Origin of the sequence: Pseudoalteromonas thalassia (genome assembly GCF_049257215.1) — a bacterium.
GTDB classification, from domain to species: domain Bacteria; phylum Pseudomonadota; class Gammaproteobacteria; order Enterobacterales; family Alteromonadaceae; genus Pseudoalteromonas; species Pseudoalteromonas lipolytica_C.
The window spans coordinates 1-57671 of sequence record NZ_JBMMUE010000001.1 but is presented as its reverse complement, the minus strand read 5'-3'; the positions used below and the strand labels follow the sequence as shown (position 1 = coordinate 57671).

General features: G+C 40.4%; 54 protein-coding genes, 2 rRNA genes and 1 riboswitch (1 of these 57 running past the window's edge). Of the genes, 19 read left to right on the top strand and 37 right to left on the bottom strand.

Translation table 11 applies throughout. From position 1 onward, the window contains the following. Together cyoA and AAEU31_RS00275 are read right to left on the bottom strand one after the other, a co-directional pair. A protein-coding gene (gene cyoA, locus AAEU31_RS00280; RefSeq protein ID WP_421966114.1) for a ubiquinol oxidase subunit II crosses the window boundary here: on the bottom strand, positions 1-717 show its 5' portion. Its footprint begins 198 nt before the window's first position; the window shows 717 of its 915 coding nt (coding positions 1-717); the start codon lies at positions 715-717; its stop codon lies beyond the left edge, outside the window. A 236-nt stretch (positions 718-953) separates the two neighbouring features. After that, positions 954-1373 (bottom strand): hypothetical protein, encoded by a 420-nt coding sequence (locus AAEU31_RS00275; RefSeq protein WP_135923745.1) that lies wholly within the window; start codon positions 1371-1373, stop codon positions 954-956. 415 nt (positions 1374-1788) lie between these two features. On the opposite strand from AAEU31_RS00275, the gene AAEU31_RS00270 reads away from it, so the two are divergent. After that, positions 1789-3144 carry a M14 family zinc carboxypeptidase gene (locus tag AAEU31_RS00270; protein ID WP_421966113.1) on the top strand — a complete coding sequence of 452 codons (1356 nt, stop codon included), beginning with the start codon at positions 1789-1791 and terminating at the stop codon, positions 3142-3144. 214 nt (positions 3145-3358) lie between these two features. On the opposite strand, the gene AAEU31_RS00265 is transcribed toward AAEU31_RS00270, so the two are convergent. Next, positions 3359-4336 (bottom strand): transposase, encoded by a 978-nt coding sequence (locus AAEU31_RS00265; RefSeq protein WP_421966112.1) that lies wholly within the window; start codon positions 4334-4336, stop codon positions 3359-3361. 245 nt (positions 4337-4581) lie between these two features. On the opposite strand from AAEU31_RS00265, the gene AAEU31_RS00260 reads away from it, so the two are divergent. Continuing rightward, positions 4582-5925 carry an alpha-L-fucosidase gene (locus AAEU31_RS00260; RefSeq protein ID WP_421966111.1) on the top strand — a complete coding sequence of 448 codons (1344 nt, stop codon included), beginning with the start codon at positions 4582-4584 and terminating at the stop codon, positions 5923-5925. Between the two features lie 117 nt (positions 5926-6042). On the opposite strand, the gene nqrM is transcribed toward AAEU31_RS00260, so the two are convergent. The 11 genes from nqrM to AAEU31_RS00205 form a co-directional block, all read right to left on the bottom strand. Beyond that, entirely contained in the window at positions 6043-6255 is a 213-nt protein-coding gene (gene nqrM / locus AAEU31_RS00255) for a (Na+)-NQR maturation NqrM (RefSeq protein WP_036966498.1), read from the bottom strand. 78 nt (positions 6256-6333) lie between these two features. After that, positions 6334-7365 carry an FAD:protein FMN transferase gene (locus tag AAEU31_RS00250; protein ID WP_421966110.1) on the bottom strand — a complete coding sequence of 344 codons (1032 nt, stop codon included), beginning with the start codon at positions 7363-7365 and terminating at the stop codon, positions 6334-6336. Between the two features lie 113 nt (positions 7366-7478). Beyond that, positions 7479-8705, bottom strand: a complete 1227-nt coding sequence (gene nqrF / locus AAEU31_RS00245; RefSeq protein ID WP_135923740.1) for an NADH:ubiquinone reductase (Na(+)-transporting) subunit F — start codon at positions 8703-8705, stop codon at positions 7479-7481. A 19-nt stretch (positions 8706-8724) separates the two neighbouring features. After that, positions 8725-9333 (bottom strand): NADH:ubiquinone reductase (Na(+)-transporting) subunit E, encoded by a 609-nt coding sequence (gene nqrE / locus AAEU31_RS00240; RefSeq protein ID WP_016708692.1) that lies wholly within the window; start codon positions 9331-9333, stop codon positions 8725-8727. A 10-nt stretch (positions 9334-9343) separates the two neighbouring features. After that, positions 9344-9976: an NADH:ubiquinone reductase (Na(+)-transporting) subunit D gene (locus tag AAEU31_RS00235; RefSeq protein ID WP_054554281.1), complete on the bottom strand. Its 633-nt coding sequence runs from the start codon at positions 9974-9976 to the stop codon at positions 9344-9346. Beyond that, positions 9976-10728: a Na(+)-translocating NADH-quinone reductase subunit C gene (locus tag AAEU31_RS00230; RefSeq protein ID WP_138557283.1), complete on the bottom strand. Its 753-nt coding sequence runs from the start codon at positions 10726-10728 to the stop codon at positions 9976-9978. Before AAEU31_RS00230 ends, AAEU31_RS00235 begins: the two co-directional genes overlap by 1 nt. Continuing rightward, entirely contained in the window at positions 10721-11923 is a 1203-nt protein-coding gene (locus AAEU31_RS00225) for an NADH:ubiquinone reductase (Na(+)-transporting) subunit B (protein ID WP_135923738.1), read from the bottom strand. The genes AAEU31_RS00230 and AAEU31_RS00225 overlap by 8 nt, the downstream gene beginning before the upstream one ends. A gap of 4 nt (positions 11924-11927) precedes the next feature. After that, positions 11928-13271, bottom strand: a complete 1344-nt coding sequence (locus AAEU31_RS00220; RefSeq protein WP_135923737.1) for a Na(+)-translocating NADH-quinone reductase subunit A — start codon at positions 13269-13271, stop codon at positions 11928-11930. Between the two features lie 349 nt (positions 13272-13620). Further along, positions 13621-14814 (bottom strand): enoyl-ACP reductase FabV, encoded by a 1194-nt coding sequence (gene fabV, locus AAEU31_RS00215; RefSeq protein WP_421966109.1) that lies wholly within the window; start codon positions 14812-14814, stop codon positions 13621-13623. 167 nt (positions 14815-14981) lie between these two features. Then, positions 14982-15293, bottom strand: a complete 312-nt coding sequence (locus tag AAEU31_RS00210; protein ID WP_421966108.1) for a BolA family protein — start codon at positions 15291-15293, stop codon at positions 14982-14984. Positions 15294-15366: 73 nt separating this feature from the next. Next, positions 15367-15954 carry an alpha-ketoglutarate-dependent dioxygenase AlkB family protein gene (locus AAEU31_RS00205; protein WP_421966107.1) on the bottom strand — a complete coding sequence of 196 codons (588 nt, stop codon included), beginning with the start codon at positions 15952-15954 and terminating at the stop codon, positions 15367-15369. Between the two features lie 42 nt (positions 15955-15996). Between AAEU31_RS00205 and AAEU31_RS00200 the strand changes: the two genes are divergently transcribed. Genes AAEU31_RS00200 through AAEU31_RS00185 form a run of 4 tightly spaced genes read left to right on the top strand, consistent with a single transcriptional unit; the run spans position 15997 to position 19733 of the window. Further along, positions 15997-17130, top strand: a complete 1134-nt coding sequence (locus AAEU31_RS00200; RefSeq protein ID WP_138557321.1) for a methyltransferase — start codon at positions 15997-15999, stop codon at positions 17128-17130. Between the two features lie 13 nt (positions 17131-17143). Continuing rightward, positions 17144-17695, top strand: a complete 552-nt coding sequence (locus tag AAEU31_RS00195; protein WP_421966106.1) for a YajG family lipoprotein — start codon at positions 17144-17146, stop codon at positions 17693-17695. A gap of 2 nt (positions 17696-17697) precedes the next feature. After that, complete coding sequence (locus AAEU31_RS00190) at positions 17698-18315, top strand: peptidylprolyl isomerase (protein ID WP_135923732.1); 618 nt, start codon at positions 17698-17700, stop codon at positions 18313-18315. Between the two features lie 38 nt (positions 18316-18353). Continuing rightward, on the top strand, positions 18354-19733 hold the full coding sequence (locus tag AAEU31_RS00185) for an AmpG family muropeptide MFS transporter (protein WP_421966105.1): 1380 nt from the start codon (positions 18354-18356) through the stop codon (positions 19731-19733). 117 nt (positions 19734-19850) lie between these two features. Here the strand turns inward: AAEU31_RS00185 and AAEU31_RS00180 are convergent, their stop codons facing one another. Both AAEU31_RS00180 and erpA read right to left on the bottom strand, forming a co-directional pair. Next, the gene (locus AAEU31_RS00180) at positions 19851-20090 is read right to left on the bottom strand and encodes a helix-turn-helix domain-containing protein (protein WP_054562310.1); all 240 of its coding nucleotides are present in this window, start codon (positions 20088-20090) and stop codon (positions 19851-19853) included. Positions 20091-21092: 1002 nt separating this feature from the next. Further along, complete coding sequence (gene erpA, locus AAEU31_RS00175; RefSeq protein ID WP_135923730.1) at positions 21093-21431, bottom strand: iron-sulfur cluster insertion protein ErpA; 339 nt, start codon at positions 21429-21431, stop codon at positions 21093-21095. Positions 21432-21665: 234 nt separating this feature from the next. Between erpA and AAEU31_RS00170 the strand changes: the two genes are divergently transcribed. The 6 genes from AAEU31_RS00170 (at position 21666) to AAEU31_RS00145 (ending at position 31134) form a co-directional block, all read left to right on the top strand. Further along, positions 21666-23006 carry a transporter substrate-binding domain-containing protein gene (locus tag AAEU31_RS00170; protein ID WP_421966104.1) on the top strand — a complete coding sequence of 447 codons (1341 nt, stop codon included), beginning with the start codon at positions 21666-21668 and terminating at the stop codon, positions 23004-23006. An 88-nt stretch (positions 23007-23094) separates the two neighbouring features. Then, entirely contained in the window at positions 23095-24777 is a 1683-nt protein-coding gene (locus AAEU31_RS00165; protein ID WP_235383911.1) for a chloride channel protein, read from the top strand. A gap of 20 nt (positions 24778-24797) precedes the next feature. Further along, positions 24798-25232, top strand: a complete 435-nt coding sequence (locus AAEU31_RS00160) for a CopD family protein (RefSeq protein WP_135923727.1) — start codon at positions 24798-24800, stop codon at positions 25230-25232. Between the two features lie 104 nt (positions 25233-25336). Continuing rightward, entirely contained in the window at positions 25337-26353 is a 1017-nt protein-coding gene (locus tag AAEU31_RS00155) for an aspartate carbamoyltransferase (protein WP_138557276.1), read from the top strand. 72 nt (positions 26354-26425) lie between these two features. Further along, the gene (hemL, locus tag AAEU31_RS00150; RefSeq protein WP_421966103.1) at positions 26426-27706 is read left to right on the top strand and encodes a glutamate-1-semialdehyde 2,1-aminomutase; all 1281 of its coding nucleotides are present in this window, start codon (positions 26426-26428) and stop codon (positions 27704-27706) included. Between the two features lie 500 nt (positions 27707-28206). Continuing rightward, positions 28207-31134 carry a TonB-dependent receptor gene (locus AAEU31_RS00145; protein WP_421966102.1) on the top strand — a complete coding sequence of 976 codons (2928 nt, stop codon included), beginning with the start codon at positions 28207-28209 and terminating at the stop codon, positions 31132-31134. A gap of 402 nt (positions 31135-31536) precedes the next feature. Here the strand turns inward: AAEU31_RS00145 and mrcB are convergent, their stop codons facing one another. The 5 genes from mrcB to AAEU31_RS00120 all read right to left on the bottom strand — a co-directional run bounded on the left by mrcB (position 31537) and on the right by AAEU31_RS00120 (position 37255). Beyond that, the gene (mrcB, locus tag AAEU31_RS00140; protein ID WP_421966101.1) at positions 31537-33861 is read right to left on the bottom strand and encodes a penicillin-binding protein 1B; all 2325 of its coding nucleotides are present in this window, start codon (positions 33859-33861) and stop codon (positions 31537-31539) included. Positions 33862-33944: 83 nt separating this feature from the next. Next, positions 33945-34106, bottom strand: a complete 162-nt coding sequence (locus tag AAEU31_RS00135; RefSeq protein ID WP_135923723.1) for a YqaE/Pmp3 family membrane protein — start codon at positions 34104-34106, stop codon at positions 33945-33947. A gap of 160 nt (positions 34107-34266) precedes the next feature. Continuing rightward, positions 34267-35496: an ammonium transporter gene (locus AAEU31_RS00130; protein ID WP_135923722.1), complete on the bottom strand. Its 1230-nt coding sequence runs from the start codon at positions 35494-35496 to the stop codon at positions 34267-34269. A gap of 9 nt (positions 35497-35505) precedes the next feature. Further along, positions 35506-35844 carry a P-II family nitrogen regulator gene (locus AAEU31_RS00125; RefSeq protein WP_054554260.1) on the bottom strand — a complete coding sequence of 113 codons (339 nt, stop codon included), beginning with the start codon at positions 35842-35844 and terminating at the stop codon, positions 35506-35508. 181 nt (positions 35845-36025) lie between these two features. Beyond that, positions 36026-37255 (bottom strand): diguanylate cyclase domain-containing protein, encoded by a 1230-nt coding sequence (locus AAEU31_RS00120; RefSeq protein ID WP_421966100.1) that lies wholly within the window; start codon positions 37253-37255, stop codon positions 36026-36028. Between the two features lie 244 nt (positions 37256-37499). On the opposite strand from AAEU31_RS00120, the gene AAEU31_RS00115 reads away from it, so the two are divergent. The 5 genes from AAEU31_RS00115 (at position 37500) to serA (ending at position 42248) form a co-directional block, all read left to right on the top strand. Next, on the top strand, positions 37500-39017 hold the full coding sequence (locus tag AAEU31_RS00115; protein ID WP_135923720.1) for a S10 family peptidase: 1518 nt from the start codon (positions 37500-37502) through the stop codon (positions 39015-39017). A 118-nt stretch (positions 39018-39135) separates the two neighbouring features. Then, positions 39136-39687, top strand: a complete 552-nt coding sequence (locus AAEU31_RS00110; RefSeq protein WP_421966099.1) for a hypothetical protein — start codon at positions 39136-39138, stop codon at positions 39685-39687. A 13-nt stretch (positions 39688-39700) separates the two neighbouring features. After that, complete coding sequence (locus tag AAEU31_RS00105; protein ID WP_421966098.1) at positions 39701-40297, top strand: 5-formyltetrahydrofolate cyclo-ligase; 597 nt, start codon at positions 39701-39703, stop codon at positions 40295-40297. Positions 40298-40350: 53 nt separating this feature from the next. Continuing rightward, positions 40351-41004 carry a ribose-5-phosphate isomerase RpiA gene (rpiA, locus tag AAEU31_RS00100; protein ID WP_135923717.1) on the top strand — a complete coding sequence of 218 codons (654 nt, stop codon included), beginning with the start codon at positions 40351-40353 and terminating at the stop codon, positions 41002-41004. A gap of 14 nt (positions 41005-41018) precedes the next feature. After that, positions 41019-42248 (top strand): phosphoglycerate dehydrogenase, encoded by a 1230-nt coding sequence (serA, locus tag AAEU31_RS00095; protein ID WP_135923716.1) that lies wholly within the window; start codon positions 41019-41021, stop codon positions 42246-42248. A gap of 326 nt (positions 42249-42574) precedes the next feature. Here the strand turns inward: serA and AAEU31_RS00090 are convergent, their stop codons facing one another. The 3 genes from AAEU31_RS00090 to yaaA all read right to left on the bottom strand — a co-directional run bounded on the left by AAEU31_RS00090 (position 42575) and on the right by yaaA (position 46186). Beyond that, complete coding sequence (locus AAEU31_RS00090; RefSeq protein WP_421966097.1) at positions 42575-43933, bottom strand: hypothetical protein; 1359 nt, start codon at positions 43931-43933, stop codon at positions 42575-42577. A 408-nt stretch (positions 43934-44341) separates the two neighbouring features. Then, a complete protein-coding gene (locus AAEU31_RS00085) occupies positions 44342-45277 on the bottom strand; it encodes a mechanosensitive ion channel family protein (protein ID WP_421966096.1) in 936 nt (311 codons plus the stop codon). 129 nt (positions 45278-45406) lie between these two features. Beyond that, complete coding sequence (yaaA, locus tag AAEU31_RS00080) at positions 45407-46186, bottom strand: peroxide stress protein YaaA (protein WP_421966095.1); 780 nt, start codon at positions 46184-46186, stop codon at positions 45407-45409. A gap of 221 nt (positions 46187-46407) precedes the next feature. Here yaaA and tal point away from each other — a divergent pair, with 221 nt between their 5' ends. Both tal and AAEU31_RS00070 read left to right on the top strand, forming a co-directional pair. Then, positions 46408-47358 (top strand): transaldolase, encoded by a 951-nt coding sequence (tal, locus tag AAEU31_RS00075; protein WP_138557268.1) that lies wholly within the window; start codon positions 46408-46410, stop codon positions 47356-47358. Between the two features lie 186 nt (positions 47359-47544). Next, on the top strand, positions 47545-47736 hold the full coding sequence (locus AAEU31_RS00070) for a DUF3545 family protein (RefSeq protein ID WP_135923711.1): 192 nt from the start codon (positions 47545-47547) through the stop codon (positions 47734-47736). 36 nt (positions 47737-47772) lie between these two features. Here the strand turns inward: AAEU31_RS00070 and ung are convergent, their stop codons facing one another. The 13 genes from ung to rrf (AAEU31_RS00005) all read right to left on the bottom strand — a co-directional run bounded on the left by ung (position 47773) and on the right by rrf (AAEU31_RS00005) (position 57483). Beyond that, positions 47773-48447 (bottom strand): uracil-DNA glycosylase, encoded by a 675-nt coding sequence (ung, locus tag AAEU31_RS00065; RefSeq protein ID WP_421966094.1) that lies wholly within the window; start codon positions 48445-48447, stop codon positions 47773-47775. Further along, positions 48444-49301: a cobalamin-binding protein gene (locus AAEU31_RS00060; protein WP_421966093.1), complete on the bottom strand. Its 858-nt coding sequence runs from the start codon at positions 49299-49301 to the stop codon at positions 48444-48446. Before AAEU31_RS00060 ends, ung begins: the two co-directional genes overlap by 4 nt. Position 49302: 1 nt before the next feature. Next, on the bottom strand, positions 49303-49902 hold the full coding sequence (cobO, locus tag AAEU31_RS00055; RefSeq protein ID WP_421966092.1) for a cob(I)yrinic acid a,c-diamide adenosyltransferase: 600 nt from the start codon (positions 49900-49902) through the stop codon (positions 49303-49305). 9 nt (positions 49903-49911) lie between these two features. Next, positions 49912-51396: a cobyric acid synthase gene (locus tag AAEU31_RS00050; protein WP_421966302.1), complete on the bottom strand. Its 1485-nt coding sequence runs from the start codon at positions 51394-51396 to the stop codon at positions 49912-49914. After that, positions 51396-51923 (bottom strand): bifunctional adenosylcobinamide kinase/adenosylcobinamide-phosphate guanylyltransferase, encoded by a 528-nt coding sequence (cobU, locus tag AAEU31_RS00045; RefSeq protein WP_421966091.1) that lies wholly within the window; start codon positions 51921-51923, stop codon positions 51396-51398. The genes AAEU31_RS00050 and cobU overlap by 1 nt, the downstream gene beginning before the upstream one ends. Beyond that, positions 51920-52726, bottom strand: a complete 807-nt coding sequence (locus tag AAEU31_RS00040) for an adenosylcobinamide-GDP ribazoletransferase (RefSeq protein WP_421966090.1) — start codon at positions 52724-52726, stop codon at positions 51920-51922. The genes cobU and AAEU31_RS00040 overlap by 4 nt, the downstream gene beginning before the upstream one ends. Before the next feature lies 1 nt (position 52727). After that, positions 52728-53789, bottom strand: coding sequence for a nicotinate-nucleotide--dimethylbenzimidazole phosphoribosyltransferase (gene cobT / locus AAEU31_RS00035; RefSeq protein ID WP_421966089.1), 1062 nt, complete (start codon positions 53787-53789; stop codon positions 52728-52730). Between the two features lie 3 nt (positions 53790-53792). Next, entirely contained in the window at positions 53793-54782 is a 990-nt protein-coding gene (locus AAEU31_RS00030) for a FecCD family ABC transporter permease (RefSeq protein ID WP_421966088.1), read from the bottom strand. Beyond that, entirely contained in the window at positions 54775-55605 is an 831-nt protein-coding gene (locus tag AAEU31_RS00025) for an ABC transporter ATP-binding protein (RefSeq protein WP_421966087.1), read from the bottom strand. The genes AAEU31_RS00030 and AAEU31_RS00025 overlap by 8 nt, the downstream gene beginning before the upstream one ends. 103 nt (positions 55606-55708) lie before the next feature. Then, positions 55709-55776: riboswitch (cobalamin riboswitch) on the bottom strand. 60 nt (positions 55777-55836) lie between these two features. Beyond that, positions 55837-56454 (bottom strand): histidine phosphatase family protein, encoded by a 618-nt coding sequence (locus tag AAEU31_RS00020; RefSeq protein ID WP_421966086.1) that lies wholly within the window; start codon positions 56452-56454, stop codon positions 55837-55839. Positions 56455-56537: 83 nt separating this feature from the next. Continuing rightward, positions 56538-56966, bottom strand: coding sequence for an FKBP-type peptidyl-prolyl cis-trans isomerase (locus AAEU31_RS00015; protein ID WP_421966085.1), 429 nt, complete (start codon positions 56964-56966; stop codon positions 56538-56540). Positions 56967-57195: 229 nt separating this feature from the next. Further along, a 5S ribosomal RNA gene (rrf, locus tag AAEU31_RS00010) occupies positions 57196-57310 on the bottom strand. A gap of 58 nt (positions 57311-57368) precedes the next feature. Then, positions 57369-57483, bottom strand: a 5S ribosomal RNA gene (gene rrf / locus AAEU31_RS00005). Positions 57484-57671 lie beyond the last annotated feature (188 nt).

Genomic DNA, 57671 nt, shown 5'->3' with positions numbered 1-57671 from the left:
AGAGCCGGTATTTTTTACTTTGTTTACCCAAGCATCGAAATCAGCTTCAGTTGCTGTTGCAATGGCATCGAACTTCATTCCTGTGAAACCTGCACCACTGTAGTTAGCAGAGAAACCTTTGAAGATACCTGGCTCATCAGCGATTAAGTGAAGCTTTGTTTCCATGCCTGCCATTGAATAAATTTGGCTACCAAGCTGTGGAATAAAAAACGAGTTCATGGTGCTTTCTGAGGTGATCTTGTACTGCACTGGCACATTGGCAGGAAAAACAAGCTCATTAACTGTGGCGATGCCTTGCTCTGGATAAATGAATAACCATTTCCAGTTCAAAGATACAACCTCAACAGTAAGGTGCTTACCTTTACCCTCAAGTGGTTTATATGGGTCAAGTTGTTGCGTTGACTGCCATGTGATCACACCTAAAATTGTAACGATAATGATAGGTATGGTCCAAACTACAGCTTCAATCTTATTAGAATGCGCCCACTTTGGAGCATAAATTTCTTGATCTCGTCCATCACGGTATTTCCATGCAAAATAAATTGTCATGGCAATAACTGGAATTACAACGATCAGCATTAACACCGTAGCTACGATAATTAAATACTTCTCGTCGACACCAATTTGACCTTTTGGATCGAGTACCCCGCCTTTACAGCCAGACAAGGCCAGCACTAAAGACGCTAGAGCAATATTACAAAGGTTTCGAATTGACAAAGGAATATCCTACAACCTAAAAGTTAACACTTGTCGAAATAAGAACACGACGCTTTTCTGCAACAGATGCTACAGATATCCCTCGGCTGACTAACGAGCACGACAAATCGGCACGCTAAAAAGTGAGGGAGTTTAGGTTGGCTGACTGAAATTTGGGCGTAAAAAACCCACTAGGTGCTTAGTAAAGACAACTTAGAAAACGACTAAAATGGCTGAACTTAAGCAACAAAGCTTATTTACAGACAACCACTTACACGAGGAGGAGCACGACAGCCATGAGCGCTGTGTACTACTAAAGACTTTATCGTTTCACGCGCAGCGAAGGCCGCTTTACGTAAAATGACACCTGCACGACGCGCAGGGAAGAAATGGAAGACCAACCAGCATAAACCAATAAGTAATTGGCAAGATACCACAGGGTAAGCTAAAAAACTCAACACATTAAGCAACGGTGTTTCGTATAAAGCACCTTCGCTTAATAAGCTTCTTAGCCCTTGAGCATCTTCTACTGTGCCGTTGATTAGCATGGCTGAATTAATCAGCAACAAGGCTAAAACTGACATTAGCTCTTTACCAGCAAAAAACGCACGCGCAGCCAATTGCAATCTAGCTAAGCTAGACTGTTTGACACCTTGTGACTGACTAATTGCTCGCAAAACTCACGCCTTTTTATCGCTTTTACTGCATTTTGGGTAAGCGGCTTACCCTATTTTTAAATGCGGTAACATGATCTTCATCAATAAAGTTTCAGTAATTACTGAAATTTCGATGTGGAGTATAACAAAGTCAACAGACGGTACAAGTAGAAATTAACAGCACAAGGTTAAGTGTTGTTTAGCTAATTGCTAATGAGCTGTAAAAAAAGCCATTTATCAAAGCTAAGTAGTTAAAATTAAAAGTGTATTTTATATAGCAAAAAGCAATGAATAAAAAGAAAATGACATATAAACAAGGATTAAACACACACTTACTCAGTAGCAATCAAAGCTTTAATACTGAACAAGGATTAGCCAAACCAGTTTAAATATAATATTCTACAAATCATCAAAACAAAGAATAAAAGAGATAATTATGCGTCAACATGCACTCGCCGCAGCCCTTTTAACATTAAGTACCAGTACACTCGCAAATACAATTGAAGACACCGTAGCGAGCGGCTTGAACAAACCTGCTATTTACTACGCCGATATAGAACCTTACTTAAAAAACGCAGCAAAGCACCCAAGCGTCACACTAAAACAAATCGGCACCTCATTCCAAGGACAGGCACTTAATTCTCTTAAAATCGGCAACGGCCCAATCAAAGTGATGATGTGGAGCCAAATGCACGGCGACGAAAACACAGCAACTGCCGCACTAATGGACTTTTTAAGCTTTATAACTGCCGATGAAAATGCAAAGTGGCTTACTAGCTGGCAGCAGAAAATAACCCTTCTCATCATTCCCATGGTTAATCCAGATGGCGCTGCAATGCAAACTCGTCATAATGCTCAAGGTATTGATTTAAATCGTGATGCTAAAGCTCTTCGCACAAAAGAGGGGCAAATACTCATGGCTGTTGCAAATGAATTTAAACCTGACTTTGGCTTTAATTTACATGATCAAAATGCATATTACGGTGCAGGTAAAATGGGTAAACAAGCCACTATTTCAGTGCTAGCACCCGCCTATAATGAAGCAAGAGAAGTAAATAAAAGTCGTGGAGAGGCTATGCTGTTTATTGCCCATTTAGCCAAATCGGTTGAAACAATGATCCCAGGGCACTTAGGAAAGTACAACGACAGTTACTCTTTCCGCAGTTTTGGCGATACCTTTTCAGAAAAAGGGATCCGAACTATATTAATTGAATCAGGCGCTTACCCAAACGATCCAAACCGACAAATAGCCCGCAAGGTTAACCGTGTTTTATATAAGAATGCAATCGATTCGTTAACTACGGGAGCATGGAAAAACGCGAAAATAGCCCAGTACCAGGCCATTCCATTTAACGCTAAAGACAATTGGGTCGACTTATTAATAGACGATGTAACAGTAAATAGTGAGCTAGGTGATTACCAGATAGATATTGCAGTCAATAACAAAGGACAGTCACCCATAATTAAAGAATTGGGTGATATAAGTAGTATCCGCCAAGGTTACACAAGTTTAGATGCAAGCAGCCTAAGCTTTAAAGCAGGAAAAGGCTTTGTCTTAAATAAATCGTTAACGCTTACAAAAAGTAATTACAAAGAGCTTTTAAAACAAGGCTATAGTTGTTTCTCTGGCGATATTGGTAAACTAGAAAACTCATCAAAATGGCCTGTTTATGCCTGCAAAAGTGTATTTACATCAATACCATCGCTCCATGCCCCTGCTGCTTTTTTGTTACAAGCTAACGGTATAAATAAGTACGCAGTTTTAGGCGCTGAATTAATTAATTTAGAATAAGCACACTTTAAAAAAGACAGGCACTCTTAAAGTGCCTGCTGAATCTTCAAATACTTTGGGCTTTTTAACCTAGAATACTTGCTTCTTAGCCAGCCCACCCTATTAACTTATTTAATTAATAAAAATCAGGATGAAAGACTTAGGTTTGTAAAAATGGAAAGCACAAGTTAGCTGCAAGAATTTGCAAAAAGTTACAAATGATTGAAATTAAAAATTAGCTAGCAAGTAATAGCTTACAATTTGCTAGGTTACTTCGTCGCTTACGAGCAGTTTTACTGCAATAATTTTCAATAGCAGCTACTCGACCTGCAGCTCCATGAAATAAGTTTTCAAACTGAGTTGTTAACGTTAACCAGTTTTTCGGTTCGAAATTCAGCCTTTTAAGGATAGAAGGTAAATGATGTTTTATATATCCGGGCTTATCCGTACCAATACAACGCCCAGTTTGCTCCACAAGCAACAGGTATGACTCTAACTCAAAAGGTATTCCCTTTGATTTATACTTGTTCATTCCACCAACAAAATGAGCAAGTAGCTTAGGCTGCTTTGATTCCTTCACGCTTTGGCATCGCTTTTTAAAACTAGTATAATCAGATTGCTCTGGGGTGCTCGCAGCTTTTGCGCGAACGGGGTTTAAATCAACATATGCCATGCACGCTAAAAGCGCTGATTCATCAAGTAATGCTTGGCTCTTAAAACGTCCTTCCCAAAAGTGCCCTGTACACTCATCTTCTTTATTTGCACGTCTGGCAATATACTCATTAAGCATTCGCATGAACCAACTAATGCTTGAAAGGCGGGCTCTGTATTCTGCAATCTCTCTATTTAAGAAGACTTGTTGCCCGTCACTTAACGGCTCACCATGAAGGAATTTTTGACCTAAAGGCGTCATTTTACTGAGCTTATACCAGCGTAAAAGAATAGCCTTATCAGATAACCTACTTGCTTTTTTATCATCAACATAAAGCACTACATGAGTATGATTACTCATAACGGCATAAGCACACACATCAATACAAAATACCTTTGCGAGAACAAGCAGGCGCTCTTCGACCCATCCTCGGCGGTGTTCATATGATTTACCTGTGAGTGCATCTTCTCCGCATAGAAAGGCGCGTCTAACACAACGGGATACACAGTGATAATACTTAGTATTCGACAAACAGATTTGCCGCTTCCTTGCTAAAGCCATCGTCCACTCCTTGAACTGATAATTTGAAATGCATTAGCTGTAACTAAAGTGTAGACAAAATCTTTTTTGCCGCAAGAATAAGTTAATAGATAAAAGTGACTGTCCGTGTAAATGAGTTTTACTTTTAACGTCGTAATCCTATGCTTTTGCATATATAAAACCTTCGAATATGCATAATTGCTTTACTTTTCGCTAAATGATTTCCTGCTACCTTTAAGTAAAGAACCTAGTTTATGAGGTATATAGTGAATAAATTAAATTGCTTGCTGATATTAGTACTGCTTGTATTTTCAAGTGTAGGGTATGCTGGAACTGGTCTCGCAATTGATCCTAGTAAAGCCCAAGCGTACACCCCCGCCCCTGAAAATTTAAAAGCTCGAGAACGTTTTCAAGATAATAAGTTTGGCATCTTTTTACACTGGGGACTGTACAGTCAGCTTGGCGGTGTAGGAAGCCCCTATGGAGCCGAGTGGATCATGGAAGATTTACGTATTTCAGGCCCTAAGTATCAGCGTTTGGCTGAGTTTTTTAACCCAACTGGTTTCGATGCAGAACAGTGGGTTAAGGCGTTTAAAGATGCTGGAGCAAAGTATATTGTTATTACTTCAAAGCATCATGATGGGTTTGCTATGTACGATAGTAAAGTATCTAATTTTGATATAGTCGATAGTACACCTTATAAAAAAGACCCTATAAAAGAGCTCGCTAATTCAGCTCATAAACATGGTTTACAACTTTTTTTTTACTACTCTCAGCTTGATTGGCATCACCCAGATTACTACCCATGGGGCCGAACAGGCCATTACACTAAGCGAGAAAAAAGTGGTGACTGGGAAAAATACCTGCAATTTCAAGATGCACAACTAAAAGAGCTTTTAACTCAATATGGGCCCATTGGTGGTATTTGGTTTGATGGTTGGTGGGACCAGGAAGACTCTAACAATTGGGATAACTGGCAACTACAACGCACTTATAAAATGATCCATGAATTACAACCAGCAACCTTAATCGTAAATAACCATCACAGATTTACTGTTCCGGGAGAGGATTATCAGGGCTTTGAACAACAGCTGCCTACTAATCAAGAACGATTAGGTGAATTACCTTTAGAAATGGCACAAACAATGAACGGTAGCTGGGGGTTCAGTTTAACTGATGATAATTACAAGACAACTAAAGAGCTCGTACAAACCTTAGTAAGTGCCGCAGGAAGAAACTCTAATTATTTACTAAATACTGGGCCTATGCCTAACGGCAAGATCCAACCAGAAAACCTAAAAACTTTTGCAGAAATCGGCCAGTGGCTCAAGGTGTTCGGTAAGAGTATATACGGTACTCGAGGCGGCCCTATTTCCCCGCAAAACTGGGGAGTTAGTACCCATAATAATAAGAGTATTTTTATTCATATTCTTAACTGGCAAGCAGATAGATTAAGCATTGAGCTTGCAACTCCCATCAAGTATGCAACTAATTTAAGAACTTCAAAACCAGTTAACTTTAAACAATTTGAGGGCGCAATTACTTTAGAAGATTTGCAGTTTGATAATGAAGAATACGTTCAAGTCATCGAGTTAAAGTTAAATGATTAACTTCTTAAGAGCTAAGGCTTAAAATCAAATATGATTGTCTAAGTAAAATATATTTAACAGTGACTGTCCTTGTAAAATTTAGGCATTAAAAAAGCGCCTCAAGGCGCTTTTTTGTGGTTAAAGAATTTGATTCTCTTTCCAAGCTTGTTCTTTTGCCATGCGCTTTTTGCGCTTATCACACGGGTCGTCGCAGTCGCAGGCTTTGTCGATACCAACAGCACCTAGGCCGCCACAACTACTGGCCATAGATTTCTTTTGCACAATCATACCGACAGCCATCGCTGCCACAATTAAAATAAGTAGACCAAATGTAAGAAGAAAAAGTGACATTGCTTTGCCCCTATCGTCAGCAATTAAATCAAGCCCAACCTGTTGGGCTGTATGCATTATAAACTGCTTCTTGCCCTGCTACAAATAAGGTTTAAATGCAGGGCTTGAATAAGTTACTAAGCCATTGTCTGACTTACCAATTAAATACACTGGCAAATCATGTTCTTCAGCATATTTTTGCGCGCGCTCCATGCCCATTACTGTAAGCGCTGTGGCTAGGCAATCTGCAGTCATTGCTGATGGGTGCAACACTGTAACTGATACTAAGTCATGACGACTAGGCATACCTGTTACAGGATCAATTAGATGGCTATATGTGACACCATCCATTTCGTAAAAAATTCGGTAATCACCTGATGTCGCAATACCATTGGTACCAGGCTCAATCACTTTATGCACTTTACGAACGCCTGGCTCAGCATCAGGCTGTTCAATTGCAATTTTCCACGTGATGTTGTCAGGCTTAATACCCGATACACGAAGCTCACCACCAATCTCAACCATATAATTTGTCAGACCATGGCTTTCTATCACTTCAGCGACTTTATCAATACCATAGCCTTTGGCTGTAGCCGAAAACGATAGCTCTAAACCATCTATTGTTTTCATCAAACCTGCATCAGTAAGTTCAAGCTTATCAACACCAATCTTAGCAACCATTGCAGCCAATGCTTCATCACTTGGGCGTTTAGTTGGCTTTTTATCTGGGCCAAAACCCCACAAGTCAATAAGTGGCCCCATAGTAACATCTAACGTTTTTGTTGATTCACCAAGGCGAATTGACTCTGCTACCACGTTTCTAAAATCAGCGCTAATTGGCATCACCTGCCCTGCTGGTAACTGGTTAAACTGGTTAATTTCTGAATCTGGAATGTAAGTCGACATAGATTGATTTACATCTTTAAGCACTTGCTTAATTTCAGGGTGTAAATCAATGCCTGCAATTTTTGAAGACTCAGCGTACACCTTTATGTGATAGGTGGTACCCATTGTCTTACCTTCAAAATAAAGCTCTTCGACCTTATCTGCTTGGCTGCAACCAGCCATGAGTAAAGTAATAGTTAGTAGAAAAAAGGCCATCAAACCTTGGCGATAAAACACTCTATTCATAGCATTCACCTTTTGGATACCACGCATTGTAGGTATAGAAATAAAAAAGCCTCGTAACACTGTGTGCTACGAGGCCTGTATTCTAACCAAAACTTATTGTTTTGTGTATGGTGTTAGCCACCGAAGTCATCTAATAAGATGTTTTCGTCTTCTACACCAAGATCTTTTAGCATGTTGATAACAGCCGCGTTCATCATTGGAGGACCACACATGTAGAACTCACAATCTTCAGGCGCTTCATGATCTTTCAAGTAGTTTTCATAAAGTACGTTATGGATGAAGCCTGTGTAACCTTCCCAGTTATCTTCTGGTTGTGGATCAGACAGTGCTGTGTGCCATACGAAGTTATCGTTTTCTGCAGCTAAGCCATCAAAATCTTCTACGTAGAACATTTCACGCTTAGAACGTGCACCATACCAGAAACTCATCTTACGCTTAGATTTTAAACGCTTAAGTTGGTCAAAGATATGTGAACGCATTGGTGCCATACCTGCACCACCACCTACGAATACCATTTCTGCATCAGTGTCTTTCGCGAAGAACTCACCGAATGGACCAGAAATAGTCACTTTATCACCTGCTTTAAGTGACCAAATGTACGAAGACATTTTACCACATGGAAGGCTTAGGTCTCTTGGCGGCGGCGTAGCGATACGCACGTTAAGCATGATGATGCCTTCTTCTTCTGGGTAGTTAGCCATTGAGTATGCACGAATTGTTTCTTCGTCTACTTTAGACTCCAGATCGAAGAAACCGAAGTGGTTCCAGTCGCCACGATACTCTTCAGGAATATCGAAGTCAGCATATTTAACGTGGTGCGCTGGTGCTTCAATTTGAATATAACCACCTGCACGGAATGGTACAGACTCACCATCAGGAATTTGTAGTTTAAGTTCCTTGATGAATGTCGCTTTGTTATCGTTAGAGATAACCGTACAATCCCACTTTTTAACACCGAAAATTGACTCTTCAAGTTCAATTTCCATGTCGTTTTTAACATTTACCTGACACGCTAAACGGCAGCCTTCACGAGCTTCACCTTTAGAGATGTGATCAAGTTCTGTTGGTAAGATATCACCGCCACCTTCTTTGATGTGTACACGACACTGACCACAAGAGCCACCGCCACCACACGCAGATGAAACGAAGATACCTGAATCAGCTAGCGCGCCTAATAGCTTGCTACCTGCTGATGTTGTAATAGCTTTTTCTGGGTCGCCATTAATACCGATGGTGATATCGCCGCTTGCTACTAATTTAGATTTAGCACCAATGATAACTAAAACTAAAATAACAACGATAGCGATGAAAACACCAACGCCTAAGAAAATCTCATTCATGATTTATCCTCGCTACCTATTAAAGTGAAATACCAGAGAATGACATAAAGCCAAGACCCATAAGACCAACAGTGATGAAAGTAATACCTAAACCACGTAAGCCATCAGGAACGTCTGAGTACTTCATTTTTTCACGGATACCAGCAAGTAAAGTAATTGCTAGTGCCCAGCCCACACCTGAACCGATACCATAAACAACAGACTCGCCGAAGTTATAGTTACGCTCAACCATGAAAGATACCGCACCGAAGATTGCACAGTTAACTGTGATCAGTGGTAAGAAGATACCTAACGCGTTGTAAAGTGCAGGGAAGAACTTATCTAATGCCATTTCAAGAATTTGTACAAGTGCTGCAATAACACCGATGAAAGTCAAGAAACGTAAGAAGCTAAGGTCTGCTTCTGGGTAGCCAAGCCATTCTAATGCACCTGGTGCAAGAACAGCGTGATAAACCAAGTTATTTACTGGTACTGAGATACCTAGTACAACGATAACTGCCACACCTAGGCCGATTGACGTTGTTACTTTCTTTGATACAGCAAGGAAAGTACACATACCTAGGAAGAAGGCTAAAGCTAAGTTTTCAATGAAAACTGCTTTTACAAATAAACTAATATAATGTTCCACTGCTCGCCCCTTACGCTTTTGCTTCTACTTGGTCTTTCTTGAAGGTACGAAGTACCCAAATAAATAAACCAATAATGAAGAATGCACTCGGTGGTAAAATCAATAGACCCATTGGTTGATACCACCCACCGTTTTGTACTAGTGGGATAATATCAACACCGAATAGTGAACCTTTGCCGAATAACTCACGGATGAAACCAACAGTTAATAGCACTACTGAGTAGCCTAAACCGTTACCAATACCGTCTAGGAAAGACATTAGCGGTGGTGACTTCATTGCGTATGCTTCAGCACGACCCATTACGATACAGTTTGTAATGATTAGACCAACGAATACAGAAAGCTCTTTTGCTGTTGCATAAGAGAAAGCTTGTAGTACTTGGTCAACAACGATTACAAGTGATGCAATGATCGTCATTTGCACGATGATACGTACAGATGATGGGATATGGTTACGAATTGACGAAATAAACAAGCTAGAGAATGCAGTTACTAGCGTCAATGCGATTGACATGATAAGTGCATTTTTTAAGCTTGAAGTAACCGCTAGTGCAGAACAAATACCAAGTACTTGTAGTGCGATCGGGTTATTTGCGAATACCGGGCCAAATAGGACCGACTTCATTTCTTTAGTATCAGCCATTATTTCAACGCTCCTTCACGTACTTTCGCAAGGAAAGGACCAAAACCGTTTTCGCCAGTCCAAAAGTCAACTGTGTGATCAACACCGTTTGAAGTTAATGTTGCACCAGAAAGACCATCAATTTGATGTTCGTTCTTTGCACCGCTCTTCATGATATTGATTGGTAACTCTTTACCTTGCCATTTAGCAGTCCATTGTGGATTTTGAATTTCACCACCCAGACCTGGCGTTTCGTTGTGCTTGAAGAAATTGATGTTCTTAACAGTTTCACCATCGCTTTCAAGCGCTAAGAAGCCATACATAACACCCCAAAGGCCGTAACCTTGGATAGGTAGAATGATTGCATCAACTGAGTCGTCTGGTTTTTTCGAGATATAAACAGGTGAATTTTTTGTCATACGCTGAATACCAGCGATGTCTTTAATTCCTTCTGCTTTTAACGCAAAGCTACGTGCTTGGTCAAACTTAGTTTTCTCGAAATCGAATGAGTTAGGATCAACACCTTCAACAAATTCACCAGTGTTCATATCTACTACACGTGCTTCGATTCTAGAATTGAACGTATCAGATACAGTACCTGACACTTCAATATCAGCCGCAGCTAAGATATTACGTTGGATATCTTGTGTTTTGTTAGCTTGCTGTAAAGGACGAAGCTGAACTGAAGCAAACGATACGATGATTGCACACACTAAACATAGTGCAACAACAACGGTTAGCGTTTTGCCGATTGATTCGTTATTACTAGACATTACGTGCCAACCTCCGCTTGATATTAGCTTGCACTACAAAGTGATCGAATAATGGTGCAAATAAGTTAGCAAATAAGATTGCTAGCATCATACCTTCTGGGAATGCCGGGTTAACAACACGGATCATTACAACCATAAAGCCGATTAACGCACCGTAAGCGAACTTACCTTTGTCAGTGAATGATGCAGATACTGGGTCTGTTGCCATGAAGAACATACCAAATGCAAAACCACCAAGAACTAAGTGCCAGTGCCAAGGCATAGCAAATACTGCGTTAGTTTCTGAACCAATTGTATTCAGTAAGAATGACGTTGCAACCATACCTAGGAATACACCTAGTACGATACGCCATGAAGCGATACGCACGTAAATTAGGAATAAACCACCGATTAATAGTGCTAGTGTTGACGTTTCACCTACAGAACCTTGAATGAAACCGTAGAACGCATTCCACCATAGTTCCATGTTGCTGTAATCAAGTGAACCAACCACTGCTTGACCAAGCATAGTTGCACCAGAGAATGAATCTACTGCAGTCCATACTGTGTCACCTGAAATTTGCGCTGGGTATGCGAAGAATAAGAACGCACGACCGGCAAGAGCAGGGTTAAGGAAGTTACGACCTGTACCACCAAAGATTTCTTTAGCGATTACAACACCAAACGTAATACCTAGTGCAACTTGCCATAAAGGAATCGTTGCAGGTAGGATTAGTGCGAATAGTACAGATGTTACGAAGAAACCTTCATTTACTTCGTGCTTACGCACTGAAGCAAATAACACTTCCCAGAAACCACCCACAGCAAACGTTACTGCGTATATTGGTAGGAAGAAGCAGGCACCGTAAAACATTTTCGCGCCCCAACCAGATTCAGCAGTTAACTCACCACCGAATAATTGGAACAGACCAACTTGCCATGTATTTGCTAGTTCAAAACCTTGTGCTAAAGCACCTGCGGCCTGATGACCGATGTTGAACATACCAAAGAACATTGCAGGGAACGTTGCCATCCACACTAAAATCATCATACGTTTTAGGTCGATGTTATCGCGAACGTGTGTTTTGCCTTTATTTACGTAACCAGGCGTATAAAAAATAGTCGCTGCAGCTTCGTAAAGCGCATACCATTTCTCGTGTTTACCACCCGGTTCAAAATGCGGCTCAATATCTTCTAGAAATTTCTTTAAACCCATCTCTCTAGCCTTCCTTCTCGATCGTAGTCAAGCAATCGCGTAGGATTGAACCATACTCGTATTTACCTGGACAAACGAAGGTACATAATGCTAAATCTTCTTCATCAAGCTCTAGCGCACCTAACGAAATTGCACCATCAAGATCACGTGCGATTAAATCACGTAATAATAGTGTAGGTAGGATGTCTAAAGGCATAACACGCTCATAGCTACCAATTGGAACCATGGCACGCTTCGAACCACCTGTTGAAGTCGTCATGTTAAATAGACGGCTTGGTGTTAGGTGAGATAAGAAGGTACGTGTTACTGAGAACTTATTAGCACCTGGTGCAATCCAACCGAATAGCTCTTTTTCGCGACCTTCAAGTAATACAGATACTTGAACATGGTAACGACCTAAGAACGCATGTGGACCTTGAGAAATAGCACCTGACAACACTGAACCAGAAATTACACGGTTATCACCGTCTTCTAATTCGCCAGCAACTAAATCATCTAAAGATGCGCCAAGCTGAGTTCTAACTAAGCGTGGGTTTTTAACACGAGGACCGGCAAGAGAAACAACACGGTCTGTGAAGATTTCACCAGTCAGGAACAAATTACCAAACGCAATTACGTCTTGGTAACCTAAGTGCCAAACCTGCTTGCTAGCAGAAACTGGGTCTAAGTGATGAATATGTGTACCAACAAGGCCAGCCGGATGTTTGCCACCAAACTCATGTACTTCTACTTGAGGGATTGATGAACTAGGCACTTGGCTACCAGCTTGTTTACAAACAAATACTTTGCCGTCAGTTAAACGAGATACCACAGCTAAACCAGCTTCAAATGCTTGAGTGTTTTCAGCAATGATCACTGCAGGATCTGCAGCTAGCGGGTTAGTGTCGATAGCCGTTACAAAGATAGAGCTTGGATTTGCATCCAAAGCAGCTACTTTGCTAAATGGGCGAGCACGTAGTGCTGTCCATTGACCTGACTGAACCAGTACTTCTTTCACTTTTTCACGGTCTAAGCTCGAAAGCTCATCGGCCTTGAAAGAGTCAAAGGTGATTTGCTCACTGCCATTAACTTCAATAACAACAGATTGCAGCACACGTTTAGCACCACGATTAATTTCTTTTACTACCCCAGAAGCTGGTGCAGTAAATAAGACGCCTGGGTTCTTTTTGTCTTCAAAAAGTACCTGGCCTTTTTTGACTTGGTCATCCACGCGAACATGCATGGTTGGACGCATACCAATATATTCTTCACCTAGCACAGCTACACGTTTGACGGCAGAACCATCATGAATAACTTGCTGAGGTGCGCCCTCTATCGGTAAATCCAGACCTTTTTTTATGTTGATCATACGCACTTGCATTACATTAACGGAAAGAAACTGAAAAATCGTACCAACCACGTCGCCTTTTGATATGCTCAGGTTAAATTCTAAATATCAAAGAATAGCCTGTTTAACACCCCAAACAAGCAACGCAGTAAACTCCTCACATATATTACCCGAATTTTAACATCAATCAGGGTGACTATGCGAGAGCAAATATGAAATTTATACGACAGATGTGATTATTTAGACTACAAAAACCATTTGAATAAAATTCAATATAGACCAAAGTGCTATTGATGCAGATTTATTTTCATCCACAAACATAAAAAGTCGCTTAAAAAAGCGACTTTTCAAAATAAAGTTTGTTTATCGATTAATCGATAAGCTGCGAAATCGCAACATCAGGATTCACATCTTGATCGTAATCTACACTGTCGATACCAAAACCGAATAAACGTAAAAATTCGTTGTGGTAACCCACGTAATCCGTTAATTCGTCAATAGTATCTGTATCTACAGTATCCCAAACATGTTGTACACGAGCTTGAACATCATCTTCTAACTCTTTGTAGTTTTGGAATAAGTGACCACCGTCATCAAAACGTGGCGTCTCACCGTAAAGGTTTTCTGTAAATAACGCGTGAATTTGCTCTATTGTGCCTTCATATGTACCGTCTGCTTTCATTACTTTGAATAAAGCAGAAATATATAAAGGCATAATTGGAATTGCCGAGCTTGCTTGTGTTACAACCGCATTTAATGAAGACACATACGCTTCACCATTTAAGTCTTTCGTAGACTCTTTGATTGCTTGCGTTGCACGGTCAAGATCTTCTTTGGCTTTACCGATTGTCGCATGACCGTAAATTGGCCAGGTTAATTCTTTACCAATATATGTGTAGGCAGTCGTTTTGAAGTTATCAGCAAGAACATCCGCTTCTTTTAATGCGTCAATCCACATTTCCCAATCTTCACCGCCCATAACTTTAATTGTATTGTCGATGTCTTCTTGGCTTGCTGCCTCAACCGTTACTTCATCAATCACACGCTTTGAAGTGTTTAGATTCTTCGTTGTGATATCAGAACCAATTGGCTTAAGCGTTGACGAGTAAGTTTCGCCCGTATTTGGATCAGTACGACGAGGAGACGCAAGGCTGTAGATAACTAAATCAATTTTACCTAGATCAGCTTTGATAGTATCAATTGCTTTTTGCTTAATTTCGTTAGAAAAAGCATCGCCATTGATATTCTTAGACCACAAACCTGCTTCTTCAGCTGCCGCTTGAAATGCTGCAGTATTATACCAACCTGCAGAGCCCGTTTTACGCTCACTACCTTCTTTTTCAAAGAAAATACCTAACGTTTTCGCACCGCCACCAAACGCAGCAGTAATACGAGAGGCTAGGCCGTACCCAGTAGACGCACCAATAACGAGTACATTCTTCGGTGCGTTGCTCAGTGGTCCTTGCGCTTTCACATAGTTAATTTGTTCTTGTACATGCTCAGCACAGCCTACCGGGTGTGCGTTAGTGCAAATAAATCCACGAATTTTAGGCTTAATGACCATTGATCATCCTATATCTATCACAATAAAAATTAGCGCTAGTTTAAAGGCTAATAGTTAAAATACAGGTCTGATCAGTATAAAACTGTTCAGACCCACTGAAATCTTTCTGGGGTAAGCACCCATTTAGAGTGACTGTCCACTTAACTTTGGGTGACTGTCCTGCTAATTTAATCGAACTTTGAGCCGCCTAAGCATTTAGGTGATTCAGGTGCCTGTCCTTGTTGTTCACTAAACTCTTCAGGAGTAAATGTGTGGATCGCTAATGCATGAATGTGGTTTGCTAATTCATCTTTTAATAGCTCATTAATTTGACGATGTCGGGCAAGTAAGCGTTTACCTGCAAACTCTTCACTCACAACCACCACTTTAAAATGCGATTCGGTTCCACGGCTATGCATATGGCTTTCATCGACAACATTCAGGTGTTTACATTCGATACCCGCAGCGAGCTTTTCCTCAATTTGTTGTTGCATTGACATGTGTCATAGACCTTTAATTGCAAAATAATTGGCCGTTACTATATCAAGGGCGTGGCTCATTTTACCAATAATTTTATCGTATTGAGCGAAAGGTAAGATTAATTCGAGGATGTTTTAACCTTTGTTGTTTGGGCAAGCAATGCTGGTAATCACGCTGACTATGGCCATTCATAATTAAGCAGCTACCACTTTGTAAAATAAGATCGTGTTGCTCATTATTATGTTTATGCTTTATTTTGAATTTCCGCTCAGCCCCCAGAGATATTGATGCAATAGTCGGCTGCTGGCCGAGCTCTTTTTCATCATCGCTGTGCCAGCCCATACAATCTTGACCATCACGGTATAAATTTACCAATAATGCATTAAAAGGTATCTGCAATTGCGCTGTTAAACGTTTACGCATGGCATCAAGCACCGCTGGCCAAGGTTCAACAATTAGCTGTGACCCTGAATAGCCATAATTAACATTCGGATCAGCAATAAAGCACTGCAAACGGGGGATCACATGACTTTTTCCATAAACTTTAATAGAAGGCTGCTGCCAATTAAGATGCTGCTGTAGGTAATAAAATAAATCGAGACTTTTTTGCGCACTTAAAGCCTTCGCTTGATAAGAAAACCCCTCAGGTAAATGATTAGGGTTGGCGTTTGGCTGTTGCATGTTAGAATTTACCTATACTTAAATACTTATCGTAAAATCATGATGACCACCCAAGCACAGCTCGGTGATAACACCTATACCCTAGAACGTTTTCCTTTAGATCAAAAAAATCGCAGTCTTCAAGCCTGGGATTCTGGTGATGAATACCTTGTCAATTATGTACAAGAACATCACCCTGACGCAAATTCAGTGCTCATTTTGAATGACAGCTTTGGCGCACTTGCTTGCGCATTCAATTCATTAACAGTTTATTCAGTTAACGATTCGTATATTGGTCATCAAGCAACACGTTACAATTTAAAAGCCAATGAGTTAACAATTGATTCAGTTAAGCAGCTTCATTCATTACAAGCTTTACCAAGCCAGGTTGATTTAGTGATCTTAAAAGTGCCCCGTAATTTAGGCTATTTACAGCATCAGCTTGCAGCTATTAGCGCAGCTCTCCCAAAAGACATTGCAGTTATTGCTGCAGGTAAGACCAAAGATATCCATAATTCAACAATTAAAGCCTTTAATCAGTATATTGGTGATACCTCAACCAGCTTAGCAGTTAAAAAGTCTCGCTTAGTAATCAGTAAAACCAGTGGCTTTGATAAAAAAGCCCCCTTCCCTGTAAGTTGGCCACTTGAAGGCAGTGAATTTGAAATTCAAAACCATGCGAATGTATTTTCTAGAGATTCGTTAGACATTGGCGCACGTTTTTTCTTTAACTATTTACCACAAACTAGCAAAGCTCGTCGTATTATTGATTTAGGCTGTGGCAACGGCGTAGTTGGCTTGATGACTTTAAAACGCTGCCCTAAAGCCCATGTCACTTTTGTTGACGAATCGTATATGGCCGTTGAATCAGCAAAACTAAATGTTACCCACAATCTACCTGAACAACTTGAGCAATGTGAGTTTATACAAAACGATTGCTTAACCGATTTTGAACCTGACAGTGCTGATCTTGTTTTATGTAACCCACCGTTTCACCAAGCACAAGCTGTGACTGATCACATCGCTTGGCAAATGTTTAAACAAGCCAAACATACTCTTAAACAAGGTGGTGAATTAAGGATTATCGGTAATCGCCACCTCGACTACCATGAAAAACTAAAGCGCATGTTCGGCAATTGCAAACTATTAGGTTCTAACAAAAAGTTTGTCGTACTTAGTGCAACTAAAAATCATTGATGGAGCAATCTAGATGAGAAAGTTACTTTCTTTATGTGCATTATTAGCGCTTGCTGGGTGTAGTAATCAGCCTAATCAACTAATTTTAAACCCTGTTTATCAAAGTGGTAAAATCACCCATATAGATAGCAGCGTAAGTACCAGTGTTATTGATTTAAGAGGTGATAATGTCACTCTAAAAATCATTGAATCCGGTAAAGTGAAGACTTTAGCCAGCCCAGGAATAGCAGATTCGCTCAAGAGTACCCTCGATAGCGCATTGAGTAGAAATGGAGCCAATATTTCTAACCTTGCAACAACTCGCTTTGAAGTTGACATTCATAAACTACAAGCCGTCGTAACTGAAAAACTGATGACACACACAAGTGTTGCCAGTATTGAGTTAGGTGTCCGTGTGATTAGAAATAACAGCAACTTTAGTAAAGTGTATCGAGGTGGTGCTAATTTAGAAGGGCCTTTAAGTCATGACCGTGCGAAAATTGAAAGTCAGCTTAATAAGTTGACTGAACAAATAATTACCCGCATTGTATCTGACCCAGAATTAATCGCTTATTTAGAGGGGTAACTATGAAGCGCATTCTCTTACTCAGTTTTATTTTATTATTTGCTCACAGTTCATTTGCAGCAACTGAAGGTAAGTTTATTCAAAAAGACAATATGTTTCCACGTGTTGAAATTGTCACGACACTTGGCAGCATCGTGGTTGAAATGGACCGCTCTCGTGCGCCGATTACCGTGAATAACTTTTTAACCTACGTTGCTGATGGCAGTTACCAAGGCAGTGTTTTTCACCGTGTAGAACGCGACGACGATAACGAACGCGATTTTGTGATCCAAGGCGGGGGTTATGACAAAGACTACGATGGCTTGCACGAATACGACCCTATTTTTAACGAAAGTGGTAATGGCTTAAAAAATGATATGTACAGTATCGCTATGGCGTACCAAGACCGTAAGCCGCACTCAGGCACTCGCCAATTCTTTTTTAACATGGACGACAATGACCATTTAAACCCGGGCCGCGATTGGGGCTTTGCCGTTTTTGGTATGGTTATGGATGGCTATGAAACACTTGATAAAATTATGCGTACAGAAACCGCATACAACGAAAAAATTGGTTACAGCTTTGTACCAAAAACACCTATCGTAATTTTAAACGTTAAAGTGCTTGACGCTAATCAATAATAATTAGGGGCTTCTTAGCCCCATCAATTGGCAATACTATGACAAACCCTCTTTCAATTTCAGAGTACTTTTCATATTTCAAAGACAAACGTTTAATCAACATTTTTATCTTTGGTATCAGCAGTGGCTTTCCATGGGTGTTGATTGGCTCTGTTTTGTCTGCATGGTTAAAAGATGAGGGCCTAAGCCGAAGTATGATCGGCTTATTTGGTATAGTTTTCGGTGCTTACAGTATTAACTTTTTCTGGTCTCCATTAGTTGACCGCGTCAAGTTACCATTCTTATTCAATTGGCTTGGTCAGCGCCGCAGCTGGATTTTATTGTGCCAGTCAGTCATTTTTATTGGCACCTTTGCACTAGCAGGTTTAGATATTAAAGCTAACCTCTGGTTTGCAGCGGCAATTTGTTTAGTCATTGCTATTGCATCTGCGACCCAAGATATTGCTATTGATGCATTTCGTATTGATACCTTAGCCGAGAATGAAAGCCATAAAGCTACCGCTGCAGCAGCGATGGCAACATCAGGTTGGTGGAGTGGCTATGCTTTACTTGGTGCCTTGCCTTTTTATTTAGCTGACATTCCATCAATTGACTGGCCTGAAGTTTATTTTTTCTTATCTGTTGTCATGTTATTACTGATGAGCAGTGTTTTTTGGGCAAAAGAGCCTGATTCTAACCGCGAACTTGTGCAAGCTGAACTTGAACGCACTTACCAACAAAAGTTAGCTGGTGCCAAACAAAGCAAACTGACAAAAATAATCGCATGGCTTGCTGTAACTGTTATTGATCCATTCAAAACCTTCTTTGCGCGTAATGGTGTTAAAACAGCACTCGCATTATTAGCCTTTATCTTCTTATTTAAAATTGGTGAAGCCTTTTTAGGACGAATGTCTATTGTGTTCTATAAAGAAGTAGGCTTTTCGAATAGTGACATTGCCACCTTCTCGAAAGTGGGCACTGCAGTGCTTACCATCGCTTTCACATTCTTAGGGAGTCTATTTAATCAACGCTATGGCATTGTAAAGGGCTTGTTTATTAGTGGTATTGCGATGGCTGCTTCAAACTTAGCTTTTGCTTGGATTGCTATTGCGGGCCCTAAATTGAGTCTGTATGCCTTTGCCATTATCGTTGATGGCTTTACCCAAGCATGGTCTCTCGTTGCTATGGTGGCATTTATATCTATGCTCTGCGACAGAGCATTTAGTGCAACGCACTACGCGCTTCTTGCCTCATTAGGTAATTTAGGTAGAACTTTGCTTTCAAGTTACAGCGGCGTTGTAATTGATGATTGGTTAGATGGTAACTGGGCCATGTTTTTTGTGCTAACAGCACTTATGGTTATTCCATCATTGGTATTTTTGTTCTTAATTCGCCATAAGCTTTATGCGTTAGAAAACAACTACCACAAAAACAATTAACAAAATAAAAACGTATGTAAATAAAGTGTAGTTATTACAATAGCGGGGCTTAAATAGTGCATCCATGCACTATTCATACTATATGCTAGAAGTTAAAAACTTCTGGGTAGTCAACAATTATGCGTCTTTTAATAAGTTAAGACCTTCGTATGGGTCAACTTCTAGCGCATCACAATAACGCATAAACTCAATAACATCTAAACGACGCTCTTGGTTTTCAATTTTACCAATAAAAGAGTGAGGCGTACCTAACACTTGTGCAAGACTGCGCATTGTGTGACCTTTCTCATGGCGCTTCGTCTTAAGCCATTTCGTTAATTTTGAGTTTTCTTCAGAAGAAACTGTTTTACCCATCATAAAATACATCTCCTACTAGATGATTTAAATTAAAAATTTAGAGTGAAATTTTGCCCGTCTCACTCCTGAACACATTATATACTAATAACTTATGCTTTGGATGAATAATTATACAAATGTCCTTCTTTTAGGAATGGACCGCATAGTTAAACAAACTTAATTGTAGCTAAAATTAAAGCATGTGCTCTATTGCCAGTTGTTAACTGTACCAAAAAATTAATCAATTGAAACCTTATCACACTTAAATTATCGCTTTATAAACTGTAAATTTATGCTTAAAGTGTATGTAAATACTGAAAAAGGTTAAGAAATGTTTCGTATATTATTTTTGTTGCCAATTGTACTCTGTGTAGCGTGGTACCTGTTTCTTAGACACAATCGTGTACCAATTAAGCAGGGGAAAAAAGGATTTGTATATATATTGATCGCCTCTGTATTTGTTTTGGGCTTCTTTTTACTGATGATTAAAGTGACTCAACACTAGAGTCACTTATTATTAATCAAGGCGCAACGAAGTTACCTAAACGAGCTAACGATTTCGTTTTCTTAGCACTAATAAGCAAGGAGAACTGTGTCGTATGGTCTCGAATACCAATCTGCCAATTACTGCAATAACCTATTGCAGCAACGACGTTTACTGACTGAACCACAACACAATCCCTTTATATAGATGCATGCCTAGAACCTCAAAATGAACCTATTCCTTTTATAAGTTCTTACTCAACAACCAAGCTTTCAAACTCAGCCCTTAACTTTGGCAATGCGATCTGAACAGGTTGATTGATGTGTATTTTCAGCTAGCTGCTGATTACTTGGTATTACCCGAAAGCAACTAAATTACCGTTACGATAAAACTGCTAACAACTAAGGTTTCTATTCTTTTGTTATTCTTAAACTCAGAAGCTAAAACTTACTTCTGCTGATGCGTGAGTGCATTAATGAAGGGATTAAGAGAGTATGAACAATAAAAAAGCCACATCAAGTGGCTTTTTCAAAAAATTTTTAAACGCTAAAGCTAGCTCCGCAACCACAAGTTGTTGTTGCGTTAGGGTTGTTAACGAAGAAACGTGCGCCCTCTAACCCTTCAGTATAATCTACCGTACCATCGACTAAGTATTGAATACTCATCGGGTCGACCACTAAGGTAACACCGTTTTTTTCAATCTCTAAATCGCCAGGGTTGGCTTTTTCATCAAAAGTAAAACCGTACTGAAACCCAGAACAACCACCACCTGTTACATAAACACGTAGCTTTAGATCCGGATTCTCTTCTTCTTCGATTAACTGTTTAACACGAACAGCTGCTGCATCGCTGAACTTAATTGGCAACTCATCAGACATACCGAGACCCTCAAAACCTATAATGTGGCGATTATCTAATACCCGAGTGTTTTAATCAAGTATCTCAAGGGAGCAATATCCGTACTTAATAACAGCACGGGTAGGCTATACACTTTAAACTCATCATCTTAGATAATAGGATTGCCCGCGTTTTAGCTAAAAAGACCAATAAAAATACAAAAAGGTTGTAATTTAGGCGTATAATTACTGAACGATCAATGATGATATTGTTTTATGCGAACCTATTTGTTGCCACTCATCCTATTAATGCTGGGTATGTCGGGTAGTGTCACTGCTGCTGATAATGAAACATGGAAAATTACATCTTTAGAAGTTCCTCCCTATGCCAGCAGTGAAATGGCAAATGGCGGTAATGCGATTGCTTCATTGAGAAACACACTTACAAAACAAGGAATTGAGCTTAATGTTGAATACTTACCATGGCAAGATGCAATCGAAAAGGCCGAACAACCGGGGTATCTAGGTTACTACCCAGCTTGGCTCTCGGAAATAAAACCAGGCTTTATCGCTTCGCCTACTATTTTTAACTCACAACTTGCGGTGTTAACAAATCAACAGAATGAACAAGCATTTGATAATTTAGAAAAGCTCTTTAGTGATAATAAAGTGGCTGTAGTCGACTCTTATGTCTATCCTGGATATATTGAGAACATAATTCAAGCTTATGATGACAGCATCATTCGAGTCGCCACCGATGAGCAGTTATTCATCTTATTAACGACTAATCAGGTTAAGTTTGTCATTTCTGCTCCTGAGATTTTAGGTTATTTTGCTATTGAAAAGGGGTTACCTCAACCGAAAATAGTCAGACAATTTACAGATTTCCCACTCGTTATTGGTATTAAAAACACACTAGAGAATCAAAGCAAACTGGCTCAACTACAGAGCTTATTTGATGACAATTCACAATCGACAACACACTATATAAAACCCAAAAAGTTATTATTTACCTATATAGATATCCCTCATATAGCGCCATTCAAACAGTTTATGGAAACTGTTTATGATGAATTAAATATCAAAACTCAACTTCAAGCCGTGCCCTCACGCAGAGGTGTACTATTGCTTAATGCAGGGATAGTCGATGGGGATATAGTTCGTTCAAAAAGCAACCTAAGTAAGTTCGATGATATTATCGTCGTTGAACCAAGCTTAGGTACCGTAAATATTGTCTTAATATGTCGTAAATCTGAAACATGTAACCGTACTAACTTAGACGATAAAAACATTAGTATTATGAGCTCGATGGGAGACCTTGAATTGCTCAAGGAGTTTAATATTCAAGCGCGTGTAATTCTAAATGAAGATTTAAACCATATATTAAGAATGCTAAAGAAAGGCCGAGTTGACAATGTGTTCTACCCTGCACTTGAAATTGATATTCATAACTTGCGAAAAGAATTTGAAGTTGTTGTACTAAGACAAATGACAGTCAATACTGTTGTACATAAAAAACATGCTGGGCTCGTCCCCGAACTATCTAATGCAATTAAAGCACATTTACCTTCTCTAACGGATCAGCTGAATAGTAACCGTACCGATAACCTTCATTGAGTAAATTACTTATTAATTTCAAAATCACAAGGACTTAGTGAATTTGATTTGCTAAACTGCGGCTCAAAAGTGCTGTGAGGAAATATGCATGTGGCTTGAAAGACTAAGACGTCGTTTAGCAAAGCCTAAAACATCTGTGCAGTTGTGCTTACTTGGTGTAAGTGCAGGGTTAATTGCGGCAGTTTTAATCATTCTTTTTCGCCTCACTATCATGTTTTTCCAGAGTTTATTTCTTGAGAAGCCTGATGACTTCTCAACACTACCCACTCTTGAACGAGTTCTTCTTCCGGTCAGTGCCGCCTTATTAATTGCTCTATTTGCAGCTCTAACTGGCTTTAAGCATTATCGCCTTGGCATTCCATTTGTAATACACCGCATTAAAAAACACTATGGTCATATGCCGCTCTACAACACGGTGAACCAATTTGTCGGTGGTGCATTAGCCCTGATAAGTGGTTTTTCGGTAGGTCGAGAAGGCCCTTCGGTACATATGGGTGCAACGGGCGCCAGTTTACTGGCCGATAAATTACACCTTCCACACAATGCAATGCGTACCCTAACAGGGTGTGGTGTTGCAGCCGGTATCGCCGCCTCATTTAACACCCCGCTTGCAGCCGTTATTTTCGTAATGGAGGTGGTGCTTAGAGAATATAAAGTGCATATTTTCGTGCCCATCATGCTCGCTGCGGTAACCGGCGCATTAGCGACTCAATTTGTATTTGGTGACGCTTCTGAGCTTGCACTTATTACTATGAATCCATTGAGTGGTTGGCATTACCCATTTTTAATCATCTTTGGTATGGCACTTGGTGCTGTTGCTTATGCATTTAACCAAAACTTGATGCTTATAATCCGCACCTTTAAACCGTTAAGCATGTTCCCTCGCCTACTACTGGCAGGTTTAATCGCAGGCTTAATTGCTTATATGGTTCCCCATGCAATGGGCTCAGGTATGAGTGCAATCACTATTGCCATTGAGTCACCAGATGATGTGCAGTTTTTAACTACCATCTTGATTGCCAAATTGCTCGCCACCTTATTTGCTATTGGCTTGGGTATTCCTGGCGGGATCATCGGTCCTGTAATTGGGCTTGGGGTATTAATGGGCACTTTAATGGCTTTTTTTGCTCAGTTTATTAGCCCGGGAGTTGATATTACAGGTACCTACAGCATGCTTGGCATGGCAGGATTATTGGCAGCTACATTACACGCACCACTTGCAGCACTCACTACGGTTATGGAGTTAACCTCAAGTCCAGAGATTATTGTGCCAGCCATGCTTGTGATCTCAACGGCTTATGTCACGGCACTGCAGTTTTTTGGTAACCGCTCTATTTTTATGCAGCAACTTGATTTCCAAGGGCTTGAGTATCAAATATCGCCAGCTACCGAAGCGTTACAAAAAGTCGGAGTAATGGCTGAAATGGATGAACAATTCAAGTTACTTTACAGTGATGACAAACAGCAAATCAAAGAATCGCTTGATGCCCTTGATAGCCAAACGCCGCTTATTGTGCATGATGAAGAAAACGGCTATCGTCTTGCTGAATATGATTTAAGTCTAATGTCTGATCAAAATAGTAATATCAAATACGTCAACCTTACTGGGCTAAGTAGCCAAGCAACGTTAGCCGATGCCTTTGATTTACTGAAAGATAAACGCAGCGGTGCGGTGTATATATACAACCTACTTGATAACCAACAAATTATGGGTCTTTTGCGTTGGGATCAAATCAGGCATATCCTTACCATACGCAACAGTTTGTTATAACAATTAAAATGGATACTTAAATGACTGCGCTATTAGTTTATAAAACGTTTCATGTGTTCTTTATGATCGCTTGGTTTGCCGGTATTTTTTACCTGCCTCGGCTATTCGTTTACCACGCAATGAGTGAAGAAAAAGCCTGTAACTCAATGCTAAAAGTAATGGAGCGACGTTTACTTTATTTCGTTACGCCCTTTGCCGTATTAACACTCGTGTTTGGCGTATTAACGATTTTTGAATATGGTCGTGATTGGTTTAGATACAGCATGTGGCTGCACTACAAACTGGTATTAGTGATTATTCTTTATATTTATCATGGCTACTGCTTTAAATTACTGGCTGATTTTAAGCATGATCGCAATAAACGTAGCGATCGCTTTTACCGTATTTTTAATGAAGTTCCGGTACTCATCCTTTTAGCTATAGTGGCACTGGCAATTATTAAACCTAACTTATAATTTGCTGCTGTGTACGCTAAAAATTTGCTATAGTACTGCGCAAATTTATGCGGCCTCCCATACCGAGTGCCAGCGCCCTATAAATGTGATTAGGAACAAACCCCATGCTAAGTTTCCAAGGTGAAAATATCCTGTCGGTCAATCAGCTTGATCGAGATTGTATTGAACGTATTTTTGCAGTTGCTAAGAAAATGGAGCCTTATGCTAAAAAGCAAAAGCGCACCAATGTTTTAGAGGGCGCAATTTTAGCGAACTTGTTCTTTGAACCAAGCACGCGTACTCGCGTAAGCTTTGGTACCGCATTTAACTTACTAGGTGGCTTAGTCCGCGAAACAACAGGCATGCAAAGCTCTGCGCTAGCAAAAGGTGAATCGTTATATGACACCGCTCGTGTTATCTCTGCGTATGCAGATGCAGTCGCAATGCGCCACCCTGATGCAGGCTCCGTTGCTGAGTTTGCCACTGGGTGTGATGTACCAGTAATCAATGGCGGTGACGGCCCGAATGAGCACCCAACTCAAGCCCTACTTGACTTACTAACGATTGAACGTGAACTTGGCCGTTTCAACCAAAGTATCGACGGTATGCACATTGCCCTAGTGGGTGATTTAAAATACGGCCGTACTGTGCACTCTTTATCTAAGTTACTGTGTCATTATAAAGACGTTAAGTTCTCTATGGTGGCACCTGATGGCTTACAAATGCCAGACTACATTTTAGATGCTGTTGATAACGCCGGTCATAAAATTCAACTAGTAGATAAAATGGAAGGCAACTTGGCGGCTGATATTGTATATCAAACCCGCATTCAAGAAGAGCGCTTCCCTTCACAAGAAGAAGCGAACAAATACCGTGGTGGTTTTCGTATCAGCCAAGCAATTTACAATGCACACTGTAAGCCAAACTCAGTACTGATGCACCCACTGCCTCGTGACAGCCGTTTAGAAGCAAACGAGCTTGATAACGATTTAAATAGCAACGACAACCTAGCAATTTTCCGCCAAGTTCAAAATGGCGTGTTAATCCGCATGGCGTTGTTTGCTCTAACCTTAGATGTTGCCGACAAAGTTGAGCAATATGAAGTCGACGTGCCTTGGTTTAGCCGTAAACGTAATAGTTAACTCGCTTCGTTTTGGGCTCTCTGAGCCCTTATAAACCAACTCATTTAACGTGACAACCCAATAGGACTATTCATGACAATTAGCCAAGATCTTTTTAATCGCGCGCAAGAATCAATCCCAGGCGGTGTAAACTCACCAGTTCGTGCCTTCAATGGCGTTGGCGGTACTCCTTTATTCATCACTAAAGCAGAAGGTCCTTTTACCTTTGATGCTGATGGTAACCGTTATATCGATTACGTTGGTTCATGGGGACCAATGATCATGGGTCATAACCACCCTGCTATTAAACAAGCGGTATTAGAAGCCGTTGAAAATGGCTTAAGCTATGGTGCACCAACCGAAACTGAAATCTTAATGGCCGAGAAAGTAAAAGAGCTGGTACCATCAATCGAAAAAGTACGTATGGTAAGCTCAGGTACTGAAGCAACCATGAGTGCGATTCGTTTAGCGCGTGGCTTCACTGGCCGTGACAAAATCTTAAAGTTTGAAGGCTGTTACCACGGTCATGCAGACTCACTACTAGTAAAAGCAGGCTCAGGCGCGCTGACTATGGGCGTTCCTAACTCACCAGGCATTCCTGAAGACTTCGCAAAGCACACATTAACGGTGTCGTTTAACAACCTTGATGAAGTAAAAGCAATTTTCGCAAAATACGCTGACGAAATCGCTTGTATCATCGTTGAGCCAGTTGCTGGCAACATGAACTGTATTCCACCTGTACCAGGCTTCTTAGAAGGTTTACGTGAGGTGTGTGATAAATACAAATCTGTGCTTATTTTTGATGAAGTAATGACAGGTTTCCGTGTTGCTTTAGGTGGCGCACAAGCTTACTACAATATCAAACCAGACCTTACTTGCTTAGGTAAAGTAATAGGCGGCGGTATGCCAGTGGGTGCATTTGGTGGTAAGAAAGAAATCATGGATTACATCGCACCTGTCGGCCCTGTTTATCAAGCGGGTACATTATCAGGTAACCCAATTGCCATGGCAGCAGGCTTAAAATCGCTTGAGTTATTATGCACTGAAGGTCTACACGATGAACTAGAAGCTAAAAGCAAAGCAATTTGTGAAGGCTTTGAAGCCGCTGCGAAAAAAGCAGGCATTGCACTTACAACAAACTACGCAGGTGGAATGTACGGCTTCTTCTTTACTGATAAAGAAAAAGTAACTAGCTATCAACAAGCGACTGAGTGTGATTTAGAGCGTTTTAAAAAGTTCTTCCACTTAATGCTTGAAGAAGGCGTTTACCTAGCTCCTTCTGCTTTCGAAGCTGGCTTTGTGTGTGCTGAACACTCAGAAAAAGAAATCAACGATACTATTGCAGCCGCAGAGCGCGCATTCGCGAAGCTTTAAACCGAAAATAATATAGGTCACTTTTAATCGGTGGCCTATACTTCCAAACGTTCCCCCCTCAGAAAATAATAGATAAGATTATTTTCGAAAATTAAAAACCAAAAATATTATAATTAAAACATCATTTATACAAACCAAATGATTTTTTCCTGCATTTATATTTTAAAATGTAACGAAAACGACATAAAATTCCCAACAAACTGTTTTATAAGAATTAAAAACAGAATTAAAATTTACTTAACGCAATTACATCAAATTACATCTGTGTATTTTTTGTATAAATAAGCAAAAAATATCAACTTTAGATCGTTCCAAGGCGTTTTTTTGTAAGTTTATCGTATTTGTAATATAAAAAATTGATCTGTATGTCCCCGATGTGTTACCAATTTGTTTCACGCTTTATTTAATGGTTAAAGTTCCGAATAAATAAAAAACAAAGCGTGATAGTTATTAACAAACAATAACAAATCAAAAATCTAAAATTTCACAGGGAAAGCTCAATGAAAAACAACTTTTCAAAAACATTTAAGCGTTCATTCACAGCTGCAGCTGTTGCTATGACCTTAAGTGCAGCAATGCCTGCTATGGCTGACAATGTTAATGGTGCAATCAAAGGTAACATCATTACTCAGTCTGGCGTTTCTTTAGCTGGTGCAACAATCACCATTACCGATAAGTCAAAAGGTTATGAAAAAACTCTCATTGCAGATGCAAATGGCCAGTTTAATCTTAACCAAGTACCTGTTGGTAAATATAATGTAACAGTGTCACAGGCTGGTTTTGAAAAAGCACAGATCAACGATGTAATTATCGGTGTTGGTAAAACTGCACTACTCGAGATTCCATTGGTTGAAGGTAATATAGAACGTATTGCAGTTGTTGGTGGCGCAGTTCGTGCTGTTGACGTTTCGGTTACGGAATCATCATTGAACATTAGTTCAGAAGAACTTGAATTATTACCGGTTGCTCGTTCATTAACATCAGTTGCTTTACTAGCCCCTGGTGCAACTGAAGGTGATAGTCGCTTTGGTGATCAAGCATCATTCGGTGGCTCATCTGTCGCAGAAAACGCATATTACGTAAATGGTCTTAATATGACTAACTTCCGTAACGGTTTAGGTGGCGCAACCATTCCATTCTCAGCATATGATAGCTTCCAAATTAAGACTGGTGGTTATTCGTCTGAGTTTGGTCGAACAACTGGTGGCCTAATCTCTGCAGTAACAAAATCAGGTACGAATGACTTTCACTTTGGTGTTGAGTCAATTTACTCTCCTGATTCATTAAGAGAACAAGCACCAAATTCAGTTTACTTACAAAATGATCGTTGTGAGGCTGCTGATGGTCACTGTATTGGTGATTTATTTGTTAACAACCAAGATGACTATGTAAACTCATTTGAAACAAATATTTATGCTTCAGGTGCACTAATTGAAGATACGCTTTTCTTCTACGGAATTTATACATTCCGTGATATCGAAGAAGAGTACGGTAACGCTTCTCAAACCTCTCTAACAAAAGAAAAAGATGATGACCCTTACTATCTAGCGCGTATTGACTGGAACATCAATGATGATCATCAATTAATGCTTTGGGGTTTTAGCGATGAACGCACATACTCAGAAAGCACAATCGAAGATCCTAATGGCGTTGGCAACTACACAGTAGATGGCGGTACAGCTTATCACAAACGCGGTGGTGAAAGTTTTGCAGTACGTTATACAGGTAACCTGACTGATGACTTAAGCATGTCTGCTATGTATGGTGAAGTTAAATTCTCAGAAACTGATTATTCTGACTTTGATGACTGCCCTACTGGCTATGACGCAGACTTAGGTGTTGATACTACCTGTTATGTAAACTTCACTGTAGGCGCCAATGAAGATAAGCGCGAGCAATTGCGCGTTGACTTTGATTGGTACTTAAATGATGAGCATACATTAAGATTTGGTTATGACTCAGAAACCAATACATCAGATGCAACTACGATTAACTCTGGTGGTATTTACTACTACTACAGAACATACGAAGAAGGTGCTCGCCTTCCAAACGGTTATATTCTTCCAGAAGAAATGAAAACAACTCGTGTACGTAACTATAAGAATGGTGGTGCATTTGAAGTTGAAAACTGGGCGATTTATATCGAAGATCAATGGGCTGTTACAGATAACTTAACGTTAACTTTAGGTCTACGTAATGACAGTTTCACAAACTACAATGCTGATGGTGATGAATTTGTATCTATTGATAACCAAATTGCGCCAAGATTAGGTGCATCTTGGGATATCAATGGTGACGGTGACAGTAAATTATTTATTACCGCAGGTCGATATTACTTACCTGTTGCTGCAAATACGAACATTCGCCTTGCAGGTGCCGAAACTTATATCCACACTTGGTATGAGTATGAGGGTCTTAATGCTGACGGTACTCCTGTAGGTTTGAGCAATCAATTAGGTGATATCGCTATTTCAAATGGTGGTGACGGTACTGCAAAACCTTCAAACACCCTAGCAGATAAAGACCTTGAGCCTATGTATAATGATGAAATCATTGTAGGTTATCAAGCAGCGATTAATGATGATTGGTCTTGGAGCATCAAAGGTACATACCGCACACTGGGTAATCAAATTGATGATGGCTCATACATCTTTAGAGATGAAGATGGTGAAAAAATTGGTGAAAACTGGTTCTTATTCAACCCAGGTAATGGCGCAACATTTAATTTTGACTTAGATGGTGACGGTGTAACTGAAGAGTATAGCTTCACAGCTGAAGAGCTAGGTTATCCTGAAGCTAAACGTCGTTACGCTGCCGTTGACCTTTCAATTGAGAAAAGTTGGGATGAGGTTTGGTCTTTAAAAGCACTATACACTTGGTCACATAACTACGGTAACACAGAAGGTTTTGTTAAATCTGATAATGGTCAAGATGATGCTGGTTTAACACAAGACTGGGATTACCCTTATCTTATGGATGGTGCTAACGGTAACTTACCAGCAGACCGTCGTCACAATATTAAAGTTTACGGTGCATACGCAGTTACTGAAAACTTCTTAGTAGGCGCAAATCTAAATGTTGCTTCTGGTCGTCCTTGGACAGCATTAGGTGCGGGCTATACACCAAACCCAGACTTATATGATTATGGCGATACTTATTATGTTGGTGATAAACGCTACCCTCGCGGCAGCATGGGAACAACTCCCTGGACAGCGCGATTAGATCTTAACTTTACGTACAACCTGCATTTTAATGACCAAAAAGTACGCTTCGCATTAGATATTTTCAATGTATTTGATGCAGCTACAGCAACTCGTTATGACGAAGTTGCTGAAATAGCGGCTGGTGATGACAGTGCAACATTTGGTTTAGCGGAAAGTTATCAATCTCCTCGTCGAGTCCAACTATCTGCTTCTTATGACTTTTAATTTCGATTAAATTAGTAAGATAAGCAACGATTCTAAAAGCCTCATTATGAGGCTTTTATTTTTTAATATTTACAACTAGTAGTGCTGCAATAATTAATCGATATTTATCTGAAGTAAATCAAGCAACCTTATAAAATACAAGTGAAAGCATGAGGAAGGAGCAAGACTTCAAAATAAAATCATACTAATGGTAGGTTAATAGCTTTCACAGCATCAATGTCTGATTTAGGCATACAAGAATAACTAATTATTCTACAAGTCATCCAATAAAGTACTGCAATTCAAACTCTATAAACGTCAGTTCGCTTGCCAGAAACACTGAAGGAAGTGCATTCATGGCAATCTACAACATACAAAATTTAGCTCAATTATACATTGAGCTAAATAGTTTCAGGGCCAAGTTTAACGCTGACAATTAGGCCTTGGCTCAAACTCGCTGGCACGAATTGGAAGCTGTACAACCTTGCCGCATCCAGGAGGCGCTTGCAGGCCGGTTTCTTCGTTAATAAAGGCCCAACGAATAGAAGCTGGGCGTGTATCAGCTATAGCTTCAGGATTGAGTGGTTTAAGGTAGCGAATATAGGCTTCTAGTGCACCAACACTGCCAGTTAAACCAGTGCTCTTGTTATCGTCGCGACCAATCCATGCAACAGTAACTGTGTTTTGGTCAAAACCTGCAAACCAACTATCGCGTAAGTCATTACTAGTGCCTGTTTTACCAGCAAGCTGAATTGATGGAAAGTGGGCATTTAAACGCTTTGCTGTACCGTCTTTGGTCACTCGTTTCATTGCATATTTGGTCATGTAGATTGATGCATCGTCAAAGCGTTTTTGTGAGGTGACATCATGTTTATAAAGCACTTTACCTACTGAGTCTGTCAGTGCTGAAATAGACGTTAACTCGCGGTACTGACCATCTGCAGCAAGCGTTGTATAAAGCTGCGCGACTTCAAAGCTAGAAAGCTCAAGTGCACCTAAAAGTAATGATGGATATTGATCAATACGCCCTTCTACACCTAAACGCTTCAAGGTATCAGCCACTTTATCTACACCAACATCAAGACCCGTGTTAACCGCAGGAATATTTATACTGTTACTAAATGCTTTGTATAGTGGCATAGGTCCGCGGAACTGCTTATCGAAGTTCTCTGGTTGCCATACTTTGCCCTGTTCGTTAGTCACTTGCAGCGGTGAGTCATCCACTAAAGTGGCAACATTAAACTGACCACTTTCAAATGCCGTTAAATAAACTGCTGGCTTAACTAATGAGCCAATATTACGTTTGGTATCTAGTACACGGTTAAAGCCAAAATAACGTACGTCACGGCCTGCAACTAGCGCCGACACTCCACCTTTTTCAACATTAACAGAGATCATCGCTGCCTCAAGCTCTTCTGTTTTAGGGCGTCTTTCAAGATACGGCAAGCTTGCTTCGATCGACTCTTCCATAGCCGTTTGCTTTTGTAAGTCAAAATAGGTAAAGACACGTACTCCGGCATCTAACACTTGCTGATCAGGTAGTAGGCGCTTTAATTCTCGGTTAACTAATTCTAAGTAACCCGGATACGACTTTTGCAGGCTGTCTTTCATTGGTGCAATATCAATAGGACGCTTTAATGCCGCGCGATATTCACGTGTATCAATAAGCTTGTTTTCAACCATTAATCGCAGCACTAAATCACGGCGCTCCATTGCGCGCTCACTATAACGGCGCGGATTGTAATACGATGGCCCTTTTACCATAGCAACTAACAACGCAATTTGGTCGTATTCAAGTTCATCCACAGGTTTTGAGAAATAAAACTCAGCGGCTAGGCCCATACCATGAACACCTTGATTGTAAGACTGACCTAAATACACTTCATTGAGGTAGGCCTCTAAAATTTCATCTTTGCTGTAGCGGTAATCTAGAATTAAGGCAATTAGCGCCTCATTAAATTTACGTACCAAAGAGCGCTCACGAGTTAAGTAGATATTTTTTGCTAACTGCTGAGTTAAAGTACTGCCGCCCTGTACGGTACGCCCTGCTTTGATATTGCTATACAAAGCACGCATAATTGACCACACCGATACGCCGTGATGGTCATAGAAATTACGGTCTTCAACCACCAGCAAGGTGTCTTTTAGCATTGGCGGAAATTTATCAAGCGGTACAAACTCACGATCTTGCTTTGAGTCATTGCCGATACGTGCAATTTGTACTGGCTCTAACCGTGCGCTATTCAAACGGCGACCAAATTTATCTTTAATTGTTGCTAACTTTTGTCCCGAAAAACGCAGCTCAATAACATGTGCATCTTCAAGGCCGTCATAAAATTCAAATTCACGGCGATACACTTTAATGCTGTTAGCAGATTTAACATACTGACCTGTTCGGCTGAGTTTATTTACTGAAGAGTAATTTAAGCGGTTTAACTCCCAAATAACTTCTTGCTGGGATAAATATTGTCCAGGATAAAAACTCATTGCACGCGCATAGACTTGGGCTGGTAACTGCCACTTATTCCCCTCAAATTGGCGGGTAATTTTGGCATCAAGGTAAATAAGGTACAGTGCCATAGCAATGACAACTGCTAAAGAAAGCTTCCAAAATATTGACCAAAGCTTTCTTAGTATCCCCGCTTTAGTAGCATTTTTAGGTGAATTTTTACGCTTAGAAGAAGAGCGTGAAGATGCCGCTTTAGTTTTTGATGACGACTTTTTTGCAGGTGTTTTTTTATCAGCCATTGAGTTCGCTATTGATCAGTTAATTTTACAGGACAAGCTAGGCAATATTAACACCTGTAAAATTAACAGTCACTTAAACTCGGTTAGCGTGTGCACAACCATAGCGAGTGAATTACGGCAGGAATAAAAAAGATAAAACATAAAATAATGTTAATGATTAAATCTTTACCTGCTCCCGCTTTTAAAAATACCGCAACAGGCGGTAAAAATAGCGAGATAATAATAAGCAACAGTTTGTTATCCATAATTTTTCCTTGTTAGATTGGAACCTAAAGCATAGCTAATAATTGACTAAATCGCCTATCAGAAAAGACTTATTTAATTGCAAAAAAGCCCTACCTAAGTAGAGCTTTGATTTGAACACACAATGATTTGTTTTTGTGCGTGTAAAAACACGCACAAAGATTAGTTACTGCGAACTGATACAAACTCTGGGTACGCATCAATACCACAGTCATGTTGATCCATACCGTTTAGTTCTTCTTCTTCGGTAACGCGGATACCCATAGTATTTTTTAGAATTGCCCATACGATTGATGACGCGATGAACACAAATCCTAAGATACATACTAAGCCAATCAACTGATTAACGAAGGTTGCATCTGAGTTTGAAAGTGGTACTAACATAATACCTAAAGCACCACATACACCGTGTACAGAGATAGCACCTACAGGGTCATCGATTTTAGCTTTATCAAGTGCAACGATGCTAAATACAACCAAAGAACCACCAAGTAGACCCAGTAAACAAGCAAGTAATGGTGTTGGTGATGCAGGCTCAGCTGTAATAGTTACCAGACCAGCTAATGCACCATTAAGCACCATAGTTAGATCGGCTTTGCCCCAAAGTACTTTACACACCATAAGTGCAGCAATTGCACCACACGCAGCGGCAGCGTTAGTATTAACGAAGATTTTACCTACTGCTGTTGCATTTTCAGCGTCAGAGATAAGCAGTTGTGAACCACCGTTGAAGCCAAACCAACCCATCCAAAGGATTAATGTACCTAGTGTTGCTAACGGTAGGTTAGAACCAGGAATTGGGTAGATTTCACCGTTTTTGCCATATTTACCTTTACGAGCACCTAGGAAAAGCACACCTGCAAGAGCGGCTGCTGCACCTGCGCCATGAACAATTGCAGAACCAGCAAAGTCAACAAAGCCCATTTCAGATAAGAAGCCTGCGCCCCAAGTCCAGTAACCTTCGATTGGGTAAATGAAACCAGTTAAAACAACAGTGAAAATTAAGAATGCCCATAACTTCATACGCTCAGCAACCGCACCAGATACGATTGACATAGCCGTTGCTACGAACACAACTTGGAAGAAGAAATCAGACTCTAAAGAGTGATCTGCATCAGCAGCTTGAGTGCCAATTAATGCACCAAATGAAGGGATAAAACCACCTTCTGCGTTATCAACATACATGATGTTGTAACCCACTAATAAAAACATAGTGCAGGCAATAGAGAATAGTGCTACGTTTTTGGTTAGTATTTCTGTTGTATTTTTTGCACGCACTAAACCTGCTTCTAGCATAGCGAAACCAGCCGCCATCCACATTACTAAAACACCCGACATCAAAAAGTAAAATGTGTCGAGCGAGAACTTCAACTCTACAATCGTGTTTTCCATAATTCCCCCTTAAATTGCTTCTTCATCAAGTTCGCCTGTACGAATACGGACGATTTGGTCTAGGTCGTAAACAAAAATTTTGCCGTCACCAATTTTGCCTGTTGAAGCAATTTTTGTGATGGTTTCAACAACGCGTTGACAATTTTCGCTACGAGTTGCAATTTCAAGTTTGATTTTTGGAATAAAATCGACTTGGTATTCAGCTCCACGATATAGTTCAGTGTGACCACGTTGACGGCCAAAGCCTTTAACGTCGACAACTGTCATCCCCTCAATGCCTAAATCAGCCAGTGCTTCACGCACATCATCAAGTTTGAATGGCTTTATTATTGCACTAATCATTTTCATAGTGGCCCCCTTCGGACGCTTATTGTTATCCTGTTGGTGTATGTAATCCAACCTTTGTGCCACTATTTTTTATTATTAATATTCAATGATTTATATTTTAATATTGGTTTTTGAACAAAAAAAATGCACCCATATGGTGCATTTTATTAACAATTAACCTGAGCTGGTGCAATTTACTCAATTATTGAATAACTAAGCAATTTCGCTGTTGTTGCTTGGCTTGATATAGCGCTTTATCTGCAATACGCATAGCAGCTGTTAACGACACTTTTTGAAATGGAGTCATACCAATACTCATGGTCAATGAATAAGGCTCACCATTAATAGAAAAGGCATGGTTGGCTAACTGCTCTCTAAATGTATTTAATCGCTGCTCTGCCTTTTTTAGATCCATATTATTGAGCACAACTGCAAACTCTTCACCACCAATACGTGCCACGGTAAAATCATCAAACTTTGCTTTTAAGAATGATGCGACTTGCTTAAGCGCCTGATCACCCGCTTCGTGACCAAATTGATCATTAACATTCTTGAAGTAATCAATATCAAGCAAGGCTAAAACATTCTCTTGTTCAACATTCTTTAATATTTTTTCGGCGTATTGATAAAAATAGCGTCTATTGTGTAAGCCTGTTAAATGGTCGCGATATGCACTTTCTTTAATATCGGCTATTAGAGCGAGTTGTTCCATGGTTTGCATAACACGGCAATGAAACTCTTCATTCATAAATGGCTTTGTTAAAAAGTCATTAGCGCCGTATTTAATAAAGCGCGCCGATAAACCATGCTTACCAGCCCCCGACAAACCAATAATGGCTAAGTCATCGCGGCCGCGGAAATTACGCACCGCTTTAACCAACTCAAAACCATCCATTGTTGGCATTGCATAGTCAGTAAGTAACAATTTAATTTCTGGGTCGTCTTTGAGCATTTGCAACGCTTGCTCACCGTCTTGGGCATCACTCACTGAAAATAATTGCTTTTCGAGCATTTGCTTCATTAAAGTGCGGCTCAATACTGAGTCATCGGCCACCAGCGCTTTGCTACCATCGTTTCTGAGTAATTGTGCAACTAACTTTATTGCGTAATGGTACGAATCACGATTATCTTTAACGACATAATCAACCACACCAAGCTCTAACATTTGTTGGCGGATGTACTCATCAATTTTAGAAGTCAGAACAACGGTCGGAATATTCTTTGAAAGCGTGTACTTAGCCACTTCACCATTCATTGCATCTGGCAAGGTTAAATCGACCAATGCTAAAGTATAATCGTGTTCAGCAATTAAATTTATCCCTTCTTTTAGGGACCACGCAAAGTCGACAGCGACATCGAGATAGTGAGCAGCCAAGTGACGTAACACTTGCTGCACGACCTTACTGTCTTCAACAACTAACACTCTTTGCATTATAACTTCTCTTTTCTAAGCGCACGTGCACAGATTATAAACACGCTAAATATACGCCATTTTTCAATCTAGCTAAATAATTAAGCAAATTATCTTTAGTAAAAAAAAGGATTTTTTTGTTATTTGCTCATGATTTTCGGTTAATTTCCACTTCAACAGCGAATATTGGTTACTAGTCTCATTAGTTTGTCATCGAGTTAGCTTTAATTTTTAATAGCTATAAATCGAATAATAAGGAATCAACATGAAACTAGTTAGTTTTATTGGCTTATCGGTAACAGCACTGACACTGACCTTTAGCACTCCTAGCTTTGCAGATAACGCACGTCGCATTGATGTCGACAGCAAAGTAGTCACAGAGCATAAAGCACGCATTAACGGCGAGCGCTTTTCATATACCGCCGCCACTGGTACGCAACCCGTTTGGGATGAGCAAGGCAATGCCGTTGCAACGTTGCAATATACTTATTATACCCGTGACAAAGTAGACGATAGAACAAAACGCCCTCTGGTATTTTCGTTCAACGGTGGCCCAGGTTCTGCATCAGTGTGGATGCACCTTGCTTATACTGGACCACGTGTATTAAAAATTGATGACGAAGGCTACCCTGTTCAACCTTATGGCGTAAAAGATAACCCTTATTCAATTTTAGACGTAGCAGATATTGTTTATATCAACCCGGTTAATACCGGCTATTCACGTGTACTTGAAAACGAAAAGGGTGAGCTGCCAAGTAAATCAGATCAGCAAAAAATGTTTTTTGGTGTTAACGCTGACATCAAATACTTAGCAGAGTGGCTAAATACCTTTGTTTCTCGCAACGAGCGCTGGCGCTCACCTAAGTTTTTAATTGGTGAGAGCTATGGTACAACACGTGTATCAGGTCTTGCGCACGAATTACAAAACCGCCAATGGATGTATATCAACGGCGTTATTTTAGTATCACCAACTGAGATTGGTATTAAACGTGAAGGCCCGGTAGAAGCAGCTAACCGCCTACCTTACTTTGCAGCAACAGCTTGGTACCACAAAGCCCTCAGCGCAGATTTACAAGCAAAAGACTTAGACGAGTTACTTCCTGAAGTAGAACAGTTCACCGTAAATAAGTTCTTACCAGCAATCGCTAAAGGTGGCTTTTTACCTGCAGATGAAAAGCGTGCAATTATCAAACAAGCAGCAAAATACGCAGGCTTATCTGAGAAGTTTGTTGAACAAAACAACCTTGATATTCCAACTAATTTCTTTTGGAAAGAATTATTACGTGACCGCGGTCAAACTGTTGGTCGTTTAGATTCTCGTTATCTAGGTATTGATAAACGTGATGCTGGTGAGTCACCAGATTACTGGGCTGAGCTTACCTCATGGTTACACTCATTCACGCCAGCAATTAACTATTACCTACGTGAAGAGCTTAACTACAAAACAGATATCAAATATAACCTATTTGGTAATGTTCACCCGTGGGATCGCAGCGGCAACAATACCGGTGAAAACTTACGTTTAGCAATGGCGCAAAACCCTTACTTAAATGTAATGATTCAATCAGGTTACTATGATGGTGCAACTAACTACTTTGATGCTAAGTATACAATGTGGCAATTAGACCCAAGTGGTAAAATGAAAGATCGCCTAAGCTTTAAGGGTTATCGTAGCGGACACATGATGTATTTACGTCATGCAGATCTTGAGTCTTCAAATAATGATCTACGCGAGTTTATCCTTAACTCGTTGCCAGCTGAAGGCAAAGCAGCAAAATACTAAATAAATATTTTGTTCATTTATAAAGAAAAAGCCCGTTTTGTACGGGCTTTTGTTTATCCATTGATCTATTTAGGTTTATACTTTTGTTATCTACATTAAGGATTAGGATAACTAAAAGATGGCAGACAAATTTCGTGTGATGTTTGCAGGACTTGAGGCTGGTATTGATCAAACACATGCCACAGAGCAACTAGCTAGCAAGCTTAAAACCAGCACAAACAAAATAGCTGGATTTTTCGAGCATAAGCCAATATTCGCTCCTTGCGAGCAAGAAAAGGCTCTTAAGCAAGCGAAGCTATTAGCCAGCGTAGGTATAAAAGCAAAGCTACAACCTCTTAGCCAATCGCAATCCACTAGCAGTCTAGATGCAAAGCAACGTGATGAACGTATATTTGATGCGCTTGATTACATCACCAGTAGTTTGATCCGCCTAGAAGAAAAGCTCGATGACTTAGAACAACGTTTACCTGATGTTGAAAAGAGCAGTAATAGCGATCAAGATGAAAGCTGGCAAGATGATGAGCTTCTACTTGATGAAGAACTCGCTGAACCTGTAAAAAAACGCTCAAATACCCTACTCTACTCTTTGATTGCGATGGTGATTGTTTTATTGATCATTCTTGGTATTGTGGAGTTATTCCCTGAGCTTTTCTCTTTCTTAGAAAGTTGATGTATATATTGACATGAGCAACACACGAACAGAAATTAGACAATCCATCCGAAAAAAGCGTAATTCACTGACCGAAGAGCAGCAAAAAAATGCAGCAATTACGCTTAAAATGAAATTTACTCAACACATAAAATCATTAGAAACTCCTCAAAAAGCGCGTATAGGCATCTATTTTAGCAATGATGGAGAACTTGACACATCATTGTTAATTAAAGATTTATGGCAAAAAAACCACTCTTTATACCTACCTGTTATTCATCCCTTCAACGGTACAACTTTATACTTTCAGAGGTATGAAGAAAATTCACCCATGACTGTTAATCGCTATGGTATCTTGGAGCCCAAGTTGAATTGCAGTCAAATATGTCCTTTAGACAAGCTTGATATTTTACTTATGCCATTAGTGGCATTTGACGATCAAGGTAACCGTTTAGGAATGGGCGGTGGGTTTTATGACAAAACGTTGGCTCGGTATTACCAAGAAAATTGGCAAAAACCGATATTAATCGGTCTTGCGCATCAATGTCAGCATGTAGCTGCATTACCTATTGAATCGTGGGATGTACCGTTAAAACACATTATAACCCCAGAGAAAATCTACCAATGGTAAGCAAACTCTTTGTATACTATAGGCCTCTCTGATAGCTAACTGAGCACATAATTATGACGCAAGATGAATTAAAAAAAGCCGCTGCCTGGGCAGCACTCGAGTTTGTTAATGAAAACACCATTGTTGGTGTAGGTACAGGCTCTACAGTGAATCATTTTATTGATGCACTTGGTACAGTAAAAGACACCATTGTTGGTGCAGTTTCAAGCTCTGAAGCTTCTACTGAAAAGTTAAAAGCACTCGGTATTGAAGTGTTTGAGTTAAACGACGTATCAAGCCTTGATGTGTATGTTGATGGCGCAGACGAAATCAACCCACATAACGAAATGATCAAAGGCGGTGGTGCTGCGCTAACACGCGAGAAAATCGTTTCAGCGGTAGCAAAACAATTTGTTTGTATTGTTGATGAATCAAAAGAAGTTGCAACATTAGGCGCATTTCCACTACCGGTTGAAGTGATCCCAATGGCACGCAGTTATGTAGCCCGTGAGCTTGTAAAACTAGGTGGAGATCCAGTTTACCGTGAAGGTGTTGTAACTGATAACGGCAACGTCATTTTAGATGTGCACAATTTAGACATCAGCAACGCCAAAGAATTAGAGCTAACAATCAACCAGATTGTTGGTGTAGTAACAAACGGCTTATTTGCCCATCGCGGTGCAGATAAAGTCATTATCGGCACCAAAAATGGGCCGCAAATAAAGTAAATAGGAATGAGGATATGAGTAAGGTATCGTTAGCAAAAGACAAAATTAAAATTCTCTTGCTGGAAGGCGTGCACCAAAGTGCTGTAGAAACGCTTAAACGTAATGGCTACAGTAATATTGATTACGTAAAAACTTCCTTACCTGAAGACGAACTCATCGAGCGCATTAAAGATGTGCACTTTGTAGGCCTTCGTTCTCGCACTCATATTAGTGAAGCGGTATTAGAAGCAGCTGAAAAGCTAGTCGCTATCGGCTGCTTCTGTATCGGTACTAACCAAGTCGACCTGCAAGGTGCCCGTGAGCGTGGTATTGCGGTATTTAACGCACCATTCTCAAACACTCGTTCTGTTGCAGAATTAGTACTTGGTGAAATCTTATTATTACTTCGTGGTATTCCACAGCGTAATGCCCTAGCACACCGTGGCGGTTGGTTAAAATCAGCCAACGGTTCATTTGAAGCGCGTGGTAAAACCTTAGGTATTATTGGTTACGGCCACATTGGTACACAGCTAGGTATCATGGCAGAAAATATCGGTATGAACGTTGAGTTTTACGATATTGAAGACAAACTAACACTCGGTAACGCAACGCAAGTTCATAACCTAACTCAGTTATTACAGCGTGCTGATGTTATTAGCTTACACGTACCAGAAACACCGCAAACGAAGAATCTAATTGGTATGGCAGAGCTTGAAGTAATGAAGCAAGGCGCTATTCTAATTAACGCTTCTCGCGGAACAGTTGTTGATATTGATGCACTGGCTGAATCACTTCGTGAAAACAAGCTAAGCGGTGCTGCAATCGATGTATTCCCTGTAGAACCTAAGTCAAATGATGAAGAGTTTGTATCACCGTTACGCGAGTTCGATAACGTGATTTTGACGCCACATATTGGTGGTTCAACACAAGAAGCACAAGAAAATATCGGTATTGAAGTAGCGGGCAAACTTGCTAAATACTCAGATAATGGTTCAACCATTACTGCAGTTAACTTCCCTGAAGTATCACTGCCTGAACTTGCAAACCGCAGCCGTTTGTTACACGTACACCACAACCGCCCAGGTGTTCTAACGCAAATTAACCAAGCGTTCGCACAGCACGGTATCAACATCGCAGCCCAGTACTTACAAACTGACGAAGCGATTGGTTACGTAGTAATTGATGTCGATACAGACCAATCAGAAGTCGCCCTTAAAGAGCTAAGTGCTGTTGAAGGTACAATCAGAGCACGTATCCTTCACTAATCATTGGCATATCGAAAAAAAGCGCAAACAGTTAAACTGCTTGCGCTTTTTTTGTAGGACAAAACTTTAAGGTAGGTTGGTTTGAGCGCAGGGAATCCAAGCTATAAGCCGTAAATTTTAAGCTCTAAGTCAAAACAGCTCACCGTAGGCGTGAAATTTATTTCGCGCGATGGCTTATTTCTAACTAATAAAACTCTTGTTACGTCTTGTAACCTCTATAATTGATAGCCGTTTTTTAAAAATAACCGTATTAAGACTATTGAGCATTAACAATCTATTTTAAACCTTATTTAAAATTTTTTGATAAACCAGTAAGCCAACATTTTTTATGTAGGTTTCGATGGTAAAACCGACTTTACTGCGTCAACTAGTTCTTTTGTTGCAGAGGATACCGAGCTTGCATTTTTTGAGTCATTCTTATGGTAAATTGGACTAGCATATATTTGTCCGACTGACTCCATTATCATTTTATCTTTATTAGATGCGTCTTCTAGTTGTTCGGCGTAGGAATTAACTGTTAGTGCTACAGCAGACTTAAAAGCATATTCTTCTTGGAAATTACGCTCTTTTACATATTGAGAAATAGAGAATAGTAGAAGACCAATCGCTGGCAAAGCCTTTAGAGAGTTAATTATTATAATCTGCCAAGATAGCCCACTTAAATCCCCATTGCCAAATAGAAAAAATATCCATGCTATAGTAGCGATTGCGGAAGTGGGCACTGCCCATTTCCAAAACCCTATTGATGTTATCAATTCTGATTTTCTTTGCTTAAACGTTTCAAATAGAGACGCACCAACTTCTCTTTCAATAAGATCATCAAGATATTGGTTCCTTTCTTCAAAGTACTCTCTCTTCTCTTCAACGAAAGATAATTTCTCAGTGAATGCTTTTTCTAGTTTATTATAAGATTTTTGACGAGATTCGCTTTCAACTTTGCTATCTGTTAATAAGTTCGACATTTCCGACAACAACTTTTTGAATTGATCGGTCAGTTCATCTATTGATATTTTTTTGTCTTCAGCTTGCTCTAGCAAAGAATTAATTCTTTCCTCAAGTGTAGCGGATTTTGTATGTGTTTCGGTAATTTCGTTTGAATGAAGCCTAGCTGAAGATAATAAAGATTCTATTTCACTTAATTCGCTAGACTTAGATTTTATAAACCTATTTAAAACATCTTTTTGGTCATCTATTTCCGATAATAATTCAGATAATTTATTAGAGGATGCTTCAACATGCTTAGAAACTAGGTCAATACGATCCTTATCTTCTTGAACGCTAACTTCTGAGGAACGAAAGTATTTTCGTTTTGATTTTTCCCAAAAACCATTTATTGCCTGGTAATGAATTAGCTTATTAAGTGCAGGAATACTGGCTGGGAAATTTTGAGCATTTATATTTGATAAAAGATTTGTAAGGTCGTTGTTTAGATTTCCGGTACCATATTCATTTTGAAAATTATACTGAAATGGCATTGCCTTTGCGTAAGAGCTATCAATTTCCTCTCTAAATTGGGCTAGAACTTTTCTTACAGCCGATATATATTCTTTTGCAGAATATTCACCAATATTAACATCTGATAAATTAGCCTCCTCGCCATATTTAGAAGCTACTAACTTTCCTAAATCTATAGTGGTGAACGTCTCAAGATGCCCTTTGACTTGGTTTAATTGAGCTTGGTTCATTTGTTCCCTCTTTGACCATACTAGCTTTTAGAATACAACTCACGGTTACCAGATTAATTCCGAACCGTAAATTTATCAATAGTAATTAATTTCATAAACTTAGTTTACTATAAGTTAAACTAAGTTTATGAATACAGAGAACAAGGCCTTTTTATAGAGAGTTTCAAGACACAAAAAGTAAGAACTTACATAAAACCCTAAAGACTGAGAATTATTCAAATTTAAAGAAGTAGTAAATAAATTAAACGTGACAAATTCTAATCAGTTTATAACCTAACTTAAGACCATATACTTTAAGTAGCTATGGAACAAATGAGCAATTACCTCTAATTATTAAAATCAGTCCAGATACTTCCCCCTCCTCAAACACACTTCCCTGTGTAAATCACGCCGATGAGTCAGTAAATTTTACTCACCAGTCGCTTGTGCTTCTGCGTCTTTATCTTGATGTTTTTCGCTTATCATGGCATTTAATTTCTCGCCGCCTTTGATACCAAAATCTAATGTGCGGATTGGGAATGGGATGGTCATGTCAGCTTCGCTTAGGGCGTTTCTGACTGCCACAACAGCCTTGTGACGAACGGTCATGAAATCCGCTTCGCCGGGGTATTTAATCCAAAACCAAACCAGTAAGTTAACACTACTATCACCAAAGCTTTCGGCATAAACAGCGGTTTCTTCTTGCTTAATTACAAAATCAAACTCATTGATTTTTTTAACAATCACCTCTGCGGCTTGCTCGGGGTCATCGGCATACGAAATACCCACAGGCACTTCGATACGACGCACACCTAAGGTACTGTAGTTACTTAGTATATTTCTAAATAGAATCTTGTTGGGCACTAAAATAAGTTGCCCATAAAAGTTCTCAATGAGGGTGTTTCTAAGGTTAATCGCCCGCACAGTACCAAACACGCTTTCGGTGCGAATAACATCGCCAGTTTTAAATGGTTTGCGAATACCCATAGCAATACCCGCTATCAGGTTCTCTGTCATGTCCTGAAAGGCAAAACCAATCGCAAGACCAACAATACCAGCACCAGCAAGTAAAGAGGTGACTGTGCCTCTAAGCCCCAAGAAATCAAGGGCTACAAATAAGCCTACACATAGCACAATAACCTTTGCTATTGATGACATTAAGTCCGCTATTTGCGAAGACTCTAATGAGCGACGTAATAGCTTTCTGAGCATTGAACCAACAAGACGCGCCAGCAATGAAAATACAATGGTGATAACTACTGCGACAATAAAGTTTGGAATATGGCTTATGATGATATCAATCCAGCCACCGAGTTTTTCTTCTATTAGCTTTTCAGCTTCACTTACTGTCGGAATTTTTAACATTTTTATACCTTGATGAATTAATTACTCAACAGGATATTTTGCAAGATAAGCGCCATTTCTAATTGGGTGTATTAAAACCATAAAAAAAGCCGTGCTGAGCACGGCTTATCTAATTCATTTTGCTAAAAATTAGTTCTGCTCTTCGCGTAAGAAAACAGGCTCTAATTCTTTTGCTGTTGCATCGCTACTAAAGTAATAACCTGCAACGGTGAAATCTTTTAAATCACTCAATTGGGTAATTTTATTTTCAATAATGTAACGCGCCATCATGCCGCGGGCTTTTTTCGCATAAAAGCTGATCACTTTATATTGGCCGTTTTTACAGTCTTTAAAATGCGGCGTAATGATTTGCGCATTTAACGATTTTTTATCAACTGCTTTAAAATACTCGTTCGAAGCAAGGTTTACTAAATACTTACTATCTTGCTCAGCAAGTACCGTATTAAGCTTTTCGGCGATGACACTGCCCCAAAACTGATACAAGTTTTTACCACGTGGGTTTTCAAGTTTAGTACCCATCTCAAGACGGTAAGGCTGCATTAAATCTAACGGCTTCAGCACACCGTAAAGGCCAGATAAGATACGTAAGTGTGACTGCGCGTAATCGAGGTCTGAACTGCTTAATGATTGTGCATCTAAACCACCGTACACATCGCCATTAAAAGCCAACACGGCTTGTTTTGCGTTATCTTGCGTAAATGGCTGCGACCACTCGGCGAATCGTGCTGCGTTTAAACCAGCTAATTTATCGCTGATTTTCATTAGGCTACCAATTTGCGCTGGTGTTAAATCACGGCAAACTGACATTAACTCTTCGCTATGCTCGAGTAATTCAGGTTGAGTGAATTTATCGGTCGTGGCTGGGGTTTCGTAATCTAAATTCTTTGCAGGTGAAATAACAGTGATCATACTTAGCTATTGACTTGTAATTTATTTGATGTCAATTTCAACATTAATTGAATCAAAATGCACGTTTTGTTTCGTCCTACCTTTATCCGCTGCTCTTTCATACATAATGTTCTAGTTTTCTATATTAAGGACATTTGACCTATTAAACACTGTCATAGTGTTGCAGCATAAAGGCGGCTATAATGGATATTCTTTTAACTTGCTTGGAATGAGGAAAGCAAATGACTTCAGCACTACAAAGGCTTAAACAGCATTCATCTATTGTTGCAGATACAGGTGATATCGAAGCTATCAAAAAGCACCAACCAGAAGATGCGACAACTAATCCGTCTTTACTTTTAAAAGCCAGTGAAATTGAAGCGTACAAGCCTTATTTAGATAAAGCGTGGCAATATGCCAAAGAAACCGAGCAAGATGCAGCTAAACAACTTGAGCTAGCTTGTGATTACTTTGCTGTTTTAATTGGTAAAGAAATCAGTGAAATTGTTCCAGGTTATATCTCAACAGAAGTAGATGCGCGTTTATCATTTGATACGCAAGCGACAATCGATAAAGCCCACACCTTATTGAGCCTGTACGAAAAAGAAGGTGTGAGCAAAGATAAAATCCTGATCAAAGTTGCATCAACGTGGGAAGGCATCAAAGCCGCTGAGCAATTAGAGAAAGAAGGCACCAAGTGTAACTTAACGCTGTTATTCTCTGAAGCACAAGCTCGCGCATGTGCCGATGCTAACGTATTTTTAATTTCACCATTCGTTGGCCGTATCCTAGACTGGCATGTTGCTAACGGTATGGAAAAACCAACTGATCCACTGAACGATCCTGGTGTGCAATCGGTTCGTAGTATCTACGAATTCTACAAACGTCACGATTACAAAACAGTGGTAATGGGCGCAAGCTTCCGTAATACAGGCGAAATCATCGCGCTTACAGGTTGTGATAAGTTAACCATTAGCCCTGCACTTTTAGAAGAGCTAGGCCAACTAACTGATGCACAAGAATACCTGCTAGATAACAACTTTACTGTTGAAGAAAAACCAGCACCACTGACTGAAAGCCAGTTCCGTTGGTTACATAACCAAGATGCAATGGCAACAGAAAAGCTCGCTGAAGGTATTCGCTCGTTCGCAGAAGCACAAATTGAATTAGAAGCTCGTTTTAAAGCAATGTAATTCAAATTACAGCATTTTTTAAAACGCCACCGCCCGGTGGCGTTTTTGTTTCTGAAATAACTAATTCCTTGATCTATTCATCTATCAATCACAGTTCTGTAACATTATCGTCACTTTTTTGTTCTATTTTTACCTTGCCTATGGTATACGTATTTCCGAGGTTCAAAAAATAAATGGGAGAAGTTCATGGATAGCCTAGACGATATTTTAGAAATATTAGAAGGTCCTGGTAAAACAAAAAAGACCTCCACAAAAAATAAAAAAAGAAAATGGCGCGAAATCGAAGCGTTAAAAGATAAACACAGATTACGTAAAGAACTAAAGGAGCTTGATTACTTTACTGACAGTATTGACATAGACGAATTAGATTTTTTGTAAAATAAAGGCCCTTATTATGGGCCTTTTACGTTTCTGTTATAAAATTTGTGGTAATGACCAATTGATCGGTTTTTTGTTTTGATCAATAAGTATTTGGTTTGTCTTAGAAAAGTGCTGACAACCAAAAAAACCTCGATGAGCAGAAAGCGGTGACGGATGCGGACCTTGGATCACATGATGACGCGAGGTATCAATGTGTTTACCTTTTTTCTGTGCATGTGCGCCCCATAAAATAAACACCACACCTTCACAATGTTGATTAATAAGCGCAATCACTGCATCGGTAAATTGCTCCCAGCCAAGCTGCTTATGAGAATGAGCCTGCCCTTGTTCAACAGTAAGTACGGTATTAAGTAAAAACACCCCTTGCTCTGCCCAACTTTGCAAGTAACCGTGGTGGGGTATCTCAAACCCATCAATATCTGTGGCTAGTTCCTTGTATATATTCTTTAATGATGGCGGTAGTTTTTTAACCTGCGGCAATACCGAAAAACACAAACCATGTGCTTGGCCTTCTCCGTGATAAGGGTCTTGCCCTAAAATAACCACTTTGACTTCGCTCAGTGGTGTGGCATCAAAAGCTGAGAATACCTCCTCATCTTTTGGATAAACGGTCACACCTGCTGCGCGTCTATCAGCTACATATTGCAAGGTTTCTTGCATGTAAGGTTTAGCAAGCTCGGTATCTAGAAATGTTTGCCAATCGATCATTTTGAAGCCTGTATTTGCTGACGAGAAATGTCTATTTTACCACACATATCGCTTAAACCATCTAGCATACGGGTTGTAAAACGATGCAATAGATCTGCGTTCACACTAATAAACTGGTTATGCTGCACTGCAGGCAGTTCAGGCCATTGACGCCAGTCTATCTTCGGTTGCGGCTTTTTAGATTTTTCGTCTGGAATAATAATCGCCTCAGGTTTAGCAACCAATACATTTTCAATACTAATACGCGGGTAATCAGTATCGCTATTAGCAAACACATTCTCAGCATGGCAAATAGTTAAAAGCTGATTGATCCAGGTATTTCCACCAATTGTCATCATCGGCTCTGGCCATAATTGATAAAAAACAGGCACGACTTTTTTACCTTGCTGAGAGGCACGAATTGCATTGAGTTTAGCTACAAACTCATTGGCCACCTTATCTGCCTTAGTTTGTAAATGCGTAAGCGTGCCTAGCTTACGTAATTCATCAGCAACATTATCAACTTGATCCGGATTACTATAAGCAACAGGAATACCTAGCTTTTCGATATAAGCGAGGTCACCAGCTTTATTTCCTGTCTTCCACGCTAAAACAAGATCTGGCTTAAGTGACAGTAACTTTTCCATATTGACGCCGTAATACCCACCAACACGTTCAATATCATTCGCTTGTGCTGGGTAATCAGCAAAATCAACCGTACCAACGATACGATCGCCAGCACCTATCGCAAACAGGTTTTCAACAATGTGCGGTGCTAAAGCAACAATACGCTGTGGTTCTTTAATTTCATGAGCGTGTGCAAGTGCGGGTAAATTTAATAAAAAACCTAAGAGTGCAAACTTGATGGTTTTCATGTTAATAATCGAACCCTTTTTGCGCTTTAATGCCAGCATCAAAAGCATGTTTTACATTTCTAACTTCACTGACTGTGTCAGCCAAGTCGGTCAATTTTCGGTGTGCACCACGTCCTGTAATGATCACCGATTGCATGGCTGGTCGAGAGCTTACTGCCTCTAACACTTCGTCTAAGTCAATATAGCCGTAGGTGATCATATAGGTTATTTCGTCTAGCATAACGAGGTTAATCGACTCATCCTTGAGCATTCTTTTCGCTTCTTGCCATGTCACTTGGGCAGCTTCGGTGTCTAACTCTTTGTTTTGTGTCTCCCAGGTAAAACCGGTGTTCATAATAACAAATTCAACCCCTGCTTTTTCGAGTAGGTTACGCTCACCGCACTCCCAAGTCCCTTTAATAAACTGACACACAGCTGCTTTCATTCCGTGACCAACAGCACGTGCGACAGTACCAAATCCAGAGGTAGATTTGCCCTTACCATTACCAGTTATGACCTGAAAAATACCTTGCTCTTTTTGCGCAGCAGCAATACGTTCATCGACTTTTTCTTTTACTTTTTGCTGGCGCTGTTGGTGCTTATCTTGATTCTGTTCGCTCATTGTTGTTCCTTATGACTCTAAGTTGAAGTTCTCATAAATATTGATGATTTGTTCAATATCGAGATTCTCTGCTACCACATTGGCTAAACGGCTTAACTGCTGTTCACGGTTTAAGTTAATATCAATCGGCTGTATTTGGCTATTTGCTGCAAGCCAAGTAGTTAGCTCAGCTACCCCCTCTGGCGTATCGAACAAGCCATGTAAGTAAGTACCTGCTATTTGGTTATCATCACTAATAAAGCCATCCACTTTAAATCCACTTGGGTGATTATTAAAACTCAAGAATGGCTTTTCAAGTGCGGGCCCTTGGCTTATACCAGCGTGAATTTCATAGCCTGAAATTGTTTTACCACTACGATTTAAATGAAGCATGCCAGTGACTTGGCTTAATACTTTTTGCTGCCCTAACTGCGTTTCAAAGTCAGCCAACCCTAGCCCTTCTGCGCTGCCTAAATTGGATTCAACAGCATGTGGATCAGCAAGATAGTTGCCTAACATTTGCAGCCCACCACATACTCCGAGCACTTTACCGCCATAGCGTAAATGACGTTTTATTTGTGTGTGCCAACCTTCATTTTTTAAAAACGCTAAGTCGCTAAGGACATTTTTACTGCCCGGAATAATAATCAGATCAACACTTGGAATAGTCTGGGTATGACGTACATACTGTAAATCAATTTCTGGTTGTAATCGCAGTGCATCGAAGTCAGTGTGATTACTAATATGAGGTAGCAATAGCACTGCTATGCGCAATTGTGGTTTATCTACCTGATTGCTTATAGCAACGGCATCTTCTGCATCTAGTGCTAAGTCATGTAAATAAGGTAACACCCCAAGCACAGGCTTATTGGTGTATTGCTCTAACCAATCAAGGCCGCCTTGTAATAGCGCAATATCGCCCCGAAAACGGTTAATCACAAAGCCTTTAACGCGCGCTTGCTCCGACTCAGACAATAACGCTAATGTCCCAACTAAATGGGCAAACACGCCGCCTTTGTCGATATCGGCGATAATGATCACCGGGCAATCTACCGCCTCAGCATAGCCCATATTGGCAATGTCGTTTTCGCGCAGGTTTATTTCTGCAGGGCTCCCAGCACCTTCAACCACCAGTAATTCAAAACGTTCACTTAAACGCTGCTGCGAAGTAAGAACCGCATCCATCGCCACTTTTTTGTAGTCGTGATAACTGTCCGCTTCCATATTCGAAAGCGCTTTACCATGTACGATTACCTGCGCCCCAGTATCACTGTTAGGTTTTAATAAGATAGGGTTAAAATCGACTTCTGCGGGCACTTTTGCCGCTACAGCTTGCAAAGCTTGTGCTCTACCAATCTCGCCACCATCTGCGGTTACGGCGCTATTTAACGCCATATTTTGTGGCTTAAAAGGTGCAACCTTAATGCCTCGCTCTGCAAAGATCCGACAAAGTGCTGCTACAAGGGTGCTTTTGCCTGCATCTGAAGTTGTGCCTTGCACCATTAATGTTTTCATCATTGTTCTCTTTTTAAGGTTTGTGCAAGGCCTGCAATCACAAACTCAACACGCGCAACTTGCTGTGCTAAGGCTTGATGCAACCAACCTGAATGATCAACAAACTGACGGCTTAATTCACCGAGCGGCACAATACCATGACCCACTTCATTGCTGACAAAAATCACCTCACCGGGCAATTGCGATAGCACATCGAGTAAGGCCGCTTTTTGCTCAAGCCAAAATGCTTCACCCTGCTGGCATAAGCAATTACTCAACCACAAGGTTAAACAGTCCACTAAAATACAGTTTTCAGCTTGGCTATACTGTCGTAATGTTTTAGCCAAATGCAAAGGCTCTTCAACAAGTTGCCAATGCTTAGCGCGCTCTGCTTGATGCCTATTAATTCGGGCTGTCATTTCTTCATCACCCGCATTTGCTGTAGCAATGTAGATAAGTGGCTTGTCTGAATTTATTGCCAGCTGCTCAGCAAAACGGCTTTTACCGCTGCGAGCACCGCCTAAAATTAAAGTATGTTGTTGGCTCATAACATACTCACTAGACATAAGTAGGTAACAAGCTCAGATACTTGCTGGGCAGCACCTAAGCAATCGCCGGTATAGCCAGATAACTGCTTTTCAAACCAGCGCTTCAATAGTAAACGAGTAACAAAAAGCACACTGACGAGTATTAATAATTGCCCTAGAGTGAAGCCAAAAAACAACCATGCGATTGCTAACACAGCAAAGCCAGTTGCTAACAGTATTTGATAACTTTGCGTACTTAAATACATCGCAATTGGTTTTACTTTAGATGTGGCGTCCTGACTTACATAGTCCATATCTGCAATTAAACTTGTTGCTACAACCCGGCTTAAGCTTTGTCCTAAAACAAGTGCAATAATCAGAGCACTGGTTACTTCGCTAAGTGCGACAAGTGTTTGGTATTTAACTAATAAAGCCATCACAAGCGCCGCAGCACCATAGGTGCCTAAGCGACTATCTTTCATAATGTTGAGCTTATCTGCAACTTGCCAACCGCCACCAAAGCCATCCCACACATCAGCAAGCCCATCTTCATGAAATGCCCCTGTGATTACCAAGCTAAACGCCATAACTAACGCGACTGCAATGGCTGGCGGGAATAACCAACTTAGCAGCAAAAAGCTTAACGCTAAAAGTGCGCCTAATAATACTCCGACCAATGCAAAATAGCGGCTGGCCTGATTGAGCGCCTGACTCGATACTGCAAAGTTTAATTTAACGGGTATACGCGTTAAAAAGCTGAGCGCCAGTAAAAATAACTGAAGCTGACTTGGAGTCGTGTTTGAAGTGTGTTGTTCCGTGTTCATATCAAACTACTTGCTCAACATTGGCATCGGCAAAACTTGCCATGTCATTGTAAAACGCCAAAGATGCTTGCAGTAAAGGTAAGGCAAGCGCAGCACCTGTGCCCTCTCCTAAACGTAAATCTAGCTGTAATAAAGGTGATGCGTGCATGGCATTAAGCATTGTTTTGTGCCCTTGCTCATCAGAGGCATGGGCAAATAACATGTAATCGCGAGCGTTTGCATTAATGCGAGTTGCAACAAGCGCCGCTGCAGTACAAATAAAGCCATCAACAACCACTGCCATGCCAAGTTCAGCAGCAGCTAAAATGGCACCGGTGATCTGAACAATTTCAAAACCACCTAATGCAGCGAGTGTCATTAGTGGGTCATCAAAGTGAGCTTGATGCAATTGGAGGGCTTGCTCCACAACCTTGATTTTTTTAGTAACAACCTCGTCACTCACACCTGTGCCTTTACCAACACATTGGTTGGCAGGTAAGGACAACAAAGCAGCCATTAATGCCGCAGCACTTGTAGTATTACCAATACCCATCTCTCCAAACGCAATAGTATTGCTGCCTTGCTCATAGAGTGAATGCACTCGCTGCTTTGCTAATTCAAACCCTTTTTCAACATGGCTACGAGACATGGCCATTTCAGTATTCAGTGGGGCAGTGATTTCACCTAAACGCTGGTTATGCACACTTTTATCATGTGCTGTAGTGAGTGTTCCGGCATCGACAACTTCGAGCTGCCAACCAAGCTGGCGACAAAATACATTGATTGCAGCGCCTCCAGCTGCAAAGTTTGCCACCATTTGTGATGTAACAGTGCTAGGAGCAATTGACACACCTTGACTTGCCACACCATGATCGCCTGCAAATACAACCAGAGAAGGCTTTGAAATAACTGGTTTAAAGGCAAGTAGCGCCTGCTCACTATCAAGCTGCTTTGAAAAAATAAGCGTTAATTGTTTAGCACAACTCTCAAGCTGACCTAAAGCACCAAGCGGCTTCGTTTTAAGGTCTATCTTTTGTTGTATTACAGCTGAAAACTGCTGGTTAATTGGCATGATATTAAACATTAGCTACCTGCTCTGTTTACGAAAATAAAGTAAGAATAAAAAGAACACGCTGCCGATAGCTGCAGTGATCACACCAACGGGTAATTCTTGGTTATTCAATAAGGTTCGGCATAACACATCTACCCACACCATAAAAATGCCACCGACCAAGGATGTCATGACTAAGTTATGACTGCTGCCTTGCGGCGAAAAGTAGCGCACAATATGCGGGATCATCAGACCTACAAAACCAACGCCTCCACACAGAGCAACAAGCACCGCTGTAATTAATGAACTTAGCAGCAGCATCATGATCCGAAAGCGTTGGACATGAATCCCCAAAGTCGCAGCACTTTCATCGCCAAGTAGCATTGCATTAAGCTGACGACGAAATGCAATCATCAAAGTCATACAGGCAATAATAACGGTAAACGGCAGCCAAAGAGTGCCCCACTGCGCCCGAGAAAAACTGCCCATTGTCCAAAATAAAATAGCTGTAATTGCTTGAGGATCACTAAAATAAAGCAGCAGGCTAGTCAGAGCGCTAAATAAGAAGGATAAAGCAACGCCGGCAAGTAACATGGCTTCAACTTGACCAACATGTCGACGCCCAGCAATAGCAATGAGCAACAGCATTGAGAGTAAGCTTCCGGCAAATGCAGCAACTGACATACTAAAGCCAAAACTCACACCAGTAAGGGCTATAAAGCACACCACACCAAATGAAGCCCCTGAAGAGATACCAAACAAGTAAGGATCAGCAAGCGGGTTTCGGGTTACGGTTTGCAAAATTAATCCCGCAAGAGCAAGTCCAGATCCTGCTAAAAATGCCAGCACGGTTCTTGGCATGCGTAACTGCCAAATAATCCGCTGCACGAATTCATCACCGCCTTGGCTAAACAAGCCATTAAGTACCTCACTCAATGGTGTGTTTGCAGCACCAAAGCTCAGAGCTAAAAAACAACTAATAAGCCCAACAACAACACAGATACTTAAACGCATTGCATCAGTCATTCTGATGCTCCTGTGTCTGATAGCCATAAAAATAAGTTATATGCGGGATAAACTTATCGGTGTTTGATTGCGGATGAGCAGACACCGCAGCGCAGACACCAAATACATCGCTCAACAGCTGCTCAGTAAGCACCGCTTTTGGTTGCCCCTGACAAACCAATTGCCCTTCGTCAATTACCAGTAATTCATCACACAAACTCGCTGCAAGATTTAAGTCATGAAAAGAGGCAAGCACAGTCACATCGAGGGACTTTGCTAATTCCATTATTTGAATTTGGTATTTAACATCAAGATGACTGGTAGGCTCATCCATGATCAAAAGCTTAGGTTGCTGTACGATAGAACGTGCGATGAGTGCTCTTTGCTTTTCACCACCAGAGAGCGAATCGAATGCTTGCTCACTATGATGAGACAAACCAACCTGCTCAATCGCTTGATATATTCGCTGCTTATCATTGATAGACGTGCCGCTGAAAAGTCGCTTATGAGGTGTTAACCCTAAACTCACCACGTCGAACAGAGACAAATTAAACTGCGATGGAGACTCTTGTAAAACTACAGCAACCTGCTTTGCAAACTCATCAGCATTGATTTGCCAGATATCTTCACCGTTTAGCAACACAGCCCCTTGCTGAGGTTTCAAGTAACGATAAAGACAACGCAGTAAGCTTGATTTACCTGCACCATTAGGGCCAAGTAAACCTATAAACTGCCCAGCTTTTAACTCAAGGCTAATTGATTTAAGTATTGTTTTATTCGCAATACCCCAACTTAAATCAGAGACTGATATTAATGGCGCAGAGCCGTGGCTAGTTTGTCGCAAGCTTGTTCTCTCTTGGCGAGCAACCACAACGCACAAGAAAGCACTGATAAGTACCAGAAAATGACGTGAGTTTACCCGCTCGATGATTAATTGTTAGTGCTAAGTATCTGGCTGACCATACTTATGATGGATTACAGTTGCGGGAACAGCTGGAGAATTTCACTCCATTCCATAGCATATGTGTATTATGGCGGGCTAAGTAAATAATTCAATGAATATCACTCTAGATGGCTAAAAAACAATTTTTGGCCAAGTTTTTCCTTGCTCATCTATATATACATCGAGTGTAATAAGCCCCGCATAAGGGAGGTGGAAAACATTTAAATGCGTGGCTGACTGTTTTGGCATCTGGCAAACAATAGCAAGAATTTGTTTAATCACACCAGCGTGGCTGATTACCAATGACTGAGTATGTTTAGTTTCACTCAATGAGTTTAAAAACGTTTGCCACCAAGCCTCTACCCTTGCGTAAAAGTCAGCCATTGATTCACCATTGGGTACTTTTACCTGCCAAGGATGCTGCCAAAAATCACCGATATGAGGTTTACTGGTTTGCTGCCAAAGCTGCTGATAGTCTTGGCCATCCCAATCACCAAAATTAAACTCTTTCAGCGCATTGAAATACTGAACATTCAATGTGTGTTGATTTGCTAAAAAATCAGCATAGACTGAGCAACGCTTTAGCGGTGAGCTATAAATAGCATTTAAATTCAACAGTTCAGCAGAGGCTTGGCGCATTTGTTCAAGACCATGCTTTGATAAGTCAACATCGATTTGCCCAGAAAGAATACCCGGTGTGGCAATTTCGCCATGGCGAAGAAAATAAACTCGTGAAGTAAATGCGTCCATAATGTTCCTCAGTAACCAGTAGTGAACGTTAACGCGTTTCAAATACTCTGTCGAGTTATGCTAAATGACTTATGCTAAAAGAATTAAGCTAAACGCATCAACCGAACGTCAAAATGCAGCACTGCGTTCGCACCAATTTTTCCGCCGTTACCTTTTTTACCCCAAGCAAGCTCTGGGGGGATCACAAATTCATAGCGAGAGCCGATATTCATTAATAACAAACCTTCTCTTAACCCTTCTATAGCTTCTGATAAAGCAAACACCTCTGGCATACCCGCTTTATAACTGTCGGCAATGACACTGCCATCAGCAAGCATAATACGTTGATTAATGACCACTGTATCGAACTCTGTCACTCGATCCCCTTCAACATCATCAATCACTTTATACATTAAACCCGATGGGCATAGATGCGTATCAGGATGAGATGAGAACTTAGCGATGAATGCTTCACTATTTTTACGATTTAACCCTGAAGAACCTTTTGACTTGGTTGTTTTCTTACGAGACACAGTAAACCCTAATTGTATTACAAATATAAAACGCTTTATCGCATAACAACGTTAGGGAAGCAAGGGGCACTGTGGTTTGTAGTGAGTTAGCGAGAGTAAAGTTAGAAAGAGGAAAGTTTTAAAGCTCTGGCGTAGGTTGGGTAGAGCGCAGCGAAACCCAACACAGAGAGCTATCAGCTTAAACACAAAAAAGCCCGACTCTTTCGAATCGGGCTTTCTTTAATTAGGATCCTGGCGATGTCCTACTTTCACATGGCAAATGCCACACTATCATCGGCGCTGTTTCGTTTCACTACTGAGTTCGGCATGGGGTCAGGTGGGTCCAAAACGCTATTGTCACCAAGAAAATTCTGTTCAATTTTCTTATTATTTTTAATTTAAAGTCTTGCGACTGAATTTGGAGCCTGGCGATGTCCTACTTTCACATGGCAAATGCCACACTATCATCGGCGCTGTTTCGTTTCACTACTGAGTTCGGCATGGGGTCAGGTGGGTCCAAAACGCTATTGTCACCAAGCAAATTTGGGTCGTTAATCGCTTTTGCAATCAACTAAAATCTGGAATTCTGATATCAAGTAAATCTCTACTTTAGTTTCTTAACTTCTGTCTGTTACGCTGTCATAAAACGCGTTTGGCGTTGTATGGTTAAGCCTCACGGGTAATTAGTACAGGTTAGCTTAATGGCTCGCACCACTTCCACACCCT

Coding starts and splice junctions, on each gene's coding strand:
- AAEU31_RS00270 (WP_421966113.1), top strand. CDS start 1,789: ATGCGTCAACATGCACTCGCCGCAGCCCTTTTAACATTAAGTACCAGT.
- AAEU31_RS00265 (WP_421966112.1), bottom strand. CDS start 4,336: ATGGCTTTAGCAAGGAAGCGGCAAATCTGTTTGTCGAATACTAAGTAT.
- nqrM (WP_036966498.1), bottom strand. CDS start 6,255: ATGTCACTTTTTCTTCTTACATTTGGTCTACTTATTTTAATTGTGGCA.
- AAEU31_RS00250 (WP_421966110.1), bottom strand. CDS start 7,365: ATGAATAGAGTGTTTTATCGCCAAGGTTTGATGGCCTTTTTTCTACTA.
- nqrF (WP_135923740.1), bottom strand. CDS start 8,705: ATGAATGAGATTTTCTTAGGCGTTGGTGTTTTCATCGCTATCGTTGTT.
- AAEU31_RS00235 (WP_054554281.1), bottom strand. CDS start 9,976: ATGGCTGATACTAAAGAAATGAAGTCGGTCCTATTTGGCCCGGTATTC.
- AAEU31_RS00230 (WP_138557283.1), bottom strand. CDS start 10,728: ATGTCTAGTAATAACGAATCAATCGGCAAAACGCTAACCGTTGTTGTT.
- AAEU31_RS00225 (WP_135923738.1), bottom strand. CDS start 11,923: ATGGGTTTAAAGAAATTTCTAGAAGATATTGAGCCGCATTTTGAACCG.
- AAEU31_RS00220 (WP_135923737.1), bottom strand. CDS start 13,271: ATGATCAACATAAAAAAAGGTCTGGATTTACCGATAGAGGGCGCACCT.
- fabV (WP_421966109.1), bottom strand. CDS start 14,814: ATGGTCATTAAGCCTAAAATTCGTGGATTTATTTGCACTAACGCACAC.
- AAEU31_RS00210 (WP_421966108.1), bottom strand. CDS start 15,293: ATGTCAATGCAACAACAAATTGAGGAAAAGCTCGCTGCGGGTATCGAA.
- AAEU31_RS00205 (WP_421966107.1), bottom strand. CDS start 15,954: ATGCAACAGCCAAACGCCAACCCTAATCATTTACCTGAGGGGTTTTCT.
- AAEU31_RS00200 (WP_138557321.1), top strand. CDS start 15,997: ATGACCACCCAAGCACAGCTCGGTGATAACACCTATACCCTAGAACGT.
- AAEU31_RS00195 (WP_421966106.1), top strand. CDS start 17,144: ATGAGAAAGTTACTTTCTTTATGTGCATTATTAGCGCTTGCTGGGTGT.
- AAEU31_RS00190 (WP_135923732.1), top strand. CDS start 17,698: ATGAAGCGCATTCTCTTACTCAGTTTTATTTTATTATTTGCTCACAGT.
- AAEU31_RS00185 (WP_421966105.1), top strand. CDS start 18,354: ATGACAAACCCTCTTTCAATTTCAGAGTACTTTTCATATTTCAAAGAC.
- AAEU31_RS00180 (WP_054562310.1), bottom strand. CDS start 20,090: ATGATGGGTAAAACAGTTTCTTCTGAAGAAAACTCAAAATTAACGAAA.
- erpA (WP_135923730.1), bottom strand. CDS start 21,431: ATGTCTGATGAGTTGCCAATTAAGTTCAGCGATGCAGCAGCTGTTCGT.
- AAEU31_RS00170 (WP_421966104.1), top strand. CDS start 21,666: ATGCGAACCTATTTGTTGCCACTCATCCTATTAATGCTGGGTATGTCG.
- AAEU31_RS00165 (WP_235383911.1), top strand. CDS start 23,095: ATGTGGCTTGAAAGACTAAGACGTCGTTTAGCAAAGCCTAAAACATCT.
- AAEU31_RS00160 (WP_135923727.1), top strand. CDS start 24,798: ATGACTGCGCTATTAGTTTATAAAACGTTTCATGTGTTCTTTATGATC.
- AAEU31_RS00155 (WP_138557276.1), top strand. CDS start 25,337: ATGCTAAGTTTCCAAGGTGAAAATATCCTGTCGGTCAATCAGCTTGAT.
- hemL (WP_421966103.1), top strand. CDS start 26,426: ATGACAATTAGCCAAGATCTTTTTAATCGCGCGCAAGAATCAATCCCA.
- AAEU31_RS00145 (WP_421966102.1), top strand. CDS start 28,207: ATGAAAAACAACTTTTCAAAAACATTTAAGCGTTCATTCACAGCTGCA.
- mrcB (WP_421966101.1), bottom strand. CDS start 33,861: ATGGCTGATAAAAAAACACCTGCAAAAAAGTCGTCATCAAAAACTAAA.
- AAEU31_RS00135 (WP_135923723.1), bottom strand. CDS start 34,106: ATGGATAACAAACTGTTGCTTATTATTATCTCGCTATTTTTACCGCCT.
- AAEU31_RS00130 (WP_135923722.1), bottom strand. CDS start 35,496: ATGGAAAACACGATTGTAGAGTTGAAGTTCTCGCTCGACACATTTTAC.
- AAEU31_RS00125 (WP_054554260.1), bottom strand. CDS start 35,844: ATGAAAATGATTAGTGCAATAATAAAGCCATTCAAACTTGATGATGTG.
- AAEU31_RS00120 (WP_421966100.1), bottom strand. CDS start 37,255: ATGCAAAGAGTGTTAGTTGTTGAAGACAGTAAGGTCGTGCAGCAAGTG.
- AAEU31_RS00115 (WP_135923720.1), top strand. CDS start 37,500: ATGAAACTAGTTAGTTTTATTGGCTTATCGGTAACAGCACTGACACTG.
- AAEU31_RS00110 (WP_421966099.1), top strand. CDS start 39,136: ATGGCAGACAAATTTCGTGTGATGTTTGCAGGACTTGAGGCTGGTATT.
- AAEU31_RS00105 (WP_421966098.1), top strand. CDS start 39,701: ATGAGCAACACACGAACAGAAATTAGACAATCCATCCGAAAAAAGCGT.
- rpiA (WP_135923717.1), top strand. CDS start 40,351: ATGACGCAAGATGAATTAAAAAAAGCCGCTGCCTGGGCAGCACTCGAG.
- serA (WP_135923716.1), top strand. CDS start 41,019: ATGAGTAAGGTATCGTTAGCAAAAGACAAAATTAAAATTCTCTTGCTG.
- AAEU31_RS00090 (WP_421966097.1), bottom strand. CDS start 43,933: ATGAACCAAGCTCAATTAAACCAAGTCAAAGGGCATCTTGAGACGTTC.
- AAEU31_RS00085 (WP_421966096.1), bottom strand. CDS start 45,277: ATGTTAAAAATTCCGACAGTAAGTGAAGCTGAAAAGCTAATAGAAGAA.
- yaaA (WP_421966095.1), bottom strand. CDS start 46,186: ATGATCACTGTTATTTCACCTGCAAAGAATTTAGATTACGAAACCCCA.
- tal (WP_138557268.1), top strand. CDS start 46,408: ATGACTTCAGCACTACAAAGGCTTAAACAGCATTCATCTATTGTTGCA.
- AAEU31_RS00070 (WP_135923711.1), top strand. CDS start 47,545: ATGGATAGCCTAGACGATATTTTAGAAATATTAGAAGGTCCTGGTAAA.
- ung (WP_421966094.1), bottom strand. CDS start 48,447: ATGATCGATTGGCAAACATTTCTAGATACCGAGCTTGCTAAACCTTAC.
- AAEU31_RS00060 (WP_421966093.1), bottom strand. CDS start 49,301: ATGAAAACCATCAAGTTTGCACTCTTAGGTTTTTTATTAAATTTACCC.
- cobO (WP_421966092.1), bottom strand. CDS start 49,902: ATGAGCGAACAGAATCAAGATAAGCACCAACAGCGCCAGCAAAAAGTA.
- AAEU31_RS00050 (WP_421966302.1), bottom strand. CDS start 51,396: ATGAAAACATTAATGGTGCAAGGCACAACTTCAGATGCAGGCAAAAGC.
- cobU (WP_421966091.1), bottom strand. CDS start 51,923: ATGAGCCAACAACATACTTTAATTTTAGGCGGTGCTCGCAGCGGTAAA.
- AAEU31_RS00040 (WP_421966090.1), bottom strand. CDS start 52,726: ATGAACACGGAACAACACACTTCAAACACGACTCCAAGTCAGCTTCAG.
- cobT (WP_421966089.1), bottom strand. CDS start 53,789: ATGTTTAATATCATGCCAATTAACCAGCAGTTTTCAGCTGTAATACAA.
- AAEU31_RS00030 (WP_421966088.1), bottom strand. CDS start 54,782: ATGACTGATGCAATGCGTTTAAGTATCTGTGTTGTTGTTGGGCTTATT.
- AAEU31_RS00020 (WP_421966086.1), bottom strand. CDS start 56,454: ATGGACGCATTTACTTCACGAGTTTATTTTCTTCGCCATGGCGAAATT.